40 protein-coding genes are annotated in these 44,427 nt (G+C 60.3%); 20 read left to right on the top strand and 20 right to left on the bottom strand.

All coding sequences use genetic code 11. The features are described from left to right. Positions 1 to 128: 30S ribosomal protein S2 (locus ACIGDJ_RS25250; RefSeq protein WP_397504642.1), on the bottom strand; the 128-nt coding region annotated here is incomplete at its 3' end. A 373-nt stretch (positions 129 to 501) separates the two neighbouring features. Between ACIGDJ_RS25250 and map the strand changes: the two genes are divergently transcribed. The 4 genes from map to ACIGDJ_RS25230 all read left to right on the top strand — a co-directional run bounded on the left by map (position 502) and on the right by ACIGDJ_RS25230 (position 6,154). Beyond that, positions 502 to 1,284: a type I methionyl aminopeptidase gene (gene map, locus ACIGDJ_RS25245; RefSeq protein WP_101157864.1), complete on the top strand. Its 783-nt coding sequence runs from the start codon at positions 502 to 504 to the stop codon at positions 1,282 to 1,284. Between the two features lie 40 nt (positions 1,285 to 1,324). Next, positions 1,325 to 4,027 (top strand): [protein-PII] uridylyltransferase, encoded by a 2,703-nt coding sequence (locus ACIGDJ_RS25240; protein ID WP_101157862.1) that lies wholly within the window; start codon positions 1,325 to 1,327, stop codon positions 4,025 to 4,027. Between the two features lie 43 nt (positions 4,028 to 4,070). Beyond that, on the top strand, positions 4,071 to 5,270 hold the full coding sequence (gene dapC, locus ACIGDJ_RS25235; RefSeq protein WP_101157860.1) for a succinyldiaminopimelate transaminase: 1,200 nt from the start codon (positions 4,071 to 4,073) through the stop codon (positions 5,268 to 5,270). A 149-nt stretch (positions 5,271 to 5,419) separates the two neighbouring features. Then, entirely contained in the window at positions 5,420 to 6,154 is a 735-nt protein-coding gene (locus ACIGDJ_RS25230; protein WP_101157858.1) for a M12 family metallopeptidase, read from the top strand. An 8-nt stretch (positions 6,155 to 6,162) separates the two neighbouring features. Here the strand turns inward: ACIGDJ_RS25230 and ACIGDJ_RS25225 are convergent, their stop codons facing one another. Further along, positions 6,163 to 7,794, bottom strand: coding sequence for a Na+/H+ antiporter (locus tag ACIGDJ_RS25225; RefSeq protein ID WP_101157856.1), 1,632 nt, complete (start codon positions 7,792 to 7,794; stop codon positions 6,163 to 6,165). 277 nt (positions 7,795 to 8,071) lie between these two features. Between ACIGDJ_RS25225 and ACIGDJ_RS25220 the strand changes: the two genes are divergently transcribed. The 4 genes from ACIGDJ_RS25220 (at position 8,072) to ACIGDJ_RS25205 (ending at position 11,248) form a co-directional block, all read left to right on the top strand. After that, positions 8,072 to 8,434 carry an ArsC family reductase gene (locus ACIGDJ_RS25220; RefSeq protein WP_093104271.1) on the top strand — a complete coding sequence of 121 codons (363 nt, stop codon included), beginning with the start codon at positions 8,072 to 8,074 and terminating at the stop codon, positions 8,432 to 8,434. A 31-nt stretch (positions 8,435 to 8,465) separates the two neighbouring features. After that, positions 8,466 to 9,500 (top strand): 2,3,4,5-tetrahydropyridine-2,6-dicarboxylate N-succinyltransferase, encoded by a 1,035-nt coding sequence (dapD, locus tag ACIGDJ_RS25215; protein ID WP_101157854.1) that lies wholly within the window; start codon positions 8,466 to 8,468, stop codon positions 9,498 to 9,500. A gap of 141 nt (positions 9,501 to 9,641) precedes the next feature. Beyond that, entirely contained in the window at positions 9,642 to 10,847 is a 1,206-nt protein-coding gene (locus tag ACIGDJ_RS25210) for an aminotransferase class V-fold PLP-dependent enzyme (protein ID WP_101157852.1), read from the top strand. After that, complete coding sequence (locus ACIGDJ_RS25205; protein WP_397479391.1) at positions 10,844 to 11,248, top strand: SufE family protein; 405 nt, start codon at positions 10,844 to 10,846, stop codon at positions 11,246 to 11,248. The genes ACIGDJ_RS25210 and ACIGDJ_RS25205 overlap by 4 nt, the downstream gene beginning before the upstream one ends. 99 nt (positions 11,249 to 11,347) lie before the next feature. On the opposite strand, the gene tcdA is transcribed toward ACIGDJ_RS25205, so the two are convergent. Beyond that, positions 11,348 to 12,166, bottom strand: coding sequence for a tRNA cyclic N6-threonylcarbamoyladenosine(37) synthase TcdA (tcdA, locus tag ACIGDJ_RS25200; protein ID WP_071174533.1), 819 nt, complete (start codon positions 12,164 to 12,166; stop codon positions 11,348 to 11,350). A 214-nt stretch (positions 12,167 to 12,380) separates the two neighbouring features. Between tcdA and ACIGDJ_RS25195 the strand changes: the two genes are divergently transcribed. The 4 genes from ACIGDJ_RS25195 (at position 12,381) to ACIGDJ_RS25180 (ending at position 17,587) form a co-directional block, all read left to right on the top strand. Continuing rightward, positions 12,381 to 14,969, top strand: coding sequence for a glycosyltransferase (locus ACIGDJ_RS25195; protein ID WP_397479390.1), 2,589 nt, complete (start codon positions 12,381 to 12,383; stop codon positions 14,967 to 14,969). Positions 14,970 to 15,173: 204 nt separating this feature from the next. Continuing rightward, positions 15,174 to 16,325 (top strand): succinyl-diaminopimelate desuccinylase, encoded by a 1,152-nt coding sequence (gene dapE, locus ACIGDJ_RS25190; protein ID WP_101157846.1) that lies wholly within the window; start codon positions 15,174 to 15,176, stop codon positions 16,323 to 16,325. Further along, positions 16,325 to 17,134 carry a putative RNA methyltransferase gene (locus tag ACIGDJ_RS25185; RefSeq protein WP_397479389.1) on the top strand — a complete coding sequence of 270 codons (810 nt, stop codon included), beginning with the start codon at positions 16,325 to 16,327 and terminating at the stop codon, positions 17,132 to 17,134. The genes dapE and ACIGDJ_RS25185 overlap by 1 nt, the downstream gene beginning before the upstream one ends. Before the next feature lie 75 nt (positions 17,135 to 17,209). Next, positions 17,210 to 17,587 carry a hypothetical protein gene (locus ACIGDJ_RS25180; protein ID WP_101157842.1) on the top strand — a complete coding sequence of 126 codons (378 nt, stop codon included), beginning with the start codon at positions 17,210 to 17,212 and terminating at the stop codon, positions 17,585 to 17,587. Positions 17,588 to 17,720: 133 nt separating this feature from the next. Here ACIGDJ_RS25180 and ACIGDJ_RS25175 read toward each other — a convergent pair whose 3' ends face one another. Next, entirely contained in the window at positions 17,721 to 17,930 is a 210-nt protein-coding gene (locus tag ACIGDJ_RS25175; RefSeq protein WP_101157840.1) for a cold shock domain-containing protein, read from the bottom strand. A 238-nt stretch (positions 17,931 to 18,168) separates the two neighbouring features. Here ACIGDJ_RS25175 and plsB point away from each other — a divergent pair, with 238 nt between their 5' ends. From plsB to ACIGDJ_RS25160, 3 genes are all read left to right on the top strand, one after another. Next, positions 18,169 to 20,670: a glycerol-3-phosphate 1-O-acyltransferase PlsB gene (plsB, locus tag ACIGDJ_RS25170; protein WP_101157838.1), complete on the top strand. Its 2,502-nt coding sequence runs from the start codon at positions 18,169 to 18,171 to the stop codon at positions 20,668 to 20,670. A 119-nt stretch (positions 20,671 to 20,789) separates the two neighbouring features. Beyond that, positions 20,790 to 21,188, top strand: coding sequence for a YbaY family lipoprotein (locus tag ACIGDJ_RS25165; RefSeq protein ID WP_101157836.1), 399 nt, complete (start codon positions 20,790 to 20,792; stop codon positions 21,186 to 21,188). Between the two features lie 27 nt (positions 21,189 to 21,215). Continuing rightward, positions 21,216 to 21,905, top strand: a complete 690-nt coding sequence (locus ACIGDJ_RS25160; RefSeq protein ID WP_101157834.1) for a DUF4197 domain-containing protein — start codon at positions 21,216 to 21,218, stop codon at positions 21,903 to 21,905. Positions 21,906 to 22,707: 802 nt separating this feature from the next. On the opposite strand, the gene ACIGDJ_RS25155 is transcribed toward ACIGDJ_RS25160, so the two are convergent. Both ACIGDJ_RS25155 and ACIGDJ_RS25150 read right to left on the bottom strand, forming a co-directional pair. After that, complete coding sequence (locus tag ACIGDJ_RS25155) at positions 22,708 to 25,776, bottom strand: efflux RND transporter permease subunit (protein ID WP_312995578.1); 3,069 nt, start codon at positions 25,774 to 25,776, stop codon at positions 22,708 to 22,710. Between the two features lie 6 nt (positions 25,777 to 25,782). Next, positions 25,783 to 26,883 (bottom strand): efflux RND transporter periplasmic adaptor subunit, encoded by a 1,101-nt coding sequence (locus ACIGDJ_RS25150; protein WP_101157830.1) that lies wholly within the window; start codon positions 26,881 to 26,883, stop codon positions 25,783 to 25,785. Between the two features lie 94 nt (positions 26,884 to 26,977). Here ACIGDJ_RS25150 and ACIGDJ_RS25145 point away from each other — a divergent pair, with 94 nt between their 5' ends. After that, positions 26,978 to 27,613: a TetR/AcrR family transcriptional regulator gene (locus ACIGDJ_RS25145; protein WP_101157818.1), complete on the top strand. Its 636-nt coding sequence runs from the start codon at positions 26,978 to 26,980 to the stop codon at positions 27,611 to 27,613. A 186-nt stretch (positions 27,614 to 27,799) separates the two neighbouring features. Here the strand turns inward: ACIGDJ_RS25145 and ACIGDJ_RS25140 are convergent, their stop codons facing one another. Continuing rightward, positions 27,800 to 28,582 (bottom strand): class I SAM-dependent methyltransferase, encoded by a 783-nt coding sequence (locus tag ACIGDJ_RS25140; protein WP_397479388.1) that lies wholly within the window; start codon positions 28,580 to 28,582, stop codon positions 27,800 to 27,802. Between the two features lie 92 nt (positions 28,583 to 28,674). Between ACIGDJ_RS25140 and ACIGDJ_RS25135 the strand changes: the two genes are divergently transcribed. Continuing rightward, positions 28,675 to 29,295 (top strand): energy transducer TonB, encoded by a 621-nt coding sequence (locus ACIGDJ_RS25135; protein ID WP_101157816.1) that lies wholly within the window; start codon positions 28,675 to 28,677, stop codon positions 29,293 to 29,295. Between the two features lie 3 nt (positions 29,296 to 29,298). Here the strand turns inward: ACIGDJ_RS25135 and ACIGDJ_RS25130 are convergent, their stop codons facing one another. The 7 genes from ACIGDJ_RS25130 to ppc form a co-directional block, all read right to left on the bottom strand. Beyond that, on the bottom strand, positions 29,299 to 29,991 hold the full coding sequence (locus ACIGDJ_RS25130; RefSeq protein ID WP_101157814.1) for an extensin family protein: 693 nt from the start codon (positions 29,989 to 29,991) through the stop codon (positions 29,299 to 29,301). Between the two features lie 2 nt (positions 29,992 to 29,993). Beyond that, a complete protein-coding gene (locus tag ACIGDJ_RS25125) occupies positions 29,994 to 30,830 on the bottom strand; it encodes an oxaloacetate decarboxylase (RefSeq protein WP_397479387.1) in 837 nt (278 codons plus the stop codon). A 30-nt stretch (positions 30,831 to 30,860) separates the two neighbouring features. Next, the gene (locus ACIGDJ_RS25120) at positions 30,861 to 31,721 is read right to left on the bottom strand and encodes a DUF72 domain-containing protein (RefSeq protein ID WP_397479386.1); all 861 of its coding nucleotides are present in this window, start codon (positions 31,719 to 31,721) and stop codon (positions 30,861 to 30,863) included. Beyond that, on the bottom strand, positions 31,721 to 32,029 hold the full coding sequence (locus ACIGDJ_RS25115) for a hypothetical protein (protein ID WP_101157809.1): 309 nt from the start codon (positions 32,027 to 32,029) through the stop codon (positions 31,721 to 31,723). Before ACIGDJ_RS25115 ends, ACIGDJ_RS25120 begins: the two co-directional genes overlap by 1 nt. A gap of 223 nt (positions 32,030 to 32,252) precedes the next feature. Further along, entirely contained in the window at positions 32,253 to 32,927 is a 675-nt protein-coding gene (gene tsaB, locus ACIGDJ_RS25110) for a tRNA (adenosine(37)-N6)-threonylcarbamoyltransferase complex dimerization subunit type 1 TsaB (protein WP_397479385.1), read from the bottom strand. Positions 32,928 to 33,021: 94 nt separating this feature from the next. Continuing rightward, positions 33,022 to 33,672 (bottom strand): adenylate kinase, encoded by a 651-nt coding sequence (gene adk, locus ACIGDJ_RS25105; RefSeq protein ID WP_039762420.1) that lies wholly within the window; start codon positions 33,670 to 33,672, stop codon positions 33,022 to 33,024. Positions 33,673 to 33,972: 300 nt separating this feature from the next. Next, a complete protein-coding gene (ppc, locus tag ACIGDJ_RS25100; RefSeq protein ID WP_397479384.1) occupies positions 33,973 to 36,603 on the bottom strand; it encodes a phosphoenolpyruvate carboxylase in 2,631 nt (876 codons plus the stop codon). A gap of 212 nt (positions 36,604 to 36,815) precedes the next feature. Between ppc and ACIGDJ_RS25095 the strand changes: the two genes are divergently transcribed. The 3 genes from ACIGDJ_RS25095 (at position 36,816) to ACIGDJ_RS25085 (ending at position 38,765) form a co-directional block, all read left to right on the top strand. After that, positions 36,816 to 37,160, top strand: a complete 345-nt coding sequence (locus ACIGDJ_RS25095; protein ID WP_065615306.1) for a pilin assembly protein — start codon at positions 36,816 to 36,818, stop codon at positions 37,158 to 37,160. 356 nt (positions 37,161 to 37,516) lie between these two features. Further along, positions 37,517 to 37,921, top strand: coding sequence for a DUF4398 domain-containing protein (locus ACIGDJ_RS25090; RefSeq protein WP_024011747.1), 405 nt, complete (start codon positions 37,517 to 37,519; stop codon positions 37,919 to 37,921). Positions 37,922 to 37,976: 55 nt separating this feature from the next. After that, positions 37,977 to 38,765, top strand: a complete 789-nt coding sequence (locus ACIGDJ_RS25085; protein WP_024011746.1) for an OmpA family protein — start codon at positions 37,977 to 37,979, stop codon at positions 38,763 to 38,765. A 138-nt stretch (positions 38,766 to 38,903) separates the two neighbouring features. On the opposite strand, the gene ACIGDJ_RS25080 is transcribed toward ACIGDJ_RS25085, so the two are convergent. From ACIGDJ_RS25080 to ACIGDJ_RS25055, 6 genes are all read right to left on the bottom strand, one after another. Then, positions 38,904 to 39,233, bottom strand: coding sequence for a hypothetical protein (locus tag ACIGDJ_RS25080; RefSeq protein ID WP_101157801.1), 330 nt, complete (start codon positions 39,231 to 39,233; stop codon positions 38,904 to 38,906). Further along, the gene (locus ACIGDJ_RS25075) at positions 39,230 to 40,135 is read right to left on the bottom strand and encodes an alpha/beta hydrolase (protein WP_101157799.1); all 906 of its coding nucleotides are present in this window, start codon (positions 40,133 to 40,135) and stop codon (positions 39,230 to 39,232) included. Before ACIGDJ_RS25075 ends, ACIGDJ_RS25080 begins: the two co-directional genes overlap by 4 nt. A 153-nt stretch (positions 40,136 to 40,288) precedes the next feature. Next, on the bottom strand, positions 40,289 to 41,539 hold the full coding sequence (locus tag ACIGDJ_RS25070; RefSeq protein ID WP_397479394.1) for a flavohemoglobin expression-modulating QEGLA motif protein: 1,251 nt from the start codon (positions 41,537 to 41,539) through the stop codon (positions 40,289 to 40,291). 195 nt (positions 41,540 to 41,734) lie between these two features. After that, positions 41,735 to 42,448 (bottom strand): TetR/AcrR family transcriptional regulator, encoded by a 714-nt coding sequence (locus ACIGDJ_RS25065; RefSeq protein WP_056783159.1) that lies wholly within the window; start codon positions 42,446 to 42,448, stop codon positions 41,735 to 41,737. Between the two features lie 105 nt (positions 42,449 to 42,553). Next, entirely contained in the window at positions 42,554 to 44,056 is a 1,503-nt protein-coding gene (gene lysS, locus ACIGDJ_RS25060) for a lysine--tRNA ligase (protein ID WP_101157795.1), read from the bottom strand. Positions 44,057 to 44,135: 79 nt separating this feature from the next. Next, positions 44,136 to 44,427 (bottom strand): peptide chain release factor-like protein (locus ACIGDJ_RS25055; RefSeq protein WP_397504641.1); only part of this gene is annotated, 292 nt, incomplete at its 5' end.

Below are 44,427 nucleotides of genomic sequence, written 5' to 3'. Positions count from 1 at the left end.
AGGTTGATGATGGGAATCGTGTTACGCGCGCCGAAAATGTACTTGCCCATTTTCGGATTCCAGTAACGGGTTTGGTGACCGAAGTGCACACCGGCCTTCAGCATATCGCGCATGTTGACTTGGGACATGATAGTTCCTTGATAAGTCGGGTTTGGCCTCCACGTATCCCAATGACCAACCAGAGGCATAAAGCCCAAGGCACCCAGGTCATCGTGTCGACACGTGTGTGGATTTAAGCTTTTCGGGGCATCCCCGGAAAGCGGCGCATTTTATACCACAGGGTGCGCAGAAACGGAAACCAGAATCTGTATTCCCTCCGGCTACATGGACGCAGCCCCCTTGGAATCGGTTCGATGGGCACCATTGTATAGACACAAGCCAGACAGGCAGGCGCAGTTTTGCGCCTCCCGTCTGATAGAATCGCGTTTTTCAGGGTCGCAAAATCCACACCTGCCACCCAATTCGTATCCGTAAGCGCCGCCGAGCGCAGAGAGAGCCTGTATGACCGTCAACCTCAAAACCCCCGAGGACATCGCTGGCATGCGTGTCGCCGGCAAACTGGCCGCCGATGTGCTGGAAATGATTGCCGAACATGTCAAACCGGGCGTGACCACCGATCAGCTCAACCAGATCTGCCACGACTACATCGTCAATGTGCAGGAAGCCATCCCCGCCCCGCTCAACTACAAGGGCTACCCGAAGTCGATCTGCACCTCGATCAACCACGTGGTCTGCCACGGCATCCCGAACGACAAGCCGCTGAAAAACGGCGACACGCTGAACATCGACGTCACCGTGATCAAGGACGGCTACCACGGTGATACCAGCCGCATGTTCCACGTCGGCGAAGTGCCGGTCTGGGCCGAGCGTCTGTCGCAGGTCACCCAGGAATGCATGTACAAGGCCATCGAGATCGTCAAGCCCGGTTGCCGCCTCGGCGACATCGGTGAAGTGATCCAGAAGCATGCGGAAAAAAATGGTTTCTCGGTGGTGCGCGAGTTCTGCGGTCACGGTATCGGTAAGGTCTTCCACGAAGAACCGCAAATCCTGCACTACGGTCGCGCCGGCACCGGCATGGAACTGAAGGCGGGCATGACCTTCACCATCGAGCCGATGATCAACCAGGGCAAGGCCGACACCAAGGTACTCGGCGACGGCTGGACTGCAATCACCAAGGACCGCAAGCTCTCGGCCCAGTGGGAACATACCCTGCTGGTCACCGACACTGGCTATGAGATCTTCACTTTGCGCAGCGATGACACCATCGCGCGCATCTCGGCCTGACACTCAGAACGCTCCCAGCCTATAGAAGGAAAGCCAATCGATGCCGCAGGTGGATCCCGAACTCTTCGACCGCGGCCAGTTCCAGGCTGAACTGGCCCTCAAAGCGAGTCCTATCGCGGCGTTCAAGAAGGCGATCCGCCAGGCCCGCGAGGTCCTCGACACGCGCTTTCGCAATGGCCGCGACATCCGCCGCCTGATCGAAGACCGTGCCTGGTTTGTCGACAACATCCTGCAAAAGGCCTGGGAGCAGTTCAACTGGAGCGAAGACGCCGATATCGCTCTGGTGGCGGTCGGCGGCTACGGCCGCGGCGAACTGCACCCCTACTCCGATATCGATCTGCTGATCCTGCTCGACAGTGCCGACCACGAAGTTTTCCGCGATTCCATCGAGCGTTTTCTGACGCTGTTGTGGGACATTGGCCTGGAAGTCGGCCAGAGCGTGCGCTCGGTCGACGAATGCGCCGAAGAGGCCCGCGCCGATCTGACCGTGGTCACCAATCTGATGGAAAGTCGCACCATCTGCGGCCCCGAGCGTCTGCGCCAGCGCATGCTCGAAGTCACCAGCACCGCGCACATGTGGCCGGCCAAGGAGTTCTTCCTGGCCAAGCGTGCCGAACAAAAGGCTCGTCACCACAAATACAACGACACCGAATACAACCTCGAACCCAACGTCAAAGGCTCGCCCGGTGGCCTGCGCGATATCCAGACGATTCTCTGGGTGGCCCGACGTCAGTACGGCACCCTGAACCTGCGCGCCCTCGCTGGCGAAGGCTTTTTGGTCGAAAGCGAAAACGCCCTGCTCGCTTCCTCGCAGGAATTTCTGTGGAAAGTGCGCTACGCCCTGCACATGCTCGCCGGTCGTTCCGAGGACCGCTTGCTGTTCGATCACCAGCGCACCATTGCCGGCCTGCTCGGCTTTGAAGGAGACGACGCCAAACAGGCGGTCGAAAACTTCATGCAGCAGTACTTCCGTACGGTGATGAGCATTGCCCAACTGAGCGATCTGATCATCCAGCACTTCGAGGAAGTCATCCTCGCTCCGGAAGACGAAGCGCCGCCGCAGCCGATCAACTCGCGCTTCCAATTGCATGACGGCTACATTGAGGCGCGCAACGACAATGTCTTCCGCCGCACGCCGTTCGCCATGCTGGAAATTTTCGTGCTGATGGCCCAGCAGCCGGAAATCAAAGGCGTGCGCGCCGACACCATTCGTCTGCTGCGCGAACATCGTCATCTGATCGACGACAATTTCCGCAACGACATCCGCAACACCAGCCTGTTCATCGAGCTGTTCAAGTGCAAGATCGGCATCCACCGCAATCTGCGGCGGATGAACCGTTACGGCATTCTTGGGCGCTACTTGCCGGAGTTCGGCTTTATAGTCGGGCAGATGCAGCACGACCTGTTCCACATTTATACGGTCGACGCGCACACGCTGAATCTGATCAAGCACCTGCGCAAACTGCAGTACACCCAGGTTTCGGAGAAATTTCCGCTGGCGGCCAAGCTCATGGCCAAGCTGCCCAAGCCTGAACTGATTTACATGGCCGGCCTGTACCACGACATCGGCAAGGGTCGGCACGGCGATCACTCGGAGATCGGCGCGGTCGATGCCGAGGCGTTCTGCCAGCGCCACCAGTTGCCGGTGTGGGACAGCCGCCTGATCGTCTGGCTGGTGCAGAACCACCTGGTGATGTCCACCACTGCCCAGCGCAAGGATCTGTCCGATCCGCAGGTGATCCACGATTTCGCCCAGGCGGTCGGCGATGAAACGCGCCTCGACTACCTCTACGTGCTGACCGTGGCGGATATCAACGCGACCAATCCGACGCTGTGGAATTCATGGCGCGCCAGCCTGCTGCGCCAGCTCTACACCGAAACCAAACGGGCCCTGCGCCGGGGCCTGGAAAATCCAGTGGATCGCGAAGAACAGATTCGCCAGACGCAAAGTGCGGCGCTGGATATTCTGGTGCGCGGTGGCACCGACCCGGATGACGTCGAGCAGCTGTGGGCGCAATTGGGCGATGACTATTTCCTGCGTCATACCGCCGGCGACGTGGCCTGGCACAGCGACGCGATCCTGCAGCAGCCGGTCGATGGCGGGCCGCTGGTGCTGATCAAGGAAACCACCCAGCGCGAGTTCGAGGGCGGCACGCAGATCTTCATTTATGCGCCGGATCAGCACGACTTCTTCGCTGTGACCGTGGCGGCGATGGACCAGCTCAACCTGAACATTCACGACGCGCGGGTCATCACCTCGAGCAGCCAGTTCACCCTCGACACCTACATCGTGCTCGACAACGAAGGCGAATCGATCGGCGATAACCCGGCGCGGATCAAGCAGATCCGCGAGGGCCTCACCGAAGCCCTGCGTAACCCGGACGACTACCCGACGATCATCCAGCGCCGGGTGCCGCGTCAGCTCAAGCATTTTGCCTTTGCCCCGCAAGTGACGATTCACAACGACGCGCAGCGTCCGGTGACCGTGCTGGAACTGACTGCGCCCGACCGGCCGGGCCTGCTGGCGCGTGTCGGGGGGATTTTCCTCGAGTTCGACCTGTCGCTGCAGAACGCCAAGATTGCGACCTTGGGCGAGCGTGTGGAAGACGTGTTCTTCATCACTGACGCGCACAATCAGCCGCTGTCCGACCCGCTGCTGTGCAGCCGTTTGCAGGATGCGATCGTCGAACAGCTGAGCGTCAATCAGGAACCGGATATCAAATTGTCGCGCCTCAGTATTTGATGGCGCCTCGGATTCAAATGGCTTTGCGAGAGACCCAGCCCCGATGAACAACGCTCTGAACCAGCTCCAGCCGTACCCGTTCGAAAAGCTCCGCGCCCTGCTCGGCAGCGTCACGCCGAACCCGGACAAGCGCCCGATCGCCCTGTCGATCGGCGAACCGAAACACCGCTCGCCGAGTTTTGTCGCCGAAGCGCTGGCGAACAATCTGGATCAGATGGCGGTGTACCCGACCACGCTCGGCATCCCGGCCCTGCGCGAAGCCATCGCCGGCTGGTGCGAGCGTCGCTTTGGCGTGCCGAACGGCTGGATCGATCCGGCGCGCAACGTGCTGCCGGTCAACGGCACCCGTGAAGCGCTGTTCGCCTTCACCCAGACCGTGGTCAATCGTGGCGACGATGCGTTGGTGGTCAGCCCCAACCCGTTCTATCAGATCTACGAAGGTGCGGCGTTTCTCGCCGGGGCCAAGCCGCACTACCTGCCGTGTCTGGATGAAAACGGCTTCAACCCGGACTTCGATGCTGTAGCGCCAGAGATCTGGCAGCGCTGCCAGATCCTGTTCCTGTGCTCGCCCGGCAACCCGACCGGCGCGCTGATTCCGGTCGAGACCCTGAAGAAGCTGATCGCGCTGGCTGATCAGTACGACTTCGTGATTGCCGCCGACGAGTGCTACAGCGAACTGTACTTCGACGAACAGACCCCGCCGCCGGGCCTGTTGAGTGCTTGCGTCGAACTCGGCCGCAAGGATTTCAAGCGCTGCGTGGTCTTCCACAGCCTGTCCAAGCGCTCCAACCTGCCGGGCCTGCGTTCAGGCTTCGTTGCCGGCGATGCCGACATCCTCAAAGGCTTCCTGCTGTATCGCACCTACCACGGCTGCGCGATGCCGGTGCAGACCCAACTGGCCAGCGTGGCCGCGTGGAATGACGAAGTGCACGTGCGCGCCAACCGTGCGCTGTATCGCGAGAAATTCGATGCAGTGCTGAACATCCTCAGCCCGGTCATGGACGTACAGCGTCCGGATGGCAGCTTCTATCTGTGGCCGAATGTGCAGGGCGATGACGCGGCGTTCTGCCGGGATCTGTTCGAGCACGAACATGTGACCGTGGTGCCTGGCTCGTACCTGTCGCGCGATGTCGATGGCGTCAATCCAGGGGCAGGCCGCGTGCGCATGGCGTTGGTTGCGCCGCTGGCCGAGTGTGTCGAAGCGGCTGAACGCATTCGCGACTTCATTCAGCGCCGCCGGTAACACCCGATCGCCTGTGCCGGGCAATCCGGCACAGGCGATTCAAACATCGCGTAACAGTTCGCCTATTCCTGTACCCCGCCTTTTTGCCGTCCAGACGCTAGTCTTAAACCGCGTCTCCATAGAGCCCTCAACTTCAAGGAAGAAGTGAAATGCAAGAACTCCTGGATTGCCAACTCGTTCAGTGGCCAGACAATCAAGCGGCCTACCTGGCTGCGATCAATGAAAACCCGGCCAACGCCGGCACCGACAGCGCGACCCGTTCGCGCCGCAAGCGATCTGTGCTCGATTACTCAAAATTGTGGGCTAACGGCCGCACCTTGAAGATTGCCTTCATGGATGCACCCGAGCGCGATCACAAACGCAGAATCATCGACGCGGCCAGCCGTTGGTTACCGTACGTCAACCTCAAGTTTGAATTCGTCGACGATCGGAAAGGCGATATCCGTATCGCCACAAAGAATAATGACAACAGCTCGATGCTCGGCACCGATGCGCTGCTGATTCATCCAGACCACGCGACCATGAATCTGGGAGTCAAACCCGATCATGCCGACTTCGAGGTGATCGTGACCCACGAATTCGGTCATGCTCTCGGAGCACTGCACGAGCACCAGCACCCTCAGGCCAACATTCCGTGGGATAGACCCAAGGTGTATGAGTTCTATCAAAATCGGCCAATGAATCCGCTGACCCGCGAGCAGGTCGACCACAATCTGTTCGCCTCTTTCAACACGCTCGATGCCATTTTCACCGCCTATGACAAGCGTTCGATCATGCATCACCCTGTAGCGAATGCACTAACGGTGGGCGACTGGCACGTCCCGATCAATCGCAAGATCAGCAAAAAAGACAAACGCCTGATGCGACTGCTCTATCCCAAGTGACGCTTGGCCTACTTGACCTGCCCCAGGTTGGCCTCGCTCAGATCCAGCTCCCCCAATACCTCTCTGAGCACATCATCACCGATCTGATGCTGACGGCTCAGGCGATACAACTCGAGGCGTTGCGCGCGCAGCGCCTTGAGACGCAGCCGACGCTCAAGCAGATCCATCTGGAATGCCAGCGCCTGGGCTTCGGCGGAATCGTTGAACACCTCCAGTTGATGGCGATATTCGGACATGATCCGCGCTTTGAGCTCCGCTGCCAGCGCCGCTTGAGCGGCATCCTGCGGCACGACCTCTTCGGTTTCCAGCGAGTGGATCGCAGCTTCAGCAGTCTTGCGCCAGGCATCGCGCACTTCCTGACGACGTTTGTCGTCGGGACTTTTGTCGATGCCGCGCAGCAACAACGGCAGCGCGATACAGGCCGAGACCAGCGACAGCAGAATGACTCCGGCAGCGATGAAGATCAGCAAGTCGCGCTCAGGAAAAGCCTCGGCGCCGATCAGCATCGGCACCGACATCACGCCCGCCAGCGTCACCGCCCCGCGTACACCGCCGACCGTCAGCAACCAGCAGGAGCGCGCCGTCGGCACCTGGGTCAGCTCGCCCTTGCCGCGCAACCGGCGCAGCAACACCGACAGGCGCCAGATGCTCTGTACCCAGATGAATCGCAGCAACACCAGCGCGACGAAAATCGCCAGTACATCGAGGCAGCGATAGAACAGCGTCGGCCACAAGGTGGGTTCGTGGCTGACGACAGCTTTGATGATGTCCGGCAGTTGCAGACCGAGCAGCAAGAAGATCAAGCCGTTGAAAGCGAATTCGAGCAGCGACCAAACGCTGCGATTAAGCAATCGCGTACTGGTCTGGCGCGGCAGCAGATCGAGCCAGCTCTGCATCATCCCCGCCGCCACCGCCGAAAGAATCCCGGAAGCGCCCAGACGTTCGGCCAATACGTACGCGGCGAACGGCAGCAGCAACATGAACACCACGTGAGTGGCCGGGTCATCCCAGCCGCGGCTGATCATCCATGCGCGCAGGCGCCCCACCAGCCAGCTCAGTGCCACGCCGACCGCCAGGCCACCGAACGCCACGGCGACGAAGGTCAGACTGGCGTTGGTCAGCGAGAACACGCCTGTCACTGCCGCTGCCAAGGCAAACTTGAAGGTCACCAGACCCGAGGCGTCGTTCATCAGCGCCTCGCCTTGCAGCATGTGCATCAGCGGTGTCGGCAAGCGGTTCTGTGCAATTGCCGAAACCGCCACTGCGTCGGTCGGTGACAAAACCGCCGCCAAGGCAAAAGCGACGGGCAGCGGGATCGTCGGCAATAGCCAATGAATGAAAAATCCGGCACCGACCACTGTGAACAGCACAAGGCCGACGGCCAGGGTCAGTATCGGACCGCGCAATTGCCAGAGCGCGCGTTTGGGCATGCGCCAGCCATCGGAAAACAGCAGTGGCGGCAAAAACAGAAACAGAAACAGCTCGGGATCGAGGGCGACGTGCAGGCCCAAAGTCGGCCAGGCGAGCAAGGCGCCGGCGGCGATCTGCACCAGCGGCAACGGCAACGGGATGACTCGCCCGAGCAGGCGCGAGACGCTGACCAGCGTCAGCAGGATCAGGACGGTGTAAGCAGTTTGCATAAAACGAAAATCTCAGACGGTCGACAGCGTTGAACTGCCATATTAGCGCCTTAGGCTGTGGCTGACCGTTGCACCTATGTCGCAGCCCACGCTTTTGTAGGAGATGCGGCACGCTGCGATCTGTTGATCTTCAAGATCAAAAGCTCGCAGCCTCGTTTCACTCGTCAGCTCCTACAGGGTTTTGCATTGCCAAATTGCCCTGAGGCGCCGCGAAACCGTCCGGTCATGGCATAATCCGTCACCATTTTTTTCCAGCACCTGTAAAGGGGGCGATTCCTTGGCCGTTTCAAGTAAAACGTTGCACCTTTTCGGCATCAAGGCGTGCGACACCATGAAAAAGGCGCGCACCTGGCTCGATGAACACGCTGTCAGCTATGACTTCCACGATTACAAGACCGCCGGCATTGACCGTGAGCACCTGACCCAATGGTGCGACGAGCACGGTTGGCAAACCGTGTTGAACCGCGCCGGCACGACCTTTCGCAAACTCGACGACGAACGCAAAGCCGATCTCGACCAGTCGAAAGCCATCGAACTGATGCTCGCACAACCCTCGATGATCAAGCGCCCGGTGCTCGATCTCGGTGACCGAACCCTGATTGGCTTCAAGCCAGACATCTACGCGGCCGCTCTGAAGTAAGCAGCCCGTCACTCTTTGTAGAGGTATTCACATGTCCAATTCCCTGTTCAGCATCGCCTTTGGTGTCGGCACCCAGAACCGTCAAGGCGCGTGGCTGGAAGTGTTCTACGCACAACCACTGCTCAATCCTTCGGCCGAACTGGTCGCGGCCGTAGCGCCGATCCTCGGTTATACCGAAGGCAACCAGGCCATCACCTTCACCACTGCCCAGGCCGCGCAACTGGCTGAAGCGGTCAAAGGCATCGACGCCGTCCAGGGCAAGTTGCTGACCCGTCTGGCCGAGAGCCACAAGCCACTGGTCGCCACGCTGCTGGCTGAAGATGCACAACTGACCTCGACACCTGAGGCCTACCTCAAACTGCACCTGCTCTCGCACCGTCTGGTCAAGCCGCACGGCGTCAGCCTCGCCGGTATTTTCCCACTGCTGCCGAACGTGGCGTGGACCAGCCTGGGCGCCATCGACCTGAGCGAACTGGCGGAAATGCAACTCGAAGCGCGTCTGCGCGGCGAGCTGCTGGAAGTGTTCTCGGTGGATAAATTCCCGAAAATGACCGACTACGTGGTACCGGCCGGCGTGCGTATCGCTGATGCCGCACGTCTGCGTCTGGGCGCTTATGTCGGCGAAGGCACCACCGTCATGCACGAAGGTTTCATCAACTTCAACGCCGGCACCGAAGGCCCGGGCATGATCGAAGGCCGCGTTTCCGCTGGCGTATTCGTCGGCAAGGGTTCGGACCTGGGCGGCGGTTGCTCGACCATGGGCACCCTGTCGGGCGGCGGCAACATCGTGATCAAGGTCGGCGAAGGCTGCCTGATCGGCGCCAATGCCGGTATCGGCATTCCGTTGGGCGACCGCAACACTGTCGAGTCAGGCCTGTACGTCACCGCCGGCACCAAGGTTGCGCTGCTCGATGAGCACAACAATCTGGTCAAGGTCGTGAAGGCGCGTGAGCTGGCTGGTCAGACTGATCTGCTGTTCCGTCGCAATTCGGAAACCGGTGCCGTGGAATGCAAAACCCACAAATCAGCGATCGAACTGAACGAAGCGCTGCACGCTCATAACTAAGCAGCACCACCCAATACCTGTAGGAGCGGGCTTGCTCGCGAAAGCGGTCTGTCATTCGGCAACCATGTTGGCTGACAGGTCCCCTTCGCGAGCAAGCTCGCGCCCACAGGGTCAGGCGTACACCCTCCTGGGCCCGCTAACATGATGATCCCCTCCCCCTGGCGCGCCGATTTCCCGGCCATCGCCGCACTGCAACGGCAAGACCAGACCTATCTGGACAGCGCCGCCACTACACAAAAACCCCAAGCCCTGCTCGACGCACTGACGCATTACTACGCCAATGGCGCGGCCAATGTGCATCGTGCGCAACACCTGCCTGGCGCGCACGCGACTCAGGCGTTCGAAGACAGTCGCCGAAAGGCAGGCCAATGGCTGAATGCCGGTGACAGCGGGCAGATCATTTTCACGCACGGCGCCACCAGTGCGCTGAATCTGCTGGCTTATGGTCTGGAGCCTCTGTTTCAGCCGGGCGATGAGATTGTCATCAGCGCACTGGAGCATCACGCCAACCTGCTGCCGTGGCAGCAACTGGCGCAACGCCGTCAGCTGAAACTGGTGATCCTGCCGCTGGACGCCGACGGCCTGATCGATCTCGCCGCTGCCGTGCATCTGATCGGCCCGCGCACACGCTTGTTGGCGGTCAGCCAGTTGTCCAACGTGCTCGGCGCCTGGCAGCCACTGACCGCTTTGCTCGGCATGGCCAAGGCGCAGAATGCGCTGACGGTGGTCGATGGCGCGCAGGGTGTGGTGCACGGCCGGCATGATGTGCAGGCGCTGGGTTGCGATTTCTATGTATTTTCCAGCCACAAACTGTATGGCCCCGATGGGCTCGGCGTGCTGTTCGGGCGCAACGCTGCGCTGGAGCAATTGCAGCATTGGCAGTTCGGCGGCGAAATGGTGCTCGATGCCAATTATCAGGATTCGCGCTTCCGCCCCGCGCCGTTGGGGTTCGAGGCAGGCACACCGCCGATCGCCAGTGTCATCGGCCTCGGAGCGACCCTCGACTACTTGGCCGGTTTGGATCAGGACGCCGTATCTGCCCATGAAGCGGCATTGCACGACTATCTGCTGCGTGGGCTTGCCGCACGCAATGGCATTCGCCTGCTGGGCACGCCGCAACTGGCGCTGGCCAGTTTTGTCGTCGACGGCGTGCACAACGCCGATCTCGCGCATCTGCTCACCGAACAAGGCATCGCCGTGCGTGCCGGGCATCACTGCGCCATGCCTTTGATGAAAAGCTTCGAACTGGCCGGCGCGATTCGCGTGTCGCTGGCCCTGTACAACGATTCGGAAGATCTGGAGCGCTTTTTCGAGGCGCTGGATCAGGCGCTGGAGCTGTTGCGATGAGTTTGCCGGTGGAAGCGGCCGAAGCGCTGCAGACTTTCCAAAACGCGGCGGGCTGGGAGCAGCGGGCGCGATTGCTGATGCAGTTTGGTGACCGTCTGCCGTCATTGCATGAGGCTGAGAAATGCGAGGCCAATCGGGTGCATGGCTGTGAAAGCCAGGTGTGGCTGGTCGCAGAGTTGCGCGACGGGCACTGGCAATTCAGGGCGAGCAGCGATGCGCGGATGATTCGCGGGTTGGTGGCGTTATTGCTGCTGCGGGTCAACGGCTTGTCGGCGGCTGAGTTAAAGCAAATCGACTTGCCTGACTGGTTTAATCAGCTCGGCCTGTCGCGCCAGCTATCGCCCTCGCGCAGTAATGGCCTGAATGCCGTGCTCCAGCGGATGAATGAATTGGCCGGTTAATCGCCATCGCTGGCAAGCCAGCTCCCACAGGGGATTTTTTTACACCACAGATCCAATGTGGGAGCGGGCTTGCTCGCGAAGGGGCCAGCAGCCCCAACATCAAGCCTGAGGTTTTACTCGGTCCGAAGGGCGCCGCACCCCCGCCACAATCTTGTCCACAGCCTTGGTCGCCGCGACCATGCCGAACGTCGCCGTGACCATCATCACCGCGCCAAACCCGCCGGCGCAGTCGAGTTTTACGCCGTCGCCGACAAAACTCTTCTGCAGACAAATGCTGCCGTCCGGTTTCGGATAGCGCAGCTGTTCCGTGGAAAACACACACGGCACGCTGTAGTGGCGGGTCACGGTGCGGGAAAAGCCGTAGTCCCGGCGCAAAGTCGAACGGACTTTCGAAGCCAGCGGATCGTTGAAGGTGCGATTCAGATCGCAGACCTGAATCAGCGTCGGGTCGATCTGCCCACCCGCGCCGCCGGTGGTGATGATCTGGATCTTGCGGCGTTTGCACCAGGCGATCAGCGCCGCTTTGGCATTGACCGCATCGATGCAGTCGATCACGCAGTCGATATTCGGCGTGATGTATTCGGCCATGGTGTCGCGAGTGACGAAATCGGCCACGGCGTGCACCGTGCAATCGGGATTGATCCCGCGCAGACGCTCGGCCATCACTTCGACCTTGGGTTTGCCCACGGTGCTGTCCAGGGCGTGCAACTGGCGGTTGGCATTGCTGACACAGACGTCGTCGAGGTCGAACAGCGAAATCTCGCCAACCCCGCACCGGGCCATGGCTTCCGCCGCCCAGGAACCGACGCCACCGACGCCGACGATCGCCACATGGGCGGCGCGCAAGCGTTCCAGGCCCTCAATGCCATACAAACGGGCGATGCCTGCAAACCGCGGATCTTCTGTACTCATGACCATTACCCCAAAAACCGGCGCGCATTATAGGGCTACGCAGCGACAAGTTTTAAGCTGCAAGCGACAAGTGCAAGAACTTAAGTCAAAGAGGCTTGCCCAATGTGAGCCATTTCCCTGTCTGATGTACGACCGGCGAACTGTCGGTGTAGGATGCGCGCCCTTCGGCGTATTAGCCTACCGATCCTCCGTTCCACAGCCTTTGGAACCCGAAACAGCTATGTCATCGCGTAAATTTGGACTCAACCTGGTGGTGGTGCTGGCCATCGCTGCCTTGTTCACCGGTTTCTGGGCGCTGGTCAATCGCCCGGTCACGGCGCCGGACTGGCCGCAGCAAATCTCCGGCTTCTCTTATTCGCCATTCCAGCAGGGGCAATTCCCACAGAAGGATCAATATCCGTCTGACGACGAAATGCGCCGTGACCTGGAAATCATGAGCAAGCTGACCGACAACATCCGTATCTATTCGGTGGACGGTTCGCTGGGAGACATCCCGAAACTGGCTGAAGAGTTCGGTTTGCGTGTGACCCTCGGTATCTGGATCAGCCCGGATCAGGAACGCAACGAACGGGAAATCGTTAAAGCCATCGAACTGGCCAATACCTCGCGCAGCGTGGTGCGCGTGGTGGTCGGCAACGAGGCGCTGTTTCGCGAGGAAATCAACCCCGAAGCGCTGATCGTTTTACTGGATCGGGTGCGCGCTGCGGTGAAGGTGCCGGTAACCACCTCCGAACAATGGCACATCTGGGAGAAATACCCGCAACTGGCCAAGCACGTTGACCTGATTGCCGCCCACGTCTTGCCCTACTGGGAATTCATTCCGGTGGACAAGGCTGGCCAGTTCGTTTTCGACCGCGCCCGCGACCTGAAAAAGCTCTTTCCGAAAAAACCGCTGCTGCTGTCTGAAGTCGGCTGGCCGAGCAATGGGCGCATGCGCGGTGGCGCTGACGCATCGCCGGCAGATCAGGCGATTTATTTGCGCACTCTGGTCAACAAGCTCAATCGCCAAGGCTTCAACTACTTCGTGATCGAAGCGTTCGATCAGCCTTGGAAGGCCAGCGACGAAGGTTCTGTGGGCGCTTACTGGGGCGTGTTCAACGCCGCGCGTCAGCAGAAATTCAATTTCGAAGGCCCGGTGGTGGCGATTCCGCAGTGGCGCGTGCTGGCCATCGGCTCGGTGGTGCTGGCACTGCTGTCGCTGACCCTGCTGATGATCGACGGCTCGGCGCTGCGCCAGCGCGGCCGCACGTTCCTGACGTTTATCGCGTTCCTGTGCGGTTCGGTGCTGGTGTACATCGGTTACGACTACAGCCAGCAATACAGCACGTGGTTCAGCCTCACGGTCGGGTTCCTCTTGGCGCTCGGCGCGCTCGGGGTCTTCATCGTGCTGCTCACCGAGGCCCATGAACTGGCCGAAGCGGTGTGGATTCACAAACGCCGGCGGGAATTCCTGCCGGTGCTGGGCGATTCCGATTACCGACCGAAAGTGTCGATCCACGTGCCCTGCTACAACGAGCCGCCGGAGATGGTCAAACAGACCCTCGACGCCCTCGCTGCACTGGATTATCCGGACTTTGAAGTCCTGATCATCGACAACAACACCAAGGACCCTGCGGTGTGGGAGCCGGTGCGCGATTACTGCGCCACCCTTGGCCCGCGCTTCAAGTTCTTCCACGTATCGCCACTGGCCGGTTTCAAGGGGGGCGCGCTGAATTACCTGATTCCGCACACCGCCAAGGATGCCGAAGTGATCGCGGTGATCGACTCCGATTACTGCGTGCACCCCAACTGGCTCAAGCACATGGTGCCGCACTTCGCCGACCCGAAAATCGCCGTGGTGCAGTCGCCGCAGGATTATCGCGACCAGAACGAAAGCACCTTCAAGAAGCTTTGCTATGCCGAATACAAAGGCTTCTTCCACATCGGCATGGTGACCCGCAACGACCGTGACGCGATCATTCAGCACGGCACCATGACCATGACCCGCCGCTCGGTACTGGAAGAATTGGGCTGGGCCGACTGGTGCATCTGTGAAGACGCCGAACTGGGTCTGCGCGTGTTCGAGAAAGGGCTGTCGGCGGCGTATTACCACGACAGCTACGGCAAGGGCCTGATGCCGGATACCTTCATCGACTTCAAGAAACAGCGTTTCCGTTGGGCCTACGGCGCAATCCAGATCATCAAGCGCCACACCCGCAGCCTGCTGCGCGGCAAGGACACCGAACTGACTCGCGGTCAGCGTTATCACTTCCTCGCCGGTTGGCTGCCGTGGGTCGCCGATGGCATGAACATCTTCTTCACCGTTGGCGCGCTGTTGTGGTCAGCGGCGATGATCATCGTGCCGCAACGGGTCGATCCGCCGTTGCTGATTTTCGCGATCCCGCCGTTGGCGCTGTTCGTGTTCAAGGTCGGCAAGATCATCTTCCTCTATCGCCGCGCCGTCGGCGTGAATCTGAAGGATGCGTTCTGCGCGGCGCTGGCCGGGCTGGCGTTATCGCACACCATCGCCAAAGCGGTGCTGTACGGTTTCTTCACCAGCAGCATTCCGTTTTTCCGCACGCCGAAAAATGCCGACAACCATGGTTTCTGGGTGGCGATCAGCGAGGCTCGCGAAGAGTTGTTCATCATGCTGTTGCTGTGGGGCGCGGCGCTGGGGATTTTCCTGGTGCAGGGCATTCCGAGCAATGACATGCGCTTCTGGGTAACCATGCTGCTGGTGCAGTCGCTGCCGTATCTGGCGGCATTGATCATGGCGTTCCTGTCGTCGCTGCCCAAACCTGTGGCCAAGGCTGAGCCTGCCGCTGCTTGATCGGTTACTGCTTAACGTCAAACGGCGGCCTTCGGGTCGCCGTTTTGCATTAGAATGGTCGCCTTTTTCAATGCCAACACATCCCGTAGGAGCTGCCGAAGGCTGCGATCTTTTGATTTTGCTGTTGATTTCAAAAACAAGATCAAAAGATCGCAGCCTTCGGCAGCTCCTACAGGTTTACCGTGCGCACCCCGGAGTTATTACATGACGGCCCACGCCGACCTATCGCCGACCCTTCAACTGGCCATCGACCTGATCCGCCGTCCTTCCGTGACCCCGGTCGACGCTGACTGCCAGAAGCAGATGATGCAGCGCCTGGGCGATGCCGGTTTCACCCTGGAGCCGATGCGCATCGAAGATGTGGATAATTTCTGGGCCACTCACGGCAATAACGATGGCCCGGTGCTGTGCTTCGCCGGCCACACCGACGTGGTGCCTACCGGTCCGGTTACCGCATGGCAAATCGATCCGTTCAACGCCATCATCGACGAACACGGCATGCTCTGCGGCCGTGGCGCGGCGGACATGAAAGGCAGCCTGGCTTCGATGACCGTTGCCGCTGAACGCTTCGTCGCCGATTACCCGAACCATAAAGGCAAGGTCGCGTTCCTGATCACCAGCGACGAAGAAGGCCCGGCGCATCACGGCACCAAGGCTGTGGTCGAACGTCTGGTGGCGCGCAACGAGCGTCTGGACTGGTGCATCGTTGGCGAGCCATCGAGCACCACGCTGGTCGGCGATGTGGTGAAAAACGGCCGTCGCGGCTCCCTCGGCGCCAGGCTCACGGTCAAAGGCGTGCAGGGTCACGTGGCCTACCCGCATCTGGCGAAGAACCCGATCCACCTCGCCGCTCCGGCGCTGGCGGAACTTGCCGCCGAGCACTGGGACCACGGCAACGATTTCTTCCCGCCGACCAGTTTCCAGATTTCCAATCTCAATTCCGGCACCGGCGCGACCAACGTGATTCCCGGTGATCTGGTGGCGGTGTTCAACTTCCGTTTTTCCACCGAATCGACCGTCGAAGGCCTGCAGAAACGCGTCGCCGACATCCTCGACAAGCATGGCCTGGACTGGCACATCGACTGGGCGCTGTCCGGCCTGCCATTCCTCACCGAACCGGGCGCGCTGCTCGATGCAGTGTCGTCGAGCATCAAGGACATCACCGGTCGCGAAACCAAAGCGTCAACCAGTGGCGGCACATCCGATGGCCGCTTCATCGCGACCATGGGCACGCAAGTGGTTGAACTGGGCCCGGTCAACGCAACCATTCACCAGGTCAACGAGCGCGTGCTGGCGGCGGACCTCGATGTGCTGACCGAAATCTATTACCAGACTCTGATCAAGTTGCTCGCCTGATGCTCGCATGCCCCATCTGCAGTGAACCGCTCAATGCGGTGGACAACGGCGTAGTCTGCCCTGCCGGGCATCGGTTCGACCGTGCGCGTCAGGGTTACCTGAACCTGTTGCCGGTGCAGCACAAGAACAGCCGCGACCCGGGCGACAATCAAGCGATGGTCGAGGCGCGGCGTGATTTCCTCAACGCCGGGCATTACGCGCCAGTGGCCAAACGTCTGGCTGAATTGGCCGCCGGTTATGCGCCGGATCGCTGGGTCGACATCGGTTGTGGCGAGGGTTACTACACCGCGCAAATCGCCGAGGCTTTGCCCAACGCTGACGGCTACGCACTGGATATCTCTCGCGAAGCGGTCAAACGCGCCTGCAAACGCAATCCGGCGATTACCTGGTTGATTGCCAGCATGGCGCGCGTGCCCTTGGCTTCAGGCAGTTGCCAGTTTCTCGCCAGCGTTTTCAGTCCGCTGGACTGGGAGGAAGCCAAGCGGCTGCTCAGCATCGGCGGAGGTCTGATGAAAGTCGGCCCGACTCGCGGCCATCTGATGGAACTGCGCGAGCGCCTGTACGACGAGGTCCGCGAGTACACCGACGACAAGCATCTGGCTCTGGTGCCAGCCGGCATGGCACTGGCGCACAGCGAAACCCTGGAATTCAAACTGACCCTGGACAAGCCCGAGGATCGCGCCAACCTGTTGGCGATGACGCCCCACGGCTGGCGTGCCAGTGCCGAGCGTCGTGCGGCGGTGATCGACCAGGCCGAGCCGTTCGAGACCACCGTGTCGATGCGCTACGATTATTTCGTTCTTCAATAATTTTTGGTCTCGGGCACAGGCCCGGGGCCGGCTAAATCCGCGAATGGATTTTTCAGACCCGCAGTGAGGACATCCATGCGCCAACCGGACATCGAGATTTACCTGAAAGACGCCGACGTCGACCACAAAGCCATCGCCGCCTGGCTCGGCGCCGCGTTAGGCCCGTGCAGCGACTGGGTGCAGAAAGGCCAGACGTACAAGTGCAAGGCCGGCAACGTGCCGGTGACCTGGCTACCGAAAGCGGTGGGCAAGTGGAACAGCCTGTACCTGGAAAGCGACCAGACCCCATGGGACGACGACATCGCCTGCGCCCGCGCAGCCTTTGCCGCGCTGAACGTCGAAGTGCGTTGCGCACCGGGAACCTGGGTTGAAGAAGAAGGTGAAGAAACCGCCGATCGCTGGATTCGTATCAGCGCTGACGGGGAAGAAGAGATCACCTGGAAAACCACTTAACAACAGGCAATGCAGATGCAAATGTGGGAGCGGGCTTGCTCGCGAATGCGGTGTGTCAGTCAACATACATGGCGACTGAAATACCGCATTCGCGAGCAAGCCCGCTCCCACAAGGGTGTTCCGTAGCGTCGTGTTACAGGCCTACAACGTCCTCAGCCTGCAAGCCCTTCTCACCGCTGATCACGGCGTACTCGACCTGCTGACCTTCAGTCAGCGAACGATGCCCCTCCCCGCGAATCGCGCGGTAGTGCACAAACACGTCCACCCCGTCTTCGCGCTGGATAAAGCCGTAGCCTTTGGCGTCGTTGAACCATTTCACGTTGCCGGTTTCGCGTGTTGCCATCTGTTCATACTCCTTTTTTATTATTAAACGGGCTTTTCGCAGGAAAGCCTTCGAGGAACGTCAGCCTGCGTCCGACGTCCATCGAAGGGCACCGGCAACAGAGCGCCGAGTATATGACAGGTGGAAAAAGTCTCAACAGGAGATTACTTCGGTGCTTTTTTGCCGATTTTCGCCTAATACGGCAAACTGTCGCCCACTTGAGCAACCGCTCGGTTTTATCCACTCACGCAGAAGCCGTATGACCCGTTCCCCGTTCCGCCGTCTTGTGTTTGGCACCCTGCGCCGCCTGTTGTATCTCTGGGTTCGTTCCGAGACCATCAATCAGTCGTCGTTCACCCTCAACCTCGACCGCAGTCGTCCGGTGTTCTACGTCCTGCAAAATCCTTCGCTGACCGATCTGGCGGTGGTCGACACCGAGTGCACCAAGGCCGGCCTGCCCCGTCCGGTGCTTGCAGTGTCGGTGGGTGCGCTGATCGAACCGGCGGCGTTTTTTTACCTGACGCCGGATCCGGACTGGCTCGGTCGCCAGGACAAACGCGGTGCACCGCCGACCCTGACCCGACTGGTCAGCGCGCTGTCGCAAAATGCCGCCGAAGATGCGCAGATCATTCCTGTCAGCGTGTTCTGGGGCCAATCGCCGGATAGCGAAAACAGCCCGTGGAAATTGTTGTTCGCCGACAGCTGGGCGGTCACCGGCCGTCTGCGGCGCTTGCTGAGCATCATCGTCCTTGGCCGCAAGACCCGCGTGCAATTTTCCGCGCCGATCCACCTGCGCGAGCTGATCGATCACAACAAGGGCCACGAGCGCACCGTGCGCATGGCTCAGCGCATCCTGCGTGTGCACTTCCGCAATCTGAAAGCCGCAGTGATCGGCCCGGACATTTCCCACCGGCGCAACCTGGTCAAAGGCCTGCTCAACCAGCCGCTGGTCAGGCAAGCGATCCTCGACGAAGCCGAGCGCGAAAAAATCTCCCCGGAAAAAGCCAAGGCCCAGGCCCTGCGCTACGGCAACGAGATCGCTTCGGACTACACCTACACCGCGATCCGTTTTCTGGAAGTGGTGCTGAGCTGGTTCTGGAACAAGATCTACGACGGCATCAAGGTCAATCACATCGAGGGCGTGCAGAACGTCGCGCAGGGTCACGAAGTGATCTACGTGCCGTGCCACCGCAGCCACATCGATTACCTGCTGCTCTCGTATCTGCTGTTCCGCAACGGTCTGACCCCGCCGCACATCGCCGCCGGGATCAACCTGAACATGCCAGTGATCGGCAGCCTGCTGCGGCGCGGCGGCGCGTTTTTCATGCGCCGCACCTTCAAGGGCAACCCGCTGTATACCTCGGTGTTCAACGAATACCTGCACACGCTATTCACCAAAGGTTTCCCGGTCGAGTATTTCGTCGAGGGCGGGCGCTCGCGCACCGGGCGCATGTTGCAACCGAAAACCGGCATGCTCGCGATCACCCTGCGCAGTTTCCTGCGTTCGTCGCGGATGCCGATCGTCTTCGTGCCGGTGTACATCGGTTACGAGCGCGTGCTCGAAGGCCGCACCTACTTGGGCGAACTGCGCGGGGCGAGCAAGAAGAAAGAATCGATCTTCGATATTTTCAAAGTGATCGGCGCACTCAAGCAGCGCTTTGGCCAGGTCGCGGTGAACTTCGGCGAGCCGATCAAACTGGCAGAATTCCTCGACGCCGAGCAACCGGACTGGCGCCAGCAGGAACTCGGCCCGCAGTTCAAACCGGCGTGGCTCAACGAAACCACCAACCGCCTCGGCGAGAAAGTCGCCCGGCACCTCAACGAAGCGGCGGCGATCAATCCGGTCAATCTGGTGGCGCTGGCATTGCTCTCGACCACGCGTCTGGCGCTGGACGATCGCGCCATGGCGCGGGTGCTGGATCTGTATCTGGCGCTGCTGCGCAAGGTCCCGTATTCACCGCACACCACCTTGCCGGAGGGCGATGGCCGTGCGCTGATCGAGCACGTGAAGGACATGGATCTGCTCGCCGAGCAGAACGATGCACTGGGCAAGATTCTGTATCTGGACGAGCAGAACGCAGTCCTGATGACTTACTACCGCAACAACGTCCTGCACATTTTCGCCCTGCCATCCTTGCTGGCGAGTTTCTTCCAGAGCACCTCGCGCATGAGTCGCGAGCAGATTCTGCGCTACACCCGCGCGTTGTATCCGTACCTGCAATCGGAGTTGTTCATTCGCTGGACGCTGGATGAGCTGGACGGCGTGGTTGATCAATGGCTGGAAGCGTTCGTCGAGCAGGGCCTGCTGCGTTTCGAGAAGGACCTGTACCTGCGCCCGGCGCCGAGTTCGCGACATTTCGTGCTGCTGACGCTGCTGTCGAAAAGCATCGCGCAGACCTTGCAGCGTTTCTACATGACCGTGTCCCTGCTGCTCAACAGCGGCCAGAACAGTATCAGCGCCGAAGAGCTGGAAGACCTGTGCACGGTCATGGCCCAGCGCCTGTCGATCCTCCACGGTCTGAATGCCCCAGAGTTCTTCGACAAGAGCCTGTTCCGCCATTTCATCCAGACCCTGCTCGACCTCGATGTGCTGCGCCGCGACGAAGCCGGCAAGCTCAGCTACCACGAACTGCTCGGTGAACTCGCCGAAGGCGCGGCGAAACGCGTGTTGCCAGCGGAGATTCGTTTGTCGATCCGTCAGGTCGCGCTGCATCGCAGTGAAGATGCGGCGGACCAGGTCACACCTCAACCTGAGACGTGACACAAATACCCTGTGGGAGCGGGCTTGCTCGCGAAAGCGGCAGATCAAACAACTTATATGTTGAATGAAAAACCGTCTTCGCGAGCAAGCCCGCTCCCACATTGAAAGGAGCTCCACCGATGAAAAAACTGCTGACCCTCGCTGCCGCCACGCTACTCAGCGCCTGCCAATCAACCACCCCCGCCGGCAAGGCCAGCCTCGACGGAGAAGTCTTCTACCTGCAACGCATCGCCTTGCCGCCGAGCGCAACCTTAAGCGTCAGCCTTCAGGACGTGTCGCTCGCCGATGCCCCAGCCGTCGTCCTCGACCAACAGAAAGGCCCAGTCAAAGGTCAGGTGCCGCTGCCGTTTCATTTGAGCTACGATCCGGCGCAAGTCAAACCCGGCCACCGTTACTCGGTCAGCGCGCGCATTGAAGTCAACGGCGAGCTGCTGTTCATCACCACCCAAAACCACGCCGTGCAACTCGACGGCAATGACCCGCAGCCGCTGAAAATTCGCGTCGACGCCGTTCGTTAACCTATTCTTCGCCACAAGGAAGCCGCCATGCGCCGCCCTACCCTTCGCTTCGCCGCCGTCTGCGCCAGCCTGCTGATCTGCGCCAACGCTTTGGCCCTGTCGCTCAATGACCTGTCGCAGCAAGACGCCACCGGCGGTCTCAAGGACGCTCTGACCCAGGGCGCACAGATCGCCGTCAAACAACTCGGCACTCCGGGTGGCTTCAGCAACAACCCCGACGTGAAAATCGAACTGCCGGGCAAACTCGGCAAAGCCGCGAGCAAGATGAAAGCCTTCGGCATGGGCGCCCAGGTCGAAGAACTGGAAACCGCGATGAACAAAGCCGCCGAATCCGCCGTGACTCAGGCCCAGCCCATCCTCGTCGATGCTGTGAAAAAAATGAGCGTGGCCGACGCCAAAGGCATCCTCAGCGGCGGCAATGATTCGGCGACCCAATACCTGAACAAATCCAGCCGCGAACAAATCCGCGCGAAATTCCTGCCGATCGTCAAACAAGCCACCGACAAAGTCGGCGTCGCACAGAAATACAACACCTTCGCGGGCCAGGCCGCTGCGTTTGGCGTGGTGGACGCAAAGAGCGCCAATGTCGAGAATTACGTCACAGAGCAAGCACTGAATGGCCTGTTCGAGATGATCGGCAAGCAGGAAGAAACAATTCGTCAGAACCCGGCCGCTGCGGCGACGAGTCTGGCGAAGAAGGTGTTTGGTACGTTGTAATTTCCGAGCTACAACAAAATGCCCGCTGACCCTCACCGGTTCAACGGGCTTTTTTGCGGGCATCCGCTTTGTGAATGAACCCGACCGAAGACACCATACCCCGACAGCTCAGCAAGGGAATGACCGTAAAGATCATGCTCTATGAACAACAAGAGCCAGCCCTCACTCGATGGGTGAGAGCAACGTCGGCTTGGAATACCGAGTCAGGATTCACACCAGCAAGATCAAAAGCCCCTCACCCTAGCCCTCCCGAAACGTCGGACCGCCCGTAGGGAGAGGGGACTGACCGTGGTGAATGCGAAACTTACACCGAAATGCGATACCGAGTTGAACGCAGCTTTTGAACGGCTCGCAAATCGGCTCCCTCTCCAGGGGGAGAGGGCTGGGCGGGCGGCGTGCCGATGAGGGGAAAATCCACCACAAATCCCAAGCCATGCGCCGCTTCTCACCACTCATTACAATGAGCGAAGCTCGAGTGCTTTTGATCTTGCCAAACCAGCGACATCGGAAGGCTGAGCGCAGGGATTGATCCGGGCGTGGGAGCGCAGCGACCGTCTGGCGCAGCCAGACACAGCGGACGTAGGTGCAGCGAAGCAAACCGTAGCCGCTGCGCCCGGATCGATCCCGGAGCGAAGGAACCCGAGCCTGCGAGGGCCGAACGCAGGAGCAAAGCCTTTTGGTTACTTTGGGGCGTTTGCCAAAGTGACCCGCTGTAAGAGCGGAACCGCCAGAAGCAACCCCCGAAGCAACGGATATTCACCCAAAACAACCAGAGTCTGGTCGGCCCGAAGGCCGCCAAGGCTCAACCCTCCCGACGAACCCTGAACCAGGCCGCATACAACGCCGGCAAAAACAGCAGCGTCAACGCCGTTGCCACAATCAATCCACCCATGATCGCCACCGCCATCGGCCCGAAAAACACACTGCGCGACAACGGAATCATCGCCAAAACCGCCGCCAGCGCCGTCAACACAATCGGCCTGAAGCGCCGAACCGTAGCCTCGATAATCGCCTGCCAAGGCTTAAGCCCCGAGGCGATATCCTGCTCGATCTGATCCACCAGAATCACCGAGTTACGCATGATCATCCCGGACAACGCGATCGTCCCCAGCATCGCCACGAACCCGAACGGCTGACGAAAAACCATCAGAAACAACGTCACCCCGATCAAGCCCAACGGCGCCGTGAGAAACACCATCGCCGTGCGCGAGAAACTGCGCAGTTGCACCATCAGCAATGTCAGCACCACCACGATGAACATCGGCACGCCGGCATTCACCGACTTCTGGCCACGCTCGGAATCTTCCACCGTGCCGCCAACATCCAGCAGATAACCATCGGGCAATTCGGCGCGAATCGGGTCCAGCGTCGGCATGATCTGCTTGACCAGTGTCGCCGGCTGTTCCTTGCCATAAATGTCAGCGCGTACCGTCACGTTCGGCAGGCGATTGCGGTGCCAGATGATGCCTTCTTCGAAACCGTATTCCAGGGTGGCAATCTGCGACAGCGCCACGCTGCGGCCGTTATCCGTCGGCACCGCGAGACTCGGCAACAACGACAATTCAGTGCGTTCATGCACGGTGCCGCGCAGTAGAATCTCGATCAATTCGTTGTCTTCGCGGTACTGGCTGACCGTCGAACCGACCAGAGAACTCTGCAGGAATTTCGCCAGATTGGCGGTGCTCACGCCAAGGGCTCGAGCGCGATCCTGATCGATGTTCAGATAAACAACTTTGCTCGGCTCTTCCCAATCCAGGTGCACGTTGACCACATGCGGATTCTCACGAACCTTGGTCGCCACTTTGCGCGCCAGCGCTCGAACCTCTTCGATGTGTTCACCGGTAACGCGGAACTGCACCGGATAGCCAACCGGCGGACCGTTTTCCAGGCGAGTAACCCGCGAACGCAGGGTGGGGAATTGTTCATTGAGGGTCTCAATCAACCAGCTGCGCAGCGTTTCACGCTCTTCAATGGTTTTGGCCAATACCACAAACTGGGCAAAACTCGCCGCCGGCAGTTGCTGATCCAGCGGCAGGTAGAAACGCGGTGAACCGGTGCCGACATAGGCCACGTAATTGTCGATACCGGCGTGCTCCTTGAGCAGCGCTTCGAGGCGTTTGACTTCACTGGTGGTGTTAGCCAACGACACGCCTTCGGCCAGTTTCAGATCGACCATCAACTCCAGCCGATTCGAAGCCGGAAAGAACTGTTGCGGGACGAAACGGAACAGCATCACTGAGGCGATGAACAGCCCGACGGTCAGCACGATCACCGTCTTGCGATGCGCCACGCACCACTCGACCAGACGCCGCACGCGCTGATAAAACGGCGTGGCATATGGGTCCGGCTGGCCATCGCCAGCCCCGTGTTTTGCCGCGTGAATTTTCGCCAGATCGGGCAGAAGTTTTTCCCCCAGATAGGGCACGAACATCACCGCCGCCACCCATGAGGCGAGCAAGGCGATGGTCACGACCTGGAAAATCGAGCGGGTGTATTCACCGGTGCCGGACTGCGCAGTGGCAATCGGCAGGAAGCCGGCGGCGGTGATCAACGTGCCGGTGAGCATCGGGAACGCGGTGCTGGTCCAGGCATAACTCGCCGCGCGAATGCGGTCGAAGCCCTGCTCCATTTTGATCGCCATCATTTCCACAGCAATGATCGCGTCGTCCACCAGAAGCCCCAGCGCCAGCACCAGCGCGCCGAGGGAGATCTTGTGCAGGCCGATACCGAGGTAATACATGCAGGCGAAGGTCATCGCCAGCACCAGCGGAATGGTCAGCGCGACGACCATGCCGGTGCGCACGCCGAGGGAGAAGAAACTCACCAGCAAGACGATCGCCAGCGCTTCGACCAATACCTGAACGAACTCGCCGACCCCGGTTTTCACCGCAGCCGGTTGATCGGAGACCTTGCGCAGCTGCATGCCGGCCGGGAGGTTTTTCTGAATGCGCGAGAACTCGCCTTCGAGCGCCTTGCCCAGTACCAGAATGTCGCCGCCGTCCTTCATCGCCACCGCCAGGCCGATCGCATCGTCGCCCATGAAACGCATGCGCGGCGCCGGTGGGTCGCTGAAACCGCGACGCACATCGGCGATATCGGAGATGCGGAACGTACGATCGGCGACGCGGATCGGAAAGTTTTTTATCTCATCGACGGTCTGAAAATTCCCCGAGACGCGTAGCTGCAAGCGCTCGCTGCCGGTTTCGAAGAACCCCGCCGTGGACACCGCGTTCTGTTCTTCCAGCGCCTGCTGCACTGCTGCCAGCGGCAAGCCGAGGGTGGCGAGTTTGACGTTGGACAGCTCGACCCAGATTTTCTCGTCCTGCAGGCCGAGCAGTTCGACCTTGCCGACGTCCTTGACCCGTTGCAGCTGGATCTGGATGCGATCGGCGTAATCCTTGAGCACGGCGTAGTCGAAGCCATCGCCGGTCAGCGCGTAAATATTGCCGAAGGTGGTGCCGAACTCATCGTTGAAAAACGGCCCCTGAATTCCCGGCGGAAGGGTCTGGCGGATGTCGCCGACCTTCTTGCGCAACTGGTACCAGAGGTCGGGAATGTCCTTGGAGTGCATCGAATCGCGGGCAATGAAGGTGACTTGGGATTCACCGGGGCGGGAGAACGACATGATGCGTTCGTACTCGCCGGTTTCCATCAACTTCTTCTCGATGCGTTCGGTGACCTGGCGCGAGACTTCCTCTGCGGTCGCGCCGGGCCAGCGGGTCTGGATGACCATGGCCTTGAAGGTGAACGGCGGGTCTTCGCTCTGGCCGAGCTTGGTGTAGGACAACGCGCCAACAACGGCGAGCAAGAGCATCAAAAACAGTACGATCTGGCGATTACGCAACGCCCATTCGGAGAGGTTGAAGCGCATCGGGGCTTACTCCTTGTTCGCCAGATTGACTACACGGTTGGAGCGATCCACCGGCCGCACCTGCTGGCCTTCGAGTAGCACGTGAACGCCAGCAGCTACTACCCAATCGCTGGCATTCAAGCCTTCGAGCACTGCCACGGTTTTCTCGCCGAACGGGCCGACCCGCACCGGGGTTTTCTTCAATGTGTTGTTGCCGTTGACCACCCAGACGTAGGTCGCGCCGTTCTCAGCGGTCAGCGCCGAAAGCGGTATCGACAGCGAGACACTGTCGGCCGATTGCACGAACACCCGGGCGCTCTGCCCCAGTTCGGCCGGAACCTTGCCGCTGGTGAACGAGATGCGCGCGGCGAAAGTGCGCGAGCGCGGGTCGGCGGACGGCGACAACTCGCGGATCTGCCCGGCGAAGCGCTGGTTCTGCTGTGCCCACAGTTCCACGGTCACTGGTTGACCGACCTTGAAACGGCCGAAGCTCTGCTCCGGCAAGCTGATCAGCACTTCGCGTTCGCCATCGGTGGCGAGGGTGAATACGGTTTGCCCGGCGGCGACCACCTGGCCAACTTCGACCGAACGCTTGGCCACGACGCCATTCTGTGGCGCACGCAGCACCGCGTAACTGGCCTGATTGGTCGAGACGTTGAATTCGGCTTTGATTTGTTTCAGGCGGGCTTCGCCGGAGCGGTACAGGTTTTCCGCGTTGTCGTAGGCTGAGCGGCTGACCATCTGCCGCTCCATCAAGGTTTTGTAGCGATCGCGCTCGGCGCGCACCAGGTTCAGATTGGCTTCGGCGGCGGCGACCTGAGCGCGAGTGGCCTCCAGTTGCAGGCGCACATCCTGCGGATCGAGTTCGGCCAAGGGCTGATCGGCCTTGACGCGCTGGCCTTCGTCGACCAATCGCCGGCTGACTTTGCCGCCGATGCGGAACGCCAGATCCGGCTCATAGCGAGCGCGAACTTCGCCCGGATAACTTTCCATCGCCTGCGCCGAAGGCTCGGGTTGCACCACCATGGCCGGGCGCACGGTGACTTTCGTCACCTCTTCCTGACCACACGCCGATAACAGGAACGCCAGACTGACTGGCACGGCAAAAGACAACGCATGGCGGTACATGGTGACGGACCTTTCGCGAATGAGGCTTGGAATATTTATACTGGCGGGTATGGTATTAATAGCAAACTCACCAGTCCAGTATTAAAAGCGAAGAATGTCGAACAATCTTTCAGCTCCAAATGGCCCGGGCCGCCCCAAGGATCTGGCCAAGCGCCAGGCAATCCTTGATGCGGCGAAAATCCTCTTTCTTACTCATGGTTACGCCAACACCAGCATGGACGCGGTGGCCAGCGAGGCCGGCGTATCGAAGTTGACGGTTTACAGTCATTTCAATGACAAGGAGACGCTGTTTTCCGCCGCCGTCGTCGCCAAATGCGAGGAGCAACTGCCGCCGTTGTTCTTCGAGTTGCCGGAAAACATCCCGGTCGAAAATGTGTTGTTGAACATTGCCCGAGGCTTCCATCAACTGATCAATAGTAATGAGTCAGTTAACCTGCACCGGCTGATCATGGCGCTGGGCAGTCAGGATCCGAAGCTATCGCTGATCTTCTTCGAGGCCGGGCCTGAGCGCGTGGTCAATGGCATGGAAGGTCTGCTGGCGAAAATCCATGCGACCGGCGCGTTGAACATCGACCAGCCACGCAATGCCGCCGAGCATTTTTTCTGCCTGATCAAGGGTGCGGGGAATTTTCGTTTGTTGTATGGCTGCGGCGAGCCGCTGACTGGCGACGCGGCGGAGTGCCATGTGCGCGAGGTGGTGGGGTTGTTTATGAAGGCGTATAGGCCCTGATCATGCGGTGTCTGAACGGATGCTTTCGCGAGCAAGCCCGCTCCCACATTTGAAATGCATTCCATTGTGAGAGCGGGCTTGCTCCCACGCTTGAAATGCATTCCATTGTGAGAGCGGGCTTGCTCCCACGTTTGAAATGCATTCCATTGTGAGAGCGGGCTTGCTCGCGAAGGGCGCGACTCGCTCTCAGGGTTTGAGGGCTTTCTTCGGATAAATGTCATACCGGCTCGATTTGCCATCCAGCGCATGGCTCGGCTTCGGCCCGTCGATGCACGGTGCCTTGCGCGGACGCTTGACCACCACCCGGTGCGTGGCCAGGGCCAGCGCGGCTTCAAGCAAGGCCGGAGCGTCCGGATCATCGCCTACCAGCGGGCGGAACAGGCGCATTTCCTTTTTCACCAACGCGGTTTTCTCACGATGCGGGAACATCGGGTCGAGATAGATCACCTGCGGCGGCTCCCCTTCCCAGTCACGCATGACCTCAATGGAATTGCCCTTGAGCAATTTCATCCGCGCCACGATCGGCGCCACGTCGAAATCTTCCGCCGCCCGCGCCAGACCGTCCTCAAGTAATGCGCCGATCAACGGCTGGCGCTCGATCAGGCTCATTTCACAGCCGAGGCTGGCGAGGACGAACGCATCCTTGCCCAGCCCGGCGGTGGCATCCAGCACGCGCGGGCGCACACCTTGGGCGATGCCGACGGCCTTGGCGATCATCTGGCCGCTGCCGCCGCCATACAGACGACGATGCGCCGCGCCGCCCTCGACAAAGTCGACCCGCACCGGCCCCGGGGCATCCGGGCCGAGCTGCTGCAATTGCAAACCCTGCTCGCCAACCTGCAAGGCGAACTCGCCGTCCGCCTCGCCCAGCGGCAGGCCGAGACGTTCGGCCCATTGCTCGGCTTGCGCTTGAAACGTCGGGGCGAGGGCCTGGACATGGATGCGGCAGGCCGCAGGTGACTCGATCATGAAAAAACGCTCAAAAAAGTTAAGGATCGACAAAAACCGCCGATAAACCATTCAACGCGCATTTTGCCAGAGCTGAGCGTCAACCGAAAAAAATGTCAGGCATTCTTCCCACATCGATTGGCTACGTTTCGCCTCATGGCGACTTCAGCCGTCATAACACTCAAGCACTGAGCGGCGTCAGTCACCTGTGGCAGGATTTCTTTGCCCAGGCACTGGCCGAACAGACGAGTGACGTGGTGCCGGCCTGTGGCACATTTCCACCGGTTGACCTGAACAGCCCGCAAGAACCGACCGTTGGCAGCGAGCTGCACGCGCACATTGTCAGCCAGCGCGAGTGCGACGTGGTCGAAACCGAAGTTCGCCCGCCAGAGCCGCTGTTCCTGCCAATCGCCGAGTTCGAAATGGAACTGCTGGACAAGCCGTTCCCACCATTCCCGCCAGAAGAACTCAAAGCCCAGCAAGAGCAACAGGATTTCGACAGCAGCTGGGTGCGCCCGATTGTGATCAACAATGGCCAGCCACTGCCGGAGCCGGGCCCTGCTCCGCAGAAACGTGCGCTGTACCTGCCGATCGCCGAGTTCGATCTGGACTTGCTGCAGAAGCCTTACCCGCCGTTCCCGCCGGAAGAAATCGTCGAGCAACAGAAGGCTCTGGACTTCGATAACGGCTGGGCTCGCCCAATCGTTCTGCAGAACCTGCGCCTCGCCGCCTGATTCTCAGCGACACACGCTCCAGCGCCCGACATCGACATGAAAGTGATTGCGATGAGCGGCGTTGTAGTCCGGACTCAACACCACACTGAATGACTCGCAGGCGCCATCGCGTACCTGGCGCAAAAATTCTGCGTCTCGATTTTGCCTGGGCCAGTCCTTGAGCACGCTGATCACACGTCCGTCAGCCAGGCGGAAACCAGCAATATCGAGCGCGTCGGCACTGGCGTGTCGACTGAGGGCACCGTTCTCTCGGTTGTAGACATTGCGGCAGGCGAAGCTGCCAAGGTGATCGACCCGCGCGATCTTCTGGCCGTAGACCGATTGCGCGGCCGGTTGCAGGGTGTGGTGTTCGAACATCGCGTAGGCCACCGCCAGCGGGCAACTGGCGATGAAACTGCTGCTCAGCGCCACCTCACCGCCTTGCACACGCAGAGCGTCGATCAGCGGACACTTGGCGCCGGGGCTGTCAGCCTGGCGGCTGACGCGTAAATCCGAACTGCTCAGCGCCTGTTTGCACAGCTCGGGGTCGCTGCGCAGGCGCATGAATTTGTAACCGGTCAGCCAGTTGGGCGCGGTTTTCACGTCAAGGGGTGCCCATGGGTTCCATTGCGGCGGCACGTCCAGCCAGCCGCGCCAGACGCTCAACGCCGCACCCGCCAGCGCCAGCACCACCAACCAGAACAGCCAACGCCCCATGCTCAGTCCTTGAAAAATTGATTGGCCCTGGCGTACGGCATCGACTGCGACGTAAAGCCAAACGTGCCGGACTGCTGGATTTCTTCTGCTGCGCGAAAGAACTCGCCGAACGCCGCCAGCGCCAACGCTGACCCGGTGCTGATGCGGCGTACACCCATTTCTTCAAGCTGCTGCACGGTCAATTTCAGACCGCCGGACATCAATACGTTGACCGGTTTCGGCGCCACGGCCTGCACCACTGCGCGCACTTCTTCGACGGTGCGCAAACCCGGTGCATAGAGCACGTCGGCACCCGCTTCGGCGAATGCCTGCAAGCGGCGAATGGTGTCATCGAGGTCGGGATTACCGTGCAGGTAGTTTTCCGCGCGAGCGGTGAGGATGAAGGGAAACGCTAGCGTGCGCACCGCCGCGACGGCGGCCTCGATCCGTGCCACGGCGTGTTCGAAGCAATAGATCGGTGCGTCCGGACGCCCCGTGGCGTCTTCGATCGAGCCGCCCACCGCGCCCGCCTCGGCTGCGCGTAGAAGACTCTGCGCCGATTCGAGCGGGTCATCGGCAAAGCCGTTTTCCAGATCCACCGCCACTGGCAGATCCGTCGCTGCAACGATCGCGCGGACATTGGCCAGAGTCTCGTCGAGACTCAACGCGCCATCAGCCTTGCCCTGGGAAAACGCGTAACCGGCGCTGGTGGTGGCCAAGGCCTGATAGCCCAGACTGGCGAGCATCTTCGCCGAGCCGGCATCCCATGGATTGGGAATCACGAAAGTCCCCTGGCGATCATGCAGGGCCTTGAAGGCTTGGGCTTTAAGGAGTTGCTGTTGAGTGACCTGGACGTTCATCGACCGGCTCCCGCGCAGAAAAAAACCGCCTCAGAGCAAGCCAAGCTGCTCGGCGGCGGGTTCTCTGTATAGCTCAGGCAGCGCGGGCAAGCCAGGCAAACGTTGCATCAGTTGAGCGTGAAAACGTTGCGCCAGTTTCGCTGCCAGCAAATTGTCGGCGGTGTGCAGAAAGACGTACGGGGTACGGCCCTCTTCAATCCATTCAGCAACTTTCGCCACCCACGGCACAAGAAATGGATCATTGGCCTCAAGCTCGGGATGGCCGATGAAGCGCACCTGCGGAAACTGGGTAAACGCCGCCGGACGCGTCGGCACTCGCGGTTTTTTCGATTGCGCGTGAATCACCGAGGACTCGGTCGACAGACAGCTGAATAGTGCACGCGGATCCAGACAGATGCGCTCGACACCGCGATCCAGCAGCAGACGATTGAGCAGGCGCTCGCTTTCGCCTTTGGCGAAGAATTGTTCATTGCGCACCTCCACCGCAAGTGGGCGATCCAGAGCGTCAATGAACGCCGCCAGTTCCGGAAGACGCTGCGGTGTGAAGCTTTTCGACAATTGCAGCCACAGCGGCGAAACGCGGTCGCCCAACGGCTTGAGTAATTGCAGGAAGGTTTCGGCAGCGGTCAGTTGCTCGCGCAGGTCGCCACTGTGACTGATGTCGCCGGGGAATTTGGCAGTGAAGCGAAAGTGCGCCGGCATGATCTCGGCCCAGCGCTGCACAGTGGCTGGCGACGGACTGGCGTAGAAGGTGGTATTGCCTTCGACCGCGTTGAATACCTGGCAGTAGAGAGCGAGAAAATCGGAGGTTTTTGCGTCTACCGGATACAGATACTCGCGCCAGGCATTCTCGCTCCAGGACGGGCAACCGAGGTAGTAAGGCAGATCCATCAGATATACAGATCGAGGCCCAGCACGTCCGCGTCCCAATCGACAAAACCGGCAGTGCTCAGGTAGCTGGCCAGCGCCATGGCTACGCTTTTCTTCATGGTGCGGTGGTAGATCATGTCTTGCTGACGGGCGGGCAGGTTGCTCAGGCGTTGCGCAGCGGCTTGCGCGGCACGCGCCGCCAGTTGCTCCTCGCTCGGAAATTCCAGCTCGCCATCGATAATCTCGACGGATTCATCCAGCGCCGCGTTGCCTTTGCGCGGCTTGCGCTTGATGGGGTAGGACTGAGTGGAAACGCCGTCTATACGCATAATGTCATGCTCGGTATCGATGATGGCAATTTAGCGGCACTTGACCGACTTAGCAAACTGCCGAGTGATAACTAGAACACAGAAAGCGCAAAAGGTTTTAAGCGAGGGGGGAGAAACTGACGATTGGCGAAGGGAAGATCAAAAGATCGCAGCCTTCGGCAGCTCCTACAGGGAAATGCATTCCAAATGTAGGAGCTGCCGAAGGCTGCGATCTTTCGAAGTGTCAGCGGGCTTTGGGGGTGGCGACCTTATCGCGCAGGTAAACCGGTTGTGCGTCGTCCGCCGGGATCGCTTCACCGCGCTCCCAGGCGAAACGTGCCAGGGTCAACAGGTCTTCGGCGTGGGGCAGCATGCCAGCGTCGGAGCCGCTCAGATTGACCGCGATGCGCTCACCATAACCCCAACCGGTACCGGCACCGAACCAGTCGCCACTGGCATCGACCGGCAGCGCAGCCACTTGCGGCGGCAGCACGGCTTCGGCACCAACCAGACGCATCTCCCCCGCCGTCTCGCGATAGCAACCCCAATACACTTCATCCATCCGCGCGTCGATGGCAGCCGCCACCTGACTTGCGCCATGCTCGCGAAAGGCACGCTGCGCCAGCACGGCAAGGTTGGATACCGGCAATACTGGACGATCCAGCGCAAACGCCAAACCCTGCACCACGCCGATGGCAATACGAACACCGGTAAACGCGCCAGGGCCACGACCAAAGGCAATCGCGTCAACCGCCTGCAGCGTGGTGCCCGCATCGGCGAGCAATTGCTGAATCATAGGCAGCAGCTTCTGCGCATGCAGGCGCGGGATCACCTCGTAATGGCTCGTCACCTTGCCGTCATGCAGCAAGGCAACGGAGCAAGCTTCAGTCGCGGTGTCCAGGGCCAGCAAGGTGCTCATCGATGTTTCCAAAACAGGGGTGGGAAAAAAGTGCGTCAGTATAAACAACTACGGCCCGCAAGCGGGCCGTGGATGATGCGCCGATTCAGACTTTTCAGCTCAGCGCGGCCAGCACCTTGGCGGTGATCGCATCAACCGAACCTACGCCTGGAATGTGGCTGTACTTTGGCTTGCCACCGTTTTTGGCGGAAAGGTTCTGATAGAACTCCACCAGCGGTTTGGTCTGCGAATGGTAGACCGACAGGCGATGACGCACGGTTTCTTCGGTGTCGTCCTTGCGCTGGACCAGCTCTTCGCCGGTGATGTCGTCCTTGCCTGCCAGTTTCGGCGGGTTGTAGACGATGTGGTACACGCGGCCGCTGGCTTCGTGAACACGGCGACCGGCGATGCGCTGAACGATCTCTTCATCTTCAACAGCGATTTCCACCACGGCGTCCAGTTCGACCCCGGCAGTGACCAGCGCTTCAGCCTGCGGAATGGTGCGCGGGAAGCCATCGAACAGGAAACCGTTGGCGCAATCAGGTTGAGCGATGCGGTCCTTGACCAGCGCGATGATCAGGTCATCCGACACCAGGCCGCCGGCATCCATGATGCTCTTGGCTTGTACGCCCAGTGGCGTGCCAGCCTTGACCGCAGCACGCAGCATGTCGCCGGTGGAGATTTGCGGAATGCCGAATTTCTCGGTGATGAACTTTGCCTGAGTACCTTTACCGGCCCCGGGAGCTCCCAGCAGAATGACGCGCATCGATGTGCTCCTCAATTTTTTATATAAAAGCTTTACAAAACAAAGGATTCGCTCGTAACCAACGGATCCTGAAAATACGGGTCGTGGCCGCACAAACGGCCAAAGGCTGATCAAGATACACAGCAGGCTGCGCCCACACAAGACGCCAAAAGTCGGAGAAACCGACGCCCGCCGCGACCTTGCGACGCGGTAACCCAAGTCGCAACCCCAACATTAACTGTCGCCTCGCGGCACTTTCCTGCAGCTGGAGTAGCGGCATCCGACCCTCATCGCGAATGCCGCCCGGCGTGGTCAGCAACCTTAGCCGGTGTTGCGCAATCCGGCGGCGATCCCCGCCACAGACACCAGCAGCGCCTGTTCCACCGGGCTGTCCTGCTCCGCATCCTGCCGCCGCGAACGCGCCAACAGTTCGGCCTGCAATAGATGCAGCGGGTCGAGATAGGTGTTGCGCAGGCGGATGAATTCGAGGGTGTCCGGGCTGTGCGCCAGCAGCTGCGACTGCCCGGTCAGACCGAGCACCACCGAGCACGCCTGCGACAATAGGTCGCGTAACTGCGCACCCAGCGGCAGCAGATCGGCTTCGACCAAACGTTCGTCATAAGACTGCGCAATATCCGCGTCGGCCTTGGCCAGAACCATCTCGAGCATATCGATGCGGGTGCGGAAAAACGGCCATTGCTCGCGCATCTGCCCGAGCAATTCACCCTCGCCGCGTTCCAGTGCCTTGCTCAGCGCGGTCTCCCAGCCCAGCCAGGCCGGCAGCATCAATCGGGTTTGGGTCCAGCCGAAGATCCACGGGATCGCCCGCAAGCTTTCGATACCGCCGGCGCGACGCTTGGCCGGACGACTGCCGAGCGGCAAGCGACCCAACTCCTGCTCCGGCGTGGACTGGCGGAAGTATTCGACGAATTGCGGATTTTCCCGCACGACCTGACGGTAAGCGCTGACACCGTCCGCCGCCAATTCGTCCATCAGATGCCGCCATTCAGCGGTCGGCGGTGGCGGTGGCAGCAAGGTCGCTTCGAGCACGGCGGCCAGGTACAGATTGAGGTTTTGCTCGGCGATGTCCGGCAGGCCGAATTTGAAACGAATCATTTCGCCCTGTTCGGTAGTACGGAAACGCCCGGCCACCGAACCCGGTGGTTGCGACAGAATCGCCGCGTGCGCCGGACCGCCGCCACGGCCAACGGTGCCGCCACGACCGTGGAACAGCAGCAGTTCGACTTGCTGTTCGCGGCAGATTTCAACTAATCGTTCCTGCGCGCGGTATTGCGCCCACGCCGCAGCAGTGGTGCCGGCGTCCTTGGCCGAGTCGGAATAACCGATCATCACTTCCTGCGGGCCGTGCAGGCGCGCGCGATAGCCTGGCAACAGCAGCAGACGCTCCATCACCGGCCCGGCGTTGTCGAGGTCGGCGAGGGTTTCGAACAGCGGCACCACGCGCATCGGCCGCAGCACGCCGGATTCCTTGAGCAGCAGTTGCACCGCGAGCACGTCGGAAGCCGCGCCGGCCATGGAGATCACGTAGGAGCCCAGCGAAGCGGCGGGCGCGGCGGCGATTTCCTTGCAGGTGTTGAGCACTTCGGCGGTGTCGGCCGATGGTTTGAAATGCGCGGGCAGCAACGGTCGACGGTTGCTCAGCTCCTCGGTGAGGAAGTTGATGCGCTGTTCTTCGTCCCAGTCCTCATAGCGGCCGAGGCCGAGGTAATCGGTGATTTCCGTCATTGCCGAGCTGTGCCGCGTCGAGTCCTGACGCACATCGAGGCGCACCAGGAACAGGCCGAACGTCACCGCGCGGCGCAGGCAATCGAGCAACGGCCCGTCGGCGATCACACCCATGCCGCGCTCGTGCAGCGAGTCAAAGCACAGCTGCAGAGGCTCCAGCAGGTCGCGATTATCGTGCAGTACATCGGCGGTTGCCGGGGTCGGCGCGGTCAATGCAGCGTGCGCCCAATTACGCGTCGCACGCAGACGTTCGCGCAATTGTTTGAGCACCGCGCGATAGGGTTCGGCACTGTCGCCGGCCTTGGCCTTCAGCGCGTCGCTGGCCTGCTGCATCGACAGTTCGCCAGCGAGATGATCGACATCGCGCAGATACAAGTCAGCGGCCATCCAGCGCGCCAGCAGCAAGACTTCGCGGGTCACTGCTGCGGTGACATTGGGGTTGCCGTCACGGTCGCCGCCCATCCACGAGGCGAAGCGAATCGGCGCGGCTTCCAGCGGCAAGCGCAGGCCCGTCGCGGCGAACAGCGCCTGATCGGCCTTGCGCATGTGATTGGGGATCGCCTGCCACAACGAATGCTCGATCACCGCAAAGCCCCATTTGGCTTCATCGACCGGCGTCGGGCGGGTTCGGCGGATTTCTTCGGTGTGCCAGGCTTCGGCGATGAGCCGCTGCAGTTTGGTCTGGATCTGCTCGCGCTCGGCGCTGGTGAGGTCGCGATGGTCCTGCGCAGCGAGTTGCGCAGCAATCGCGTCGTACTTCTGGATCAACGTGCGCCGGGCCACTTCGGTCGGGTGAGCGGTCAGCACCAATTCGATTTCCAGCCGTGCCAGTTGCCGGGCCAGGGATTCGCCGCTGTGACCTTCGTTGCGCAGGCGCGCGAGCAGTTCCGGCAATACCCGCGACTCGAACGGCGCCGGTTGCGACTCCTCGCGGCGATGGATCAACTGATATTGCTCGGCAATATTGGCCAGGTTGAGAAACTGGTTGAACGCCCGCGCGACCGGGAGCAATTCGTCTTCGCTCAATTGATTGAGGCTGGCGCTCAGTTCGGCATCCATCGAGCCGCGCCGGTCGGCCTTGGCGCCCTTGCGGATCTGCTCGATCTTGGCGAGGAATTGCTCGCCGTACTGGTCTCGAATGGTGTTGCCCAACAGCTCTCCGAGCAGGTGAACATCTTCGCGCAAGCGTGCATCAATATCGGTCATCAGCAGTTCTCCAGCGGTAATCGGGGACAGCGCAGAAACGAATGCTTTGCCAGAGAGTGCCGCTCTGCGCCGCTTCTTACAAGCAGGCGACGAACCGACTTAAACCTTGCACGCCAAAGCCAGTCTCAACATTAAGCCGTACGACGGCCCGCCGCCGGCGCTGCCGGACACTCACCCAAGCCTGCTCTGCGCAGGCGCGAAATGAGGTCATCATGAAAATTCGTGAACTCGCCCAGCATTGGGAAGAAAACGCCAAAGGTCGCCTGACCGACACCGGCTACACGATTCATCTGGATGTGGAATCCGCCGCGCGCCTGGCAGCAATAGCCGAGATGTATCCCAAACGTCATCCCGAGGAGCTGCTCGGCGAGCTGATCGGTGCCGCGCTTGAGGAATTCGAAGCAAGCCTGCCGTATGTGAAGGGCTCGACGGTGGTGGCGACGGATGAGGAAGGTGATCCGTTGTATGAGGATGTCGGTCCGACCCCGCGTTTTCTGGCGTTGTCGCGGCGGCATTTGCATGATCTGTCCTCGACTGAGAACAAGCAGAAGCACTGACCTGGAACACCTCAACCTGTGGGAGCGAGCTTGCTCGCGAATGCGGTTTGTAAGCCAACATCTGCAGTGCCTGATAAACCGTATTCGCGAGCAGGCTCGCTCCCACATTTGATCTTTTTACGCTTGTTTAACACCCCGCGCGTACCGCTTCAAACCGCCAAAGTTCCCGTCCCAGAGCCTTGTCCAAACGGTCAATTTAATTTTTGGCGATAGGCCATCTTTTCTGAACTTTTCAAAAATGCCGCCGGTCGGAACAGGTAACCACGCCTGGAACGAGCGTTTCAATTCGCGTCAACAAGCGATGCTTTCGGCTCCTCTGCCAGGATGGATTCAGTTGTATTTTCAGGAGATGCCTAATGGAGTTGAAGACCATGAAAACCCAAACCTCGTTTTCCCACCTGCGCGGTCTGAAACTGGCCGCTCTGGCCATCGGCACCAGCTTCGTGCTCGCCGGTTGCGCGGGTAACCCACCGACCGAGCAGTACGCCGTGACCCAGTCGGCCGTCAACAGCGCCGTCAGCGCTGGCGGTACCGAGTTCGCTGCAGTGGAAATGAAGCAGGCTCAGGACAAACTGAAACAAGCTGAAATCGCCATGCATGACAAGAAGTATGACGAGGCTCGTCGCCTGTCCGAACAGGCTGAATGGGACGCTCGCGTCGCCGAACGCAAGGCTCAGGCCGCCAAGGCCGAACAGGCTGTGAAGGATTCCCAGAAAGGTGTTCAGGAACTGCGTCAGGAAAGCCAGCGCACTGTGCAGTAAGCGCGCATCCCGATCGCAAAGCTGAAACTCTTATCGATAGAAAGGACGACAAATTATGCGTAAGCAACTGATGATTCCCGCTCTTCTGGCCGCAAGCGTTGCACTGGCTGCCTGCTCCACCCCGCCTAACCCGAACCTGGAACAGGCGCGCACCAACTACGCCGGCCTGCAGGCCAACCCACAGGCGAGCAAAGTCGCGGCACTGGAAACCAAAGACGCCAGCGATTATCTGGACAAGGCCGACAAGGCTTATCTGGACAAGGAAGACGCGGCCAAGGTTGACCAACTGGCTTATCTGACCAACCAGCGCGTGGAAGTGGCCAAGCAGACCATCGCCCTGCGCACCGCTGAAAACAACCTGAAGAACGCCGCTGCCCAACGCGCCCAGGCCCGTCTGGATGCCCGTGACCAGCAGATCAAACAACTGCAGGACAGCCTCAACGCCAAGCAGACCGATCGCGGTACGCTGGTGACGTTCGGTGACGTGCTGTTCGCCACCAACAAGGCTGATCTGAAATCCAGCGGTCTGGTGAACATCAACAAACTGGCGCAATTCCTTCAGGAAAACCCGGATCGCAAAGTGATCGTCGAGGGTTACACCGACAGCACCGGCACCGCGAGCTACAACCAGTCGCTGTCCGAGCGTCGCGCGACTTCCGTGCAGATGGCCCTGATCAAAATGGGCGTCGATCCTTCGCGCATCGTCGCTCAGGGTTATGGCAAGGAATACCCGGTAGCGGATAACGGCAGCGTCTCGGGCCGTGCGATGAACCGTCGTGTGGAAGTGACCATTTCCAACGACAACCAACCGGTTGCACCGCGTTCTTCGGTGAGCTCGAACTAAGCTTTACGTCGTAACGCAAAAACCCCCGCCTCAGTGATCAGGCGGGGGTTTTTGAAGATTAAAAGATCGCAGCCTTCGGCAGCTTCTACATGGGAATCCATCTCCTGTAGGCGCTGCCGAAGGCTGCGATCTTTGCTTTTAAGGCTGTAGTTTTTGTGGGGTCTCTTCACCCATGCAACGCACCGCTTTCTTCTGCGCATTGACCAACACCCCGGTCAGGCCTTTCTGCTCGGTATCAAACAGCACCAGCACGCCATCAATGCACTGCGCCACTTGTGGCGCGGGGGTCACAGAAACTTTGTAGTCTTCGCCCGGCACGGTCTTGAGCATGGTGAATTCGCTGAGCAGCAACGCATCCTCCGGCTTGGCAAAATGCAGGTAGCCGTAGTACCACAGCGCCCCGACGGTGCCGAGGATGCTGCAGATACCGGTGATGATCAGCGGGATGGCATTACGTTCTTCAGTCATTGCGGGGTCTCATCTTCGGAATTCGGGGGCGGCGGATAGTTGGGGATTTCGCCGAGGCGGCGCAGGCCGTCGAAGTGTTCGGGATCGTCGAGATAGCGCAGCATGACCTGGCGCCACACCGGGTCGCCAAAGGTTTGCACATGACCGCCACGGGTCAGCTGCAACACGCGCGGCGGGGGCGCTGCCTGATACAGGCGAATGCCGTTGGCCATCGGCACCAGCGGATCGTCGATGCTGTGGAAGATCAGCTTGGGCACGCCCGTCAGCTGCGCCATCGAGTTGATTGCGCTGTCGCCGTCGGGCACCAGCCACGACAGCGGCACCTGCAACGGCCAGGTCAGCCAGGAAGTGCTGAGGGCAAACTGGCCGACGCTGCGATAACTGGCCGGCACGCCATCCAGCACCAGCGCCTTGAGCTGTTTTTGACGCTCAGGATGTTGCACCAGCCAATGCACAGCCATGGCGCCACCGAGGCTCTGCCCGAGCAGCACCAGCGGTTTGCCCTTGACCTCGGGCGCGTTGTCGAGCCAGGCGAACGCCGCGTCGATGTCCTGATAAATCGCCGGCAGGCTCGGTTTGCCCTCGGACAAACCGTAGCCACGATAGTCGACCAGCAGCACCTGATAGCCATGCTTCGGCAACCACCAACTGCCGCCCAGGTGCATCGGCAGATTGCCGCCGTTGCCGTGCAAATGCAGGACCGTGCCTTTGACCTCGACGCCGGATTTGGCCGGCAGCCACCAGGCGTTGAGCTTCAAGCCATCAGCGGTGACCAGAGTGACGGTGCGGTATTCGAGTTTGGCTTTGTCCGGGGTGAAGACCTGACCCGGCTCCGGGTAGAACAGCAGCGAACTGCAACCGCCGAGGGTCAAGAGCAGGCAAAGAATGCCGAGGATTCTCATCCGGTGAAACCTCGCAGAGAAAAGAGCTGAACACAAATCAAACCGGTGGGAGCGGGCTTGCTCGCGAAGGCGGTGTGTCAGTCGACACCTTTTTTGAATATCAGACCGCTTTCGCGAGCAAGCCCGCTCCCACAGGGGATAGACGGGTTGGGGTTAGAGGATATTGGAATAGTCCGCCTCAATCCGGTCCAGGCTCAAATGGTTGAGGAAGTTGGAGAAACACATCCACGCCGACAACGCATTCATGTCACGGAACTGATCCGGCAGATATTTGGGTGGCACCACCAGCCCTTCATCCACCAGCTGACGCAAAGTCCGCATGTCTTCCAGCGTGGTCTTGCCACAGAACAACAGCGGAATCTGCTCAAGCTTGCCCTTGCGCACGGCCAACTGAATGTAGTTGTAAACCATGATGAAGCCCTTGAGGTAGGACAAGTCTTTGGTGAATGGCAGACCGGTCGGTGTCGAGCCACGGAAGACCCGGCTGGCGTTACCGTAGCTTTCGGCCATTTCGAAACCCTGCTCGCGGAAGAATTCGTAGATCTGCAAGAAGTCCGCGCCCTCCTCGACCATATGAATCGCACGGGTGCGGTTGGTCAGTTTGCGCAAGCGACTCGGGTAGGAGGCGAAAGTAATGATCTCCATCAGGATCGCCAGCCCTTCCTGGGTCACCGTCGACGAGGGCGGGCCTTTCGACAGGAAGGTACAGATCGGCTGGTTCAAACCGTTGAGCGTGGTGCCGACATGCACCAGGCCTTCGTGAACTTCCAGCGCACGCACGTCGCGGTCGTTGAACAGCGCGTCGGTGCGGATCTTGATGTAGTCGGCGCCCGCTGCGGCGTCGGCAACAATGCCATCGGACTCGAACACGCGAATGGTTTCTTCGGCCTCGCCAAACACCTTGTTCAAGCGGGTTTGCAGCAGGTGCACCGCGTCCTTGGCGGTAAGGATTTTCGGTTCGTCCTTGAGGTCGCCGCGCCCGTCGATGTTATTCAGGTAGTCGGACATCATCAGGCCGAGGTCGGCCAACGTCGGGTCGCCGGCGTGGAAGGCATCGGACGCTGCGCCGTAAAGCTCCTGCGAAATCAGGCCGAAGTCCTCGGTGCCGCGCGCCTCCAGCATGCGCACCACCATGCGGTATTCCTTGCACATGCGGCGCATGATCTGCCCGACCGGATTGAACTGGCCGAGCTGGCGGGTGATGTCGCGTTCGATGTTCTGGAATTCCAGTTTGACCTGGCTTGAATCAAACGACAGCGGGCGGTTGAGGTAGTAGTCGCGATCCACCGACGGCATTTCCTTGCCTTTGGCCTTGAGGAAGCCCTTGCGCACGTTGTCGTCCCACTTGACCGCATCGAGCACGCGGATCGGCGTCTGCGCCAGCACAATGCGATCGGACAACATGCGTATCGTCTGCTGGTAATCGTCCACCCGAAACTCCTGTAGAAAACGTGACGCTTTGAATGACTGGGCGCGGCCCCCCTGTAGGAGCTGCCGAAGGCTGCGATCTTTTGACCCTGGTCTTCTAAAAGCAGATCAAAAGATCGCAGCCTTCGGCAGCTCCCACAGGGGGATCGGCGTCAGACGGACGGCATTGTGTTACACCGACGCCAATACAAGGTGCATATAGCGCGTCAGGATCCCGAGCATGTCCTCTTCAGCCAAGGGCTCGGCGTCATTGAGCAGGCCCTGATATTCCATCCGTCCGATAATCGCCGTCAACACCTTGGCATCCTGCTGCGGTTCACGCGAGCCCAGCACCTGGAACAACTGGCAGGTGCCCTGCAACAGAATCTGCTGATGCGAGCGCACCAGAATGGCCAGACGCGGGTTGAGCAGCGCTTCCTGGCGGAACGCCTGTTCGGCCATCAGATGCTCACGGCGATTGATCAGTTGCCGATGCACGTAATCGGCCATCAACCGCGCAATGTCGTCGGCCAGTTGCGACCGCGACTCCGGACTACCGTCGGCACTGACCACCATTTCGCGCAGCAGGCCTTCGTTGTTGATCCACAACTTGGCCATGTACGCCGCGCTGCGTTCCACGTACTGGGCGAAGGTATCGGTGAGCAGGTCATCGATATCCTTGAAGTAATACGTGGTCGCCGACAACGGCACACCGGCCTCGGCCGCCACCGCACGATGGCGCACGGCACGCACGCCGTCGCGCACGACAATGCGCATCGCCGCGTCGAGAATGTCCTGGCGACGCTGCTCACTGCCCTGTCGGCTGGCCTTGCGGCCCTGGTACTGAACACTTTCAGCGACCGCAGTGGCGATACCCGCTGCGCCTTCTTGAGCTATTGCACCCATCACGACAGCACTTCCTCTACTAATTCCAAAGTAACCAACTGATACATTTGTACCAGACAGGCAATAAAAAGCCGCCTGTTTTAGGCGGCTTTTTAACTGAAACGTTTACGCTTGCGGTCGCATGTGCGGGAACAGGATCACATCGCGGATCGATGGCGAGTTGGTCAGCAACATCACCAGACGATCAATGCCGATGCCTTCACCGGCCGTTGGCGGCATGCCGTACTCCAGCGCCCGAACGAAGTCGGCGTCATAGTGCATGGCTTCGTCGTCACCGGCGTCCTTGTCGGCCACCTGCGCCATGAAGCGTTCGGCCTGGTCTTCCGCGTCGTTCAACTCGGAATAGGCGTTGGCGATTTCACGACCACCGATGAACAGCTCGAAACGGTCGGTGACGTTCGGGTTCTCATCGTTGCGACGGGCCAGCGGCGACACTTCGAACGGGTACTGCGTGATGAAGTGCGGCTGCTCCAGCTTGTGCTCGACCAGCTCTTCGAAAATCATCACTTGCAGCTTGCCCAGACCTTCGAAGCCGAGCACCTTGGCGCCGGCCTTCTTGGCGATGGCGCGAGCCTTGTCGATGTCGTTCAGATCATCGGCGGTCAGCTCAGGGTTGTACTTGAGAATCGAGTCGAACACCGACAGACGCACGAACGGCTCACCGAAGTGGAACACCTTGTCGCCATACGGGACGTCGGTGCTGCCCAGAACCAGCTGCGCCAGTTCGCGGAACAGTTCTTCGGTGAGGTCCATGTTGTCTTCGTAATCGGCGTACGCCTGATAGAACTCCAACATGGTGAATTCAGGGTTGTGGCGGGTCGAAACGCCTTCGTTACGGAAGTTGCGGTTGATCTCGAAGACCTTCTCGAAACCGCCAACCACCAGACGCTTCAGATAAAGCTCAGGGGCAATACGCAGGAACATTGGCAGGTCCAGCGCATTGTGGTGGGTTTCGAACGGCTTGGCCGCAGCGCCGCCGGGAATGGTCTGCAGCATCGGCGTTTCGACTTCGAGGAAGTCGCGCTTCATCAGGAAGCTGCGGATGTGCGCGATCACTTGCGAACGTACGCGGAACGTCTGGCGCACGTCTTCGTTGACGATCAGGTCAACGTAACGCTGACGATAGCGCTGCTCGGTGTCGGTCAGGCCGTGGTGCTTGTCCGGCAGCGGGCGCAGCGACTTGGTCAGCAGACGGACGTTGGTCATTTCTACGTAGAGGTCACCCTTGCCGGAACGCGCCAGGGTGCCTTCGGCAGCAATGATGTCGCCCATGTCCCAGGTTTTCACCGCAGCCAGGGTTTCTTCAGGCAAGGTCTTGCGATTGACGTAGACCTGAATGCGCCCGGTCATGTCCTGGATCACCATGAACGAGCCACGGTTGAGCATGATGCGACCGGCGACCTTGACCGGGATTGCAGCCTCTGCCAGCTCTTCCTTGGTCTTGTCCGCGTACTGTTTCTGCAAGGCATCGCAGTAGTTTTCGCGGCGGAAGTCGTTGGGGAAGGCATTGCCCTTGGCGCGCTCGGCAGCAAGCTTTTCCTTGCGCAGGGCGATCAGGGAGTTTTCTTCCTGTTGCAGGGCTTGCGGGTCGAGTTGTAGGTCGCTCATGTCTTTAAGTATTCCATCAGGTTCGTTGCCCCCAGCCTTCGGCTGGGGATCGCGGGCGAGCCCGCTCCCACAGAGGGTGTTACAGGCCGGATTTCAGGCTGGCTTCCAGGTATTCGTCGATGTCGCCGTCGAGCACCTTGTCGCAATCGCTGCGTTCGATATTGGTGCGCAGATCCTTGATCCGCGACGCATCGAGCACGTAAGAGCGGATCTGGTGACCCCAGCCGATGTCCGACTTGGTGTCTTCCAGCGCTTGCGAGGCGGCGTTGCGCTTCTGCATTTCCTGCTCGTACAACTTGGCCCGCAGCATTTTCATGGCGGTGTCCTTGTTGGCGTGCTGGGAACGTTCGTTCTGGCAGCTGACCACGGTG

It is taken from the genome of Pseudomonas sp. NPDC079367 (assembly GCF_044542195.1).
In the GTDB taxonomy this organism is placed as follows: domain Bacteria; phylum Pseudomonadota; class Gammaproteobacteria; order Pseudomonadales; family Pseudomonadaceae; genus Aquipseudomonas.
This window is presented reverse-complemented; position numbering and strand designations above follow the sequence as displayed.

Bases quoted from the DNA above. Each gene is read 5' to 3' on its own strand.
- ACIGDJ_RS25140 (WP_397479388.1), bottom strand. From the start codon at position 28,582: ATGATCGAGTCACCTGCGGCCTGCCGCATCCATGTCCAGGCCCTCGCC.
- adk (WP_039762420.1), bottom strand. From the start codon at position 33,672: ATGCGCGTCATTCTGCTGGGAGCTCCCGGGGCCGGTAAAGGTACTCAG.
- map (WP_101157864.1), top strand. From the start codon at position 502: ATGACCGTCAACCTCAAAACCCCCGAGGACATCGCTGGCATGCGTGTC.
- ACIGDJ_RS25150 (WP_101157830.1), bottom strand. From the start codon at position 26,883: ATGTACCGCCATGCGTTGTCTTTTGCCGTGCCAGTCAGTCTGGCGTTC.
- ACIGDJ_RS25165 (WP_101157836.1), top strand. From the start codon at position 20,790: ATGAAAAAACTGCTGACCCTCGCTGCCGCCACGCTACTCAGCGCCTGC.
- ppc (WP_397479384.1), bottom strand. From the start codon at position 36,603: ATGACCGATATTGATGCACGCTTGCGCGAAGATGTTCACCTGCTCGGA.
- ACIGDJ_RS25160 (WP_101157834.1), top strand. From the start codon at position 21,216: ATGCGCCGCCCTACCCTTCGCTTCGCCGCCGTCTGCGCCAGCCTGCTG.
- ACIGDJ_RS25205 (WP_397479391.1), top strand. From the start codon at position 10,844: ATGAGTTTGCCGGTGGAAGCGGCCGAAGCGCTGCAGACTTTCCAAAAC.
- ACIGDJ_RS25230 (WP_101157858.1), top strand. From the start codon at position 5,420: ATGCAAGAACTCCTGGATTGCCAACTCGTTCAGTGGCCAGACAATCAA.
- ACIGDJ_RS25085 (WP_024011746.1), top strand. From the start codon at position 37,977: ATGCGTAAGCAACTGATGATTCCCGCTCTTCTGGCCGCAAGCGTTGCA.
- tcdA (WP_071174533.1), bottom strand. From the start codon at position 12,166: ATGGTCATGAGTACAGAAGATCCGCGGTTTGCAGGCATCGCCCGTTTG.
- ACIGDJ_RS25065 (WP_056783159.1), bottom strand. From the start codon at position 42,448: ATGGGTGCAATAGCTCAAGAAGGCGCAGCGGGTATCGCCACTGCGGTC.
- ACIGDJ_RS25180 (WP_101157842.1), top strand. From the start codon at position 17,210: ATGCGCCAACCGGACATCGAGATTTACCTGAAAGACGCCGACGTCGAC.
- dapE (WP_101157846.1), top strand. From the start codon at position 15,174: ATGACGGCCCACGCCGACCTATCGCCGACCCTTCAACTGGCCATCGAC.
- ACIGDJ_RS25090 (WP_024011747.1), top strand. From the start codon at position 37,517: ATGGAGTTGAAGACCATGAAAACCCAAACCTCGTTTTCCCACCTGCGC.
- ACIGDJ_RS25185 (WP_397479389.1), top strand. From the start codon at position 16,325: ATGCTCGCATGCCCCATCTGCAGTGAACCGCTCAATGCGGTGGACAAC.
- ACIGDJ_RS25130 (WP_101157814.1), bottom strand. From the start codon at position 29,991: ATGGGGCGTTGGCTGTTCTGGTTGGTGGTGCTGGCGCTGGCGGGTGCG.
- ACIGDJ_RS25175 (WP_101157840.1), bottom strand. From the start codon at position 17,930: ATGGCAACACGCGAAACCGGCAACGTGAAATGGTTCAACGACGCCAAA.
- ACIGDJ_RS25125 (WP_397479387.1), bottom strand. From the start codon at position 30,830: ATGAACGTCCAGGTCACTCAACAGCAACTCCTTAAAGCCCAAGCCTTC.
- ACIGDJ_RS25120 (WP_397479386.1), bottom strand. From the start codon at position 31,721: ATGGATCTGCCTTACTACCTCGGTTGCCCGTCCTGGAGCGAGAATGCC.
- ACIGDJ_RS25115 (WP_101157809.1), bottom strand. From the start codon at position 32,029: ATGCGTATAGACGGCGTTTCCACTCAGTCCTACCCCATCAAGCGCAAG.
- ACIGDJ_RS25075 (WP_101157799.1), bottom strand. From the start codon at position 40,135: ATGAGAATCCTCGGCATTCTTTGCCTGCTCTTGACCCTCGGCGGTTGC.
- ACIGDJ_RS25155 (WP_312995578.1), bottom strand. From the start codon at position 25,776: ATGCGCTTCAACCTCTCCGAATGGGCGTTGCGTAATCGCCAGATCGTA.
- ACIGDJ_RS25225 (WP_101157856.1), bottom strand. From the start codon at position 7,794: ATGCAAACTGCTTACACCGTCCTGATCCTGCTGACGCTGGTCAGCGTC.
- ACIGDJ_RS25070 (WP_397479394.1), bottom strand. From the start codon at position 41,539: ATGTTGTCCGATCGCATTGTGCTGGCGCAGACGCCGATCCGCGTGCTC.
- ACIGDJ_RS25145 (WP_101157818.1), top strand. From the start codon at position 26,978: ATGTCGAACAATCTTTCAGCTCCAAATGGCCCGGGCCGCCCCAAGGAT.
- dapC (WP_101157860.1), top strand. From the start codon at position 4,071: ATGAACAACGCTCTGAACCAGCTCCAGCCGTACCCGTTCGAAAAGCTC.
- ACIGDJ_RS25080 (WP_101157801.1), bottom strand. From the start codon at position 39,233: ATGACTGAAGAACGTAATGCCATCCCGCTGATCATCACCGGTATCTGC.
- ACIGDJ_RS25095 (WP_065615306.1), top strand. From the start codon at position 36,816: ATGAAAATTCGTGAACTCGCCCAGCATTGGGAAGAAAACGCCAAAGGT.
- ACIGDJ_RS25240 (WP_101157862.1), top strand. From the start codon at position 1,325: ATGCCGCAGGTGGATCCCGAACTCTTCGACCGCGGCCAGTTCCAGGCT.
- dapD (WP_101157854.1), top strand. From the start codon at position 8,466: ATGTCCAATTCCCTGTTCAGCATCGCCTTTGGTGTCGGCACCCAGAAC.
- plsB (WP_101157838.1), top strand. From the start codon at position 18,169: ATGACCCGTTCCCCGTTCCGCCGTCTTGTGTTTGGCACCCTGCGCCGC.
- tsaB (WP_397479385.1), bottom strand. From the start codon at position 32,927: ATGAGCACCTTGCTGGCCCTGGACACCGCGACTGAAGCTTGCTCCGTT.
- ACIGDJ_RS25210 (WP_101157852.1), top strand. From the start codon at position 9,642: ATGATGATCCCCTCCCCCTGGCGCGCCGATTTCCCGGCCATCGCCGCA.
- lysS (WP_101157795.1), bottom strand. From the start codon at position 44,056: ATGAGCGACCTACAACTCGACCCGCAAGCCCTGCAACAGGAAGAAAAC.
- ACIGDJ_RS25195 (WP_397479390.1), top strand. From the start codon at position 12,381: ATGTCATCGCGTAAATTTGGACTCAACCTGGTGGTGGTGCTGGCCATC.
- ACIGDJ_RS25135 (WP_101157816.1), top strand. From the start codon at position 28,675: ATGTCAGGCATTCTTCCCACATCGATTGGCTACGTTTCGCCTCATGGC.